Origin of the sequence: Streptomyces sp. SolWspMP-5a-2 (assembly GCF_900091845.1) — a bacterium.
GTDB classification, from domain to species: Bacteria; Actinomycetota; Actinomycetes; order Streptomycetales; family Streptomycetaceae; genus Streptomyces; species Streptomyces doudnae.
This window is the reverse complement of the sequence record NZ_FMCI01000243.1, coordinates 1-51,068: the sequence shown is the minus strand read 5'-3', so window position 1 is coordinate 51,068 and position 51,068 is coordinate 1. Positions and strand designations below refer to the sequence as shown.

The following is a 51,068-nucleotide window of genomic DNA, read 5'->3' as shown; positions in this document are numbered from 1 at the left end:
GCCCACCAGCAGCGCCGCGCCCCGACCCGGGCCACCGCCCGGCCCGCCCGCCCGGTCCACGGCAGCCCGGCCGGCACCGGCCGCCTGGGCAGCCCCGCGAGACCGAAGAAGAGCGAGAACAGCAGCGAGAACAGGCACCCGCCGAGCAGGTCCGGCACCCACCCGTCGCTCACCGCGCCGAACCGGAACCCGAACCGCAGGTCGTCCGCCCACGCGACACCGATCCACAGCAGCATGCTCGCCCCGGACGTCACCACCGTCTGCCGGGTCAGGAACGCCCGCGGCCGCGACCGGGCCGACGGCAGCAGCAGCACCGTCCCCAGCGCGAACCCCAGCGTCTGCCCGGCCAGCGTCGCCAGCACCGCCACCACGTCGTGGACACTGGCCAGTTGGGCCGCCGCCCGCGCCAGCACCACCGGCACCAGCAGCGCCGACAGCATCGCCAGCGACACCAGCCCCGGCGCGAACACCCGGACGGCGGGCGGCAGCAGCCGGTCCAGCTCCCACCAGCCGATCCGGCCCCGGCCCCGCTCCTGGAGGGTCCGCGCCAGCAGCGTCAGCCTGCGCACCGCCTTCGGGGCCGCCCCCGGGCCCGCGTCGAGGAACGCGGCCGGGACGAACGCCTCCAGCAGATGCCCCTCGACGGCCTCCACCGTCGGCAGCCGCTCCTCGTCGAGGAGTTCGGCCGGGTCACGGGACGTGTCGTCCCCGTAGACCGCGCGGGCCAGCGCCACCATCAGCGGCGAGGTCAGCGCCAACGCGGCGGGCAGCTCCGGGCGTTCGGCCAGCACCCGCAGCACCGGCGTCCACACGGTCACCGGCCGCCCGCCGTCCGGGTAGCGCGGCCGGGACGTCCGCTCCAGGTGCGCACCCGCCTGCGACAGCGAGAGCGGCAGCAGCTCGACGACGTCCGCGCCGGTCAGCACGTCCCCCTCGGCGACCGCCGCCGCCCACGCCTCGCCGCGCCCGGTGAGCAGCAGCGGCAGATCGTCGTCCAGCTCGGCGTTGACCCGGCGCACGGCCAACGCGTAGACGGGCCTGGCCAGTTCGTCGAAGCCGTCGAGGACCGGCAGGACCAGGCCCGCGTCCAGCAGCGCGCGGGCCAGCGTGCGGCGTTCGTCGGCGGGCGCCGCGAGCGGCCGGTAGTCGAGGGCCAGCCGCTCGGCGAGCCAGTCGCGCAGCCCCGTCGTCTCCGGGTCCCAGCCCGCCAGCGGGAAGATCACCGGCACCGCGCCGCCCGGCGACCGCTCGGCCAGCCGGGCCAGCACGAACCGCATCGCCAGCACGCTCTTGCCCGACCCCGGCCCGCCCAGCACCACCATCCGGCGGCCGGGCAGTGCCGCGAACTCCGCGGTGACGTCGTCGAGCCGCCCGGCCCGCGGGGCGGGCAGCGGACGCGCCCTGCGGACGTTGCGGGGATGGTCGGCGAGCCGCCGGTCGGCCACCGTCCACCGCACCTCGAGCGGCGCCGGGTCCCGCAGCCGCCGCAGCCGCGCCTCGGCCGCCCACTGCTCCCGCACGGCGTCGGCGAGAGCGTCGGCCGCGGCACGCCGCCGCTCCTCGGGCGACCGGGACGAGGTGTCCGCGTCGCCCCGCAGGAAGTCCCCGACCAGGGCGAGCACCGACACGAACGCCCCGATCGCGGAGACCAGCACACCGGCGGTGGCCGCGTCCCGCCACCACAGGCGCAGCACCCCGGCCAGCGCGACCAGCGTCACCCCGCACACCGCGAGCCCCAGCCGCCGCCTGGCCCGCGTCCTCTGCCAACCGCCCCGCATACGCCGCTCCCGGGTGTCTCCGTCCCGCCCGTCCCTGCCGCAGCCCCCCGTTCTAACGCTCCCGCCGGACGCCCGGCGGCGCTTCCAACCCCGGACGGAGCAGCGCGCGGACGTGTTCGGGGGGCGGGCGGGGGCGCGGCGGGGCGGACACGCCGGAGGGGCCGTCCCACCGTGGGACGGCCCCTCCGACAGAGCGCGCCGACCCGGGGAGGAGGGCCGGCCGCGCGGATTCACCCGGCGTCGAGCACGTCCTGGACCTTCGCGCGGATCTCGTCCGTGGCCAGGCCGCGGATGGTCAGCGTGGTGCGGCGGCGCAGCACGTCGTCCTGGGTCTCGGCCCACTCGTGGTCGCGGGCGTAGACGACCTGCGCCCAGATCTCCGGGGCGTCCGGGTGGACGCGCTCGGCCAGCTCCGGGTTCTCGTTGGCGATCCGCGCGATGTCGAAGGCCAGCGAACCGTAGTGGGTCGCCAGGTGCCTCGCGGTGTCGGCGGACATCCGGGAGCCGCCCGCCGGGTTGTCCACGAGCAGGCGGTGGGCGACCGCGCGCGGGTTGGCGACGCCGGGCAGCGGCAGCTTCTTCGGCAGCGCGGAGATCGGCTCGAAGCCGTCGCCCAGCGGGTGGCCGGGCAGCGACTCCAGCTTCTTCATCACCGTGCGGCCGATGTGCCGGAACGTCGTCCACTTGCCGCCCGCGACGGAGAGCATGCCGCCGCGTCCCTCGGTGACCACGGTCTCCCGCTTGGCCTTGGCGGTGCTGCCGGGCCCGCCGGGCAGCACCCGCAGACCGGCGAACGCGTAGGTGATGAGGTCCCGGTCGAGCTGCTGGTCGCGCACGGAGAACGCGGCCTCGTCGAGGATCTGGGTGACGTCCTTGTCGTTGACGGCGACGTCCGCGGGATCGCCCTCGTACTCCTCGTCGGTGGTGCCGAGCAGCAGCATGTCCTCCCAGGGGAGGGCGAAGGTGATCCGGTACTTGTCGATCGGCGTGGCCAGCGCGGCCTTCCAGGGCGCCGTCCGCTTCAGGACCAGGTGCGCGCCCTTGGAGAGGCGGATCGACGGGGCCGCCTTCGGGTCCTCCATGCGGCGCAGGTGGTCCACCCAGGGGCCGGTCGCGTTCAGCACCAGCCGGGCGCTGACGCCGAACTCGTCGCCCGAGGTGGCGTCGCGCAGCTCGGCGCCGGTGACCCGGCCGTCGGTGAAGCGCAGACCGGTGACCTCGGCGTGGTTGAGGACGACGGCGCCCGCCTCGACGGCCGCGCGGACCGTCATCAGCGCCATCCGCGCGTCGTTCATCTGGTCGTCGCCGTAGACGGCCACGGCCTTGAGGTTCTCGGTGCGCAGCTCCGGCACGTCCTGGGCCGCCTTGGCGGGGGAGAGGAGGTGGCCGACGCCGTCGCCGAAGGCGGAGAGCGCGGAGTAGGCGAAGACGCCGGCGCCGAGCTTGGCCGCGCCGTGCGGGCCGCCCTTGTACACCGGCAGGTAGAAGGTGAGGGGGTTGGCCAGGTGCGGGGCGACCTGGCGGGAGACGGCGCGGCGCTCGAAGTGGTTCTCCGCGACCAGCTTCACCGCGCCGGTCTGCAGGTAGCGCAGACCGCCGTGGAGCAGCTTGGAGGAGGCGGAGGAGGTGGCGCCGGCGAAGTCACCGGCGTCGACCAGGGCCACCCGGAGCCCGGACTGCGCGGCGTGCCAGGCGGTGGAGATGCCCAGGATGCCGCCGCCGATCACGAGCAGGTCGTACGACGCCTTGGCGAGCTGTTCCCGGGTCTCGGCGCGGCTCGGGTGGGAGCCGGAGGCCGGGCGTATGCCCAGGGCGGGCACGGACTTCAGGGTGGACTGACTGGTCATGTGGGGTTCTTACTCCTCGACGTCCTGCGACGGGCGCGGGCGGCGGGTGAGCCGCCGCGCGGCCGTCGCTGAGCCGGTGGTTGACCGGCTCCCGACTAGTTCTCGTCGATCCAGCCCATGGTCCGCTCGACGGCCTTGAGCCAGCTCTTGTACTCGCGGTCGCGGGTCTCCGCGGCCATGTTGGGGGTCCACTCCGCGGCCCGGCGCCAGTTGGCGCGCAGGTCGTCGGTGCTGGACCAGAAGCCGACGGCGAGACCGGCGGCGTAGGCGGCGCCGAGGCAGGTGGTCTCGGCGACCATGGGGCGCACCACGGGCGCGTCCAGGACGTCGGCGAGGGTCTGCATCAGCAGGTTGTTGGAGGTCATGCCGCCGTCGACCTTGAGGGCGGTGAGTTCCACGCCGGAGTCCTTGGTCATGGCGTCGCTGACGTCACGGGTCTGCCAGGCGGTGGCCTCCAGGACGGCGCGCGCGATGTGCGCCTTGGTGACGTACCGGGTCAGGCCGGTGATCACACCGCGGGCGTCGGGGCGCCAGTACGGGGCGAACAGGCCGGAGAAGGCCGGGACGAAGTAGGCGCCGCCGTTGTCCTCGACGGTCAGGGCGAGCGTCTCGATCTCGGCGGCGGTGGAGATGAGGCCCATCTGGTCGCGCATCCACTGCACCAGCGAACCGGTGACGGCGATCGAGCCCTCCAGGGCGTAGACCGGCTTCTGGTCGCCGATCCGGTAGCCGACGGTGGTCAGCAGCCCCGAGTAGGAGTTGATGATGCGCTCACCGGTGTTCATCAGCATGAAAGTGCCGGTGCCGTACGTGGACTTGGCCTCGCCCTCGGAGAAGCAGGTCTGGCCGAAGAGGGCCGCCTGCTGGTCGCCGAGCGCGGAGGCGACGGGGATGCCGCCGAGCAGCTCGCCGAGCGGCCCGCCGGACACCTCGCCGTAGACCTCGGCGGAGGAGCGGATCTCGGGGAGCATCGCCATCGGCACGCCGATGGACTCGGCGATGCTCTCGTCCCACTCCAGGGTGTGCAGGTTCATCAGCAGGGTGCGGGAGGCGTTGGTGACGTCGGTGTAGTGCTTGCCGCCGTCGACGCCGCCGGTGAGGTTCCAGATGACCCAGCTGTCCATGGTGCCGAAGAGGATGTCGCCCGCCTCGGCGCGCTCGCGCAGGCCCTCGACGTTGTCGAGCAGCCAGCGGGCCTTGGGCCCGGCGAAGTAGGAGGCGAGGGGCAGGCCGGTCTGGCGGCGGAAGCGGTCCTGGCCGACGTTGCGCCCCAGCTCGCGGCAGAGGGCGTCGGTGCGGGTGTCCTGCCAGACGATGGCGTTGTGGACGGGCTCACCGGTGTTCTTGTCCCAGAGCAGCGTCGTCTCGCGCTGGTTGGTGATGCCGATGGCCTTGATGTCGTCCCGGGTGATGCCGGCCTTCTGGATCGCTCCGGCGACGACCTCCTGGACGTTGGTCCAGATCTCGGCGGCGTCGTGCTCGACCCAGCCGGGCTTCGGGAAGATCTGCTCGTGCTCCTTCTGGTCGACGGAGACGATGCGTCCGTCGCGGTCGAAGACGATGCAGCGCGACGAGGTGGTGCCCTGGTCGATGGCGGCGATGAACGGCCCGGCGGTGTGTGCGTCGGTCACGGTTGGCTCCTGGGGTCCGTAAGGGAAGTGGTCGGGGGCGGGGCGCGTCAGGCGAAGGCGAGGTTGTACAGGCCTGCCGCGAGGGCGCCGCCGATCAGCGGGCCGACCACCGGGATCCAGGCGTAGCTCCAGTCGGAGCTGCCCTTGTTGGGCAGGGGCAGGAGCGCGTGCACGATGCGCGGGCCGAGGTCACGGGCCGGGTTGATGGCGTACCCCGTGGGGCCACCGAGGGAGAGACCGATCGCGGTCACGACCAGGGCGGTGATCAGACCGCCCAGCGCGCCCAGGCCCTTGCCGTCGTCGCTGAGGCCCTGGGTGAGGACGGCGATGATCAGGACGAAGGTGCCGATGATCTCGGTGACGAGGTTCATCCAGGCGACGCGCACCTCGGGGCCGGTGGAGAAGATGCCGAGCACGGGGCCCGCGCCCTTCTCCTCGGCCTCGACGGACTTGACCCTGGCGGGCTGCTGGACCTCGCCGACGATGTCCTTGTCGGTCAGGTGCGCCTGGAACTGGCCGTAGTACGCGAGCCAGACCAGCACCGCGCCGATCATCGCGCCGAGCAGCTGGCCGCCCCAGTAGACGGGGAGCTGGCTCCAGTCGCCGTCCTTGATCGTGATCGCGAGGGTCACGGCGGGGTTGAGGTGGGCGCCGGAGAGCGGCGCCGACACGTAGACGGCCGTGAGGACCGCGAAGCCCCAGCCGAAGGCGATGGCGAGCCAGCCGGCGTTGCGGGCCTTGGAGGCCTTCAGGGTGACGGCGGCGCAGACGCCGCCGCCGAGCAGGATGAGTAGGGCGGTACCGATGGTCTCGCCGATGAAGATGTCGGAGCTGGACACCCGCGACTCCTTTGTCCTTCGTCCAGGGAAGCCGAACCCCGAGTCCCTTCGGGGGTCTGGCGCCCTCGTGGGTGAGAGCGATGACGGCCCTTGGCGTTGTCACACTCTAGCGCGTATTGCCGGTAGGTGTTCGACAATGCCGACCGATGGACGGGAGTCTGGCTCCGGCGTCACACGCACGTCAAGGGTTCTGTTGTCGAAAGAACGAGCGTTTTCGATTGCTGTGAGCTATCGATCTTGTACTGACGCCATTGTATGCTTTTGCGCCGAATGTCCCACTTGGGGGAAATCGGGCACGCGACAGCGGGCGGGACGCGGGCGGGCCGACCGACCCGGCGGCCGAGGCGGCGTACCGGTCGGTCGGATGGAGACTTCCGCCATCCGCGGCGTCAGAAACGCCCGGCGCCCAGGTCTCTCGACACCGCGCGGGCGCAGTCCCGCACCGCCGCGATCAGCTCGGGCCGCAGCTCGCCCGCCGGACAGAGCCGCTCCACCGCACCGGTGACACCGACCGCGCCCACCGGCATCCGCCGCCGGTCGTGGACCGGCGCCGCCACCGACGCCACGCCCTCCCAGGTCTCCTCCACGTCCGCCGCCCAGCCCCGCGCGCGCGTGAGGTCCAGAACCTGCTCGAACGCCTCCGGATCGTGCACGGTCCGGTCGGTGAACGCCGTGCGCCGCGACTCCAGCGCCTCGCTGTGCGCCACCGGGTCGTACGCCGACAGCACCTTGCCGAGCGCCGTCGAGTGCAGCGGCTGCATCGCGCCGATCTCCAGCACCTGCCTGCTGTCGTCCGGGCGGAAGACGTGGTGCACGATCAGCACCCCCTGCTGGTGCAGCACCCCCAGGTGGACGCTCTCCCCGCTGGAGCGGGCCAGGTCGTCCGTCCACACCAGGGCCCGCGCCCGCAGCTCGTGCACGTCCAGATAGGTGGTGCCCAGGCGCAGCAGCTCCGCGCCCAGCTGGTACCGCCCGGACGCCTCGTCCTGCTCCACGAACCCCTCCTGCTGGAGGGTGCGCAGGATGCCGTGGGCCGTGCCCTTGGCGAGACCGAGCGACGAGGCGATGTCCGACAGGCCGAGCCGTCGCTCGCCGCCGCCGAGCAGCCGCAGCATCGCCGCCGCCCGTTCGAGCGACTGGATGTTCCGTGCCATCGCCGTCCTGCCTCCGTCCCCATCGGCCGCGACGCGTCCGCGCCGAGGCCACCGTTCGGCAATGCCGAACACTACCGGTCCATGTCGACCTGCCGCCAACGAACGGCCGACCCCGGTCGCGTCACTCGTATCCCGACGACGACGCCCACGTCATCCTCGTCCGCCACGCGGACGCCGCGCCCGCTGCCGCGCCGACCCGGTTACTCTGGCCCGGTGCGCCCACCGCGGAGAGTTCCACGGACCGCGCAAAGCCGACAGCCGTCGCACATCAGGGAGCCCCTCCATGGCCTCGTCGCCACTGACCCCTTCCGCCGACAGCCGCACCCGTGTGGCCGCGCTCCGCGAGGCACTCGCCACCCGTGTGGTGGTCGCCGACGGAGCCATGGGCACCATGCTCCAGGCGCAGGAGCCCAGCCTCGACGACTTCGAGAACCTCGAAGGCTGCAACGAGATCCTCAACCTCACGCGCCCCGACATCGTGCGCTCCGTCCACGAGGAGTACTTCGCCGTCGGCGTCGACTGCGTGGAGACCAACACCTTCGGCGCCAACCACTCCGCACTCGGCGAGTACGACATCCCCGAACGCGTCCGCGAACTGTCCGAGTCCGGCGCCCGCGTCGCCCGCGAGGTCGCCGACGAGTTCACCGCACGCGACGGCCGCCCCCGCTGGGTCCTCGGCTCCATGGGCCCCGGCACCAAGCTCCCCACCCTCGGCCACGCCCCCTACACCCTGCTGCGCGACGCCTACCAGCAGAACGCCGAGGGACTCATCGAGGGCGGCGCCGACGCGCTCCTCGTCGAGACCACCCAGGACCTCCTGCAGACCAAGGCCGCCGTCCTCGGCGCCCGCCGCGCGCTGGAGACCGCGGGGCTCGACGCCCCGCTGATCGTCTCCGTCACCGTCGAGACCACCGGCACCATGCTCCTCGGCTCCGAGATCGGCGCCGCGCTCACCGCGCTCGAACCCCTCGGCATCGACATGATCGGCCTCAACTGCGCCACCGGCCCCGCCGAGATGAGCGAGCACCTGCGCTACCTCGCCCGGCACTCCCGCATCCCGCTCTCCTGCATGCCCAACGCCGGTCTGCCCGTCCTCGGCAAGGACGGCGCCCACTACCCGCTGACCGCGCCCGAGCTGGCCGACGCGCAGGAGACCTTCGTCACCGACTACGGCCTCTCCCTGGTCGGCGGCTGCTGCGGCACCACCCCCGAACACCTGCGCCAGGTCGTCGAGCGGACCCGCTCCCTGATCCCCACCGAGCGCCGCCCGCACCCCGAGCCCGGCGCCGCCTCCCTCTACCAGAGCGTCCCCTTCCGCCAGGACACCGCCTACCTCGCCATCGGCGAGCGCACCAACGCCAACGGATCCAAGAAGTTCCGCGAGGCCATGCTCGAAGCCCGCTGGGACGACTGCGTGGAACTCGCCCGCGAACAGATCCGCGAGGGCGCCCACATGCTCGACCTCTGCGTCGACTACGTGGGCCGCGACGGCGTCGCCGACATGGCCGAACTCGCCGGCCGCTTCGCCACCGCCTCCACCCTCCCCCTCGTCCTGGACTCCACCGAGGTCCCCGTGCTCAGGGCCGGACTGGAGAAGCTCGGCGGCCGCGCCGTCATCAACTCCGTCAACTACGAGGACGGCGACGGCCCCGACTCCCGCTTCGCCCAGGTCAGCCGACTCGCCCAGGAACACGGCGCCGCCCTCATCGCCCTCACCATCGACGAGGAGGGACAGGCCCGCACCCCGGAGAAGAAGGTCGCCATCGCCGAACGCCTCATCGCCGACCTCACCGGCAACTGGGGCATCCACGAGTCCGACATCCTCATCGACACCCTGACCTTCACCATCTGCACCGGCCAGGAGGAGTCCCGCGGCGACGGCATCGCCACCATCGAGGCCATCCGCGAACTCAAGCGCCGCCACCCCGACGTCCAGACCACCCTCGGCCTGTCCAACATCTCCTTCGGCCTCAACCCGGCCGCCCGCATCCTGCTCAACTCCGTCTTCCTCGACGAGTGCGTCAAGGCCGGTCTCGACTCGGCGATCGTGCACGCCTCCAAGATCCTGCCGATCGCCCGCTTCACCGAGGAGGAGGTCACCACCGCCCTCGACCTCGTCCACGACCGCCGCTCCGAGGGCTACGACCCGCTCCAGAAGCTGATGGCCCTGTTCGAGGGCGCCACCGCCAAGTCCCTCAAGGCCGGAAAGGCCGAGGAACTCGCCGCCCTCCCGCTCGACGAACGCCTCAAGCGCCGCATCGTCGACGGCGAACGCAACGGCCTCGAAGCCGACCTCGACGCCGCCCTGGAGACACGCAAGGCCCTCGACATCGTCAACGACACCCTCCTGGACGGCATGAAGGTCGTCGGCGAACTCTTCGGCTCCGGCCAGATGCAGCTCCCGTTCGTCCTCCAGTCCGCCGAGGTCATGAAGAACGCCGTCGCGCACCTCGAACCCCACATGGAGAAGTCCGACACCGAGGGCAAGGGCACCATCGTCCTCGCCACCGTCCGCGGCGACGTCCACGACATCGGCAAGAACCTCGTCGACATCATCCTCTCCAACAACGGCTACAACGTCGTCAACCTCGGCATCAAGCAGCCGGTCTCCGCGATCCTCGACGCCGCCCAGGAACACCGCGCCGACGTCATCGGCATGTCGGGACTCCTGGTCAAGTCCACCGTGATCATGAAGGAGAACCTGGAGGAGCTGAACCAGCGCGGCCTCGCCACCAGCTACCCCGTCATCCTCGGCGGCGCCGCCCTCACCCGCGCCTACGTCGAGCAGGACCTCCACGAGCTGTACGGCGGCGAGGTCCGCTACGCCCGCGACGCCTTCGAGGGACTGCGCCTGATGGACGCCCTCATCGGCGTCAAGCGCGGCCTGCCCGGGGCCAAGCTCCCCGAACTCAAGCAGCGCCGGGTCCGCGCCACCCCCACCGTCCAGACCGAGGAACGGCCCGAGGAAGGACACGTCCGCTCCGACGTCTCCACCGACAACCCCGTCCCCGAACCCCCCTTCCGCGGCACCCGCGTCATCAAGGGCATCCAGCTCAAGGAGTACGCGAGCTGGCTCGACGAAGGCGCCCTCTTCAAGGGGCAGTGGGGCCTCAAGCAGGCCCGCACCGGCGAGGGGCCCAGCTACGAGGAACTCGTCGAGACCGAGGGACGCCCCCGGCTGCGCGGTCTCCTCGACCGGCTCCAGACCGACAACCTCCTCGAAGCCGCCGTCGTCTACGGCTACTTCCCGTGCGTCTCCAAGGACGACGACCTCATCGTCCTCGACGACGCGGGCAACGAGCGCACCCGCTTCAGCTTCCCGCGCCAGCGCCGCGGCCGCCGCCTCTGCCTCGCCGACTTCTTCCGCCCCGAGGAGTCGGGGGAGACCGATGTCGTCGGCTTCCAGATCGTCACCGTCGGCTCCCGCATCGGCGAGGAGACCGCCCGCATGTTCGAGGCCGACGCCTACCGCGACTACCTCGAACTCCACGGCCTCTCCGTCCAGCTCGCCGAGGCGCTCGCCGAGTACTGGCACGCCCGCGTCCGCTCCGAACTCGGCTTCGCCGGGGAGGACCCCGCCGACATCGAGGACATGTTCGCCCTCAAGTACCGCGGCGCCCGCTTCTCCCTCGGCTACGGCGCCTGCCCCGACCTGGAGGACCGCGCCAAGATCGCCGCGCTCCTGGAGCCCGAGCGGATCGGCGTCCACCTCTCCGAGGAGTTCCAGCTCCACCCGGAGCAGTCCACCGACGCCATCGTGATCCACCACCCCGAGGCCAAGTACTTCAACGCCCGCTGACCCCTCCTCCCGGACAGGACGCGCACCGCGCCCGGCGACGCCGTACACTGGTCGGTCCACTGCAGGCCGGTTCCCCGCGCGGGAACCGGCCTGATCGTCCCCGAGGAGGTGCGCCAGGATGACCAGTACGGTCCCCGCGCTCGTGACCCCAACGGCCGAAGGATCGGCCCTGCAGGCCGTCCTCCTCGACATGGACGGCACCCTGGTCGACACCGAGGGCTTCTGGTGGGACGTCGAGGTGGAGATCTTCCGCGGTCTCGGCCACACCCTCGACGAGTCCTGGCGCCACGTCGTCGTCGGCGGACCCATGACCCGCAGCGCGGGCTTCCTCATCGAGGCCACCGGCGCCGACATCACCTTCGCCGAACTCTCCGTCCTGCTCAACGAGGGCTTCGAGAACCGCATCGGCCACACCCTGCCGCTCATGCCGGGCGCAGCCCGGCTCCTCGCCGAACTCTCCGCCCACGGCGTCCCCACAGCCCTGGTCTCCGCCTCCCACCGCCGCATCATCGACCGCGTCATCGCCTCCCTCGGCGCCCGGCACTTCGCCCTCACGGTCGCCGGCGACGAGGTCCCGCGCACCAAACCCCACCCCGACCCCTATCTGGCCGCCGCCGCGGGACTCGGAGCGGATCCGGCCAGATGCGCCGTCATCGAAGACACCGCGACCGGCGTCGCCTCCGCCGAGGCCGCGGGCTGCCACGTCGTCGCCGTACCGTCCCTGGCCCCCATCGACCCCGCCGCCCGCCGCACCGTCGTCCGCTCCCTCGAACAGGTCGACCTGCCATTCCTGCGCGGGCTGATCACCGCCCCATGACAGAAATGCGCCGGGCGTTCACCCAGCGTGCAACACCGATAACGAGGTAATTCCCTCACTCCGGCACGCCATAATTCACCACCTGGCGGATGGCCGAATTCCGGTGCGTCGCAACGGCGTTGGTTCCTGTGAGGTTCCCCACGTTCCTGGGGCTCGACAGTCGCAGGGGCGTGTGCTGTTCACCCCGATTCGGGCGGCGACGACGCGCCCTTGTGTCCCGATTGATGGAACGCTGCACTAATCCTTCCGCTGACGGGTTTTCGGTCCGTCCGCGACCGGTTCCGCAGCGTGATGGCAGCTCGACTCGACTCCCCGCCTACCCCCGTGCCGGTGCGGACTAATCTCGACGCGAGAACATCGCCCTTACCCCGTGATCCGCCCGCGACACCCCTTGCCCGCCGGATGCACGGACTCGACAGCTCTGGAGAAAAACGAGCATGAACCGCAAGACTTTGGTGCTGCCGGCCGTGGTGGGTCTGCTCGCGCCGGTGCTCGCAGCCTGCGGCGGGTCCGGCAGCGGGAGCGGTGGCGGCGATGCGATCGTCGTGGGCACCACGGACCGGTTCAGCGCCACCAAGGACGCCCCGGCCCCGGTCGACCCCGCCTACTCGTACGACGTCGGCACCTGGAACATCCTGCGCCAGACGGTCCAGACCCTCATGGTCCAGCCCAAGGGCGACGGCGACCCGGTACCGGAGGCCGCCGAGAGCTGCGGCTTCACCGACACCGGCAACGAGCGGTACGCCTGCAAGCTCCGCGACGGACTGAAGTTCTCCGACGGCAACGCGGTCACCGCGGCCGACGTGAAGTACTCCATCGACCGCGCACGGGCCATCAAGTCCGACTCCGGCGTCTTCGCGCTCCTGTCGACCATCGACACCGTCGAGACCTCCGGCGACCGCGACGTGATCTTCCACCTCAAGACCGCCGACGCGACCTTCCCGTACAAGCTGTCGACCCCCGTCGCCGGCATCGTGAACCCCGCGGACTACCAGAAGGACAAGCTCCGCGACGGCTTCGAGATCGACGGAAGCGGCCCGTACACGATGAAGGCCGACGTCAAGAACGACGTCATGGTCAAGGCCACCTTCACCAAGAACCCCCACTACAAGGGCGCTCTGAAGGTCAAGAACAACAAGGTCGACATGGTGTCCTTCGAGGATGCCGACACCATGGGCACCGCCATCAACAAGGGCGACATCGACGTCATGACCCGCAGCATGACGCCCGAACAGGTCCAGAAGCTCTCCACCGCGACCGACGGCGACGTCGACCTCGTCGAGATGGCCGGCCTGGAGATCCGCTACCTCGCCTTCAACACCAAGGCGCCCACGGTCAAGAACAAGGCCGTCCGCCAGGCCATGGCCGAGATCATCAACCGCGCCGAACTCGTCGCCAAGGTCTACGGCCAGCAGGCCGAGCCGCTCTACTCCATGGTCCCGGCGAGCATCACCGGCCACTCCAACTCGTTCTTCAACAAGTACGGCGACCCCAACGTCGCCAAGGCGAAGAACACCCTGGCCGCCGCCAACATCACCACCCCGGTGAAGCTGACCCTGAACTACACCACCGACCACTACGGCTCGGTCACCAAGAAGGAGTTCGAGCAGCTCCAGCAGCAGCTCAACGGCAGCGGCCTCTTCGACGTCACCATCAAGGGCGCCGCCTGGGACACCTTCGTCCCCGCCGAGCGCAAGGGCGAGTACGACGTCTGGGGCATGGGCTGGTTCCCCGACTTCCCCGACGCCGACAGCTACGTCGCGCCGTTCCTCGACAAGGACAACTTCCTCAACTCGCCGTACCGCAACAGCGAGGTCATCAACAACCTGATCCCGCAGTCCCGCCGCGCGGCCGACCGCCTCTCCGCCTCCGCGACGCTCCTCGAGATCCAGGACGTCGTCGCCGACGACATCCCCTTCCTGCCGCTCTGGCAGGGCAAGCAGTACGTCGCCGCCCGCGACGACATCACCGGCACCGCCTACGCCCTCAACTCCTCCTCCTCGCTCCAGCTCTGGGAGCTGGGCCGGGGCGTCGCCGGCTGACCCGCCACCACCCGCACCACGTCTGAGGGGCTCCACCCGACCGGGTGGAGCCCCTCACACATGGAGCAGGACCCGGACCGGGCCCGCCGCCTCCCGCGTCACTGCGCGCCGGGACGCACCAGACCGCTCTCGTACGCGTACACCGCCGCCTGCACCCGGTCCCTGATCCCCAGCTTCGTCAGCACATGACCCACATGCGTCTTCACGGTCGTCTCGCTCACGAACAGGTCCGCCGCGATCTCCGCGTTCGACAGCCCGCGCGCCACCAGCTTCAGCACCTCCACCTCACGGTCCGTGAGGGTGTGCAGCGTGTCGGGGACCGGCTCGTCCCCCGACGGCAGATGCGTCGCGTACTTGTCCAGCAGCCGCCGCGTGATGCTCGGCGCGAGCATCGCCTCACCCGCCGCCACCACCCGGATCGCCTGCACCAGCTCGTTCGCCGGAGCGTCCTTCAGCAGGAAACCGCTGGCCCCCGCCCGCAACGCCTCCACCACGTACTCGTCCAGATCGAACGTCGTCAGCACCAGCACCTTCGCCGGGCCGTCCCGCCCGGGACCGGTGATCTGACGCGTCGCCTCCACCCCGTCCATCCGCGGCATCCGGATGTCCATCAGCACCACGTCAGGCTGCAGCGCCCGCACCTGGTCGAGGGCCTGGAGGCCGTCCCCGGCCTCGCCGACGACCGCGATGTCCTGCTCCGCCTCCAGAATCATCCGGAAACCGGTGCGCAACAGCGGCTGGTCGTCGACCAGTAGGACACGGATGGCCACGTGACACTCCTTAGCTAGCCCGGCCCCATTCTGCCCTGCTCGACCACCTCGGGGGCGGCCGCCCTCACCGGCAGCGGATACGGCGGGGGAGTGCCCCCGAACTCCGGACAGTGCGCCTGGTGATCGCACCAACCGCACAGCTTCGTGGGCCGCGGCCGCCAGTCACCCGTCTCCGTCGCCACCCGGATCGCCTCCCACAGCGCGTGCAGCTTGCGCTCCACCCGCTCCAGGTCCGCCACCACCGGGTCGTAGGTCAGCACGTCCCCGCTGCCCAGGTACACCAACTGGAGCCTGCGCGGCACCACCTGCTTCAGCCGCCACACCACCAGCGCGTAGAACTTCATCTGGAACAGGGCGCTCTCCGCGAACTGCGGCCGGGGCGCCTTCCCCGTCTTGTAGTCGACGATCCGCACCTCGCCGGTCGGCGCCACGTCCACCCGGTCGATGATCCCGCGCAACCGCAGCCCCGACTCCAGCTCCGCCTCCACGAACAGCTCGCGCTCCGCGGGCTCCAGACGCGTCGGGTCCTCCAGCGTGAACCAGCGCTCGACCAGCGCCTCCGCCTCGTCCAGCCACCGCGCCAGACGCTCGCCCTCCGGATCGTCCGCGAACAGCTCACCCACCTCGGGACGCGACTCCCGCAGCCGCTCCCACTGACCCGGCACCAGCGACCTCGCCCGCGGCGCCGTCCGCTCCGCCGCCGGGGCGTCGAACAGCCGCTCGAGCACCGCGTGCACCAGGGTCCCCCTGGTCGCCGCCGCGCTCGGCTTCTCCGGCAGCCGGTCGATCACCCGGAACCGGTACAGCAACGGACACTGCATGAAGTCGCCCGCCCGCGACGGCGACAGACTCGCCGGCGCCACGGCGACCCGGCCGCCCGCGCCCGCCGCCTCCACCACTGCCCCCGACGCCGTCCCGGCGCCCTCCGTGCTCGCATCCATGCCCCAGACCATACGGCCCGCCACTGACAGTCACCCCACCCCGGCACCCGACCCGCGCGACCACCGGGGGAACACAGGGGGTGCCGGGGCGGAACGCGCCGCGACGGCCGCATACCATCGACACCAGACCCTTCCGCCCACCCGGCGTGGAGGACCGCTTCGACGAGGGGACCAAGGGGACACCCGTGGACGAGACCGGCGAGAACGGCGGGAGCCGACAGCCGCGGTCCGACACCGACGAGTCGGCCGCCCGGCCCGGGACCCCGGGCACCGCCGACGACCACCCCACGGACGTCCGGCGCCCGCAGGCGCCCGGCGACGGAGCCAAGGGAGACGCCGCGATGGGCAACGGCCCGCACCCACCCACCACCGACGCCGAGCCCACCCCAGGCACCCCGGCCACCTCCGGCACGGACGCCTCCCCGACCCCGGCACCGGCACCCCGGCCGCCCCGACGCCTCCCGCCGACCCGACGGCCCCCTCCGCCCCCGACGCACCGGGCCTCCGGCAGGCCCCTTCCGCCGAGGGCACCCCGGGCGCGGGGCAGGCGGGCGTCCAGGGTGACGGCGACGCGGGCGCGCTTGCCCCTCCGGGCAGGCGGACACGTCCGGCCCCGGTCGGCCGGACACCCCGGGGGACGACGACGCGCGCACTCCGGGCTCCTCCGGTCAGGCGGGTACTCCGGGCTCCTCCGGTCAGGCGGGTACTCCCGGCTCCTCCGGTCAGGCAGGTGTTCCCGGCCCGGGACAGGCGAGCACCCCGGGCGCCGGACAGGCGGGCACTCCCGCTCCCGGCCAGGCGGGCACCCCAGGCACCTCCGGTCAGGGGGACACCCCCGACCCCACCGGGCCGCCCCCCGCGTCCCACCCGACCCCCGAGTTCCACGAGCCCCACGAGCCCCACGAGCACCGCTCGCTCGCCCACTCCGGGAACGAGGGCGGGGGAGGGGACGGCGGCAAGCGGCCACCGCGCCGCACCCCCGAGCCCCGCGGCGGACTGCTCATGGGCCGCCCCTTCGGCGTGCCCGTCTACGTCGCGCCGAGCTGGTTCCTCGTCGCCGCCCTGATCACCTGGGTCTTCGGCGGCCAGCTCGAACGCGTCCTGCCCGAACTCGGCGCCGCCCGCTACCTGGTCTCCCTCTTCTTCGCGGTCGCCTTCTACGCCTCCGTCCTCGTCCACGAACTGGCCCACACCGTCGCCGCCCTCCGCTTCAAACTCCCCGTCCGCCGCATCCAGCTCCAGTTCTTCGGCGGCGTCTCCGAGATCGAGAAGGAAGCCGAGACCCCCGGCCGCGAATTCGTCCTCGCCTTCGTCGGCCCCCTCCTCTCCCTCGTCCTCTCCGGCGTCTTCTACCTGGCCCTGCTGCCCGTCGAGCCCGGCACCGTCCCCGGCGTCCTGCTCGCGGGACTGATGATCTCCAACCTCATCGTCGCCGCCTTCAACCTCCTCCCCGGCCTCCCCCTCGACGGCGGACGCATGCTCCGCGCCGTCGTCTGGAAGATCACCGGCAAGCCCATGAGCGGCACCGTCGCAGCCGCCTGGGTCGGCCGCGCGCTCGCCGTCTCCGTCCTCATCGGGCTCCCGCTGCTCACCCAGTCCGGCGCCCTCGGCGCCACCGCCGAGGACAACGTCGGCATGGACACCGTCACCGACGCCCTGCTCGCCGCGATCCTCGCCGCCATCATCTGGACCGGCGCCGGAAACAGCCTCCGCATGGCCCGGCTGCGCGAACACCTCCCTGAGCTGCGCGCCCGCAACCTCACCCGCCGCGCCGTCCCCGTCGAGACCGACACCCCCCTCTCCGAGGCCCTCCGCCGCGCCAACGCCGCCGGGGCCCGCGCCCTCGTCGTCGTCGACCCCGACGGCACCCCGCTCTCCCTCGTCCGCGAGGCCGCCATCGTCGGCGTCCCCGAGCACCGCCGCCCCTGGGTCGCCGTCAGCGGCCTCGCCCAGGACCTCACCGACGGCATGCGCGTCTCGGCCGAACTCGCGGGCGAGGACCTCCTCGACGCCCTGCGCGCCACCCCCGCCACCGAGTACCTCGTCGTCGAGGAGACCGGCGCCATCTACGGCGTCCTCTCCGCAGCCGACGTCGAGCGGGCCTTCGTCAAGGCCATGGCCCGCCCCTCCTGACGCCCGCGCCCGTGGTCGGCGGCCCCGGCAAAGGCCGGTAGGCTGGTCACATGTCCGAACCGACCGGTGCCGCCCGCAGGCGCGGGCCCTTCAAGGTCGGGGACCAGGTTCAGCTGACCGACCCCAAGGGCCGCCACTACACGTTCACGCTCGAAGCCGGAAAGAACTTCCACACCCACAAGGGTTCCTTCCCGCACGACGAGCTGATCGGCGCACCCGAGGGCAGCGTTGTCCGCACCACAGGTAACGTCGCCTATCTCGCGCTGCGCCCCCTGCTCCCCGACTACGTCCTCTCCATGCCCCGCGGGGCAGCCGTCGTCTACCCGAAGGACGCGGGCCAGATCCTCGCCTTCGCCGACATCTTCCCCGGCGCCCGAGTCGTCGAGGCGGGCGTCGGATCCGGCTCCCTGAGCAGCTTCCTGCTGCGCGCCATCGGCGACCAGGGCATGCTGCACAGCTACGAGCGCCGCGAGGACTTCGCCGAGATCGCCCAGCAGAACGTGGAGCGCTACTTCGGCGGCCCGCACCCCGCCTGGCAGCTCACCGTCGGCGACCTCCAGGACAACCTGTCCGACACCGAGGTCGACCGCGTCATCCTCGACATGCTCGCCCCCTGGGAGTGCCTGGAGGCCGTCTCCAAGGCGCTCGTCCCCGGCGGCATCCTCTGCTGCTACGTCGCCACCACCACCCAGCTCGCCAGGACCGTCGAGTCCATCCGCGAGATCGGCTCCTTCAACGAGCCGACCGCCTGGGAGTCGATGATCCGCAACTGGCACGTCGAGGGCCTCGCCGTCCGCCCGGACCACCGGATGATCGGCCACACCGGCTTCCTCCTCACCGCCCGCCGCCTCGCCGACGGCGTCGAGCCGCCGATGCGCCGCCGCCGTCCCGCGAAGGGCGCCTACGGCGACGACTACGAAGGCCCCAACGCCGACGGAGGCGGCCGCCGCTGAGGCGGACCGCCCCGCGCACGACCCACGGGCGGCGCGGCCGGATTCCCCAGGACGACGGGAACTCGGCCGCGCCGCCCATCTGTTGACACCGCGGCACAAACCGACAAGCCCGACCGGACCCGAGCCGACCCCGCCGTTCCCCCCACCTGTGACGTGTGGCACGATGCTGGCCACCCCACCCCCACCGGCACAGCCCTCACAGGAGACACTCCTCGTGCAGCACCCCGCCGTCCCGGAACTGGCACACACGCACACCCGTCCGATCCACTGGGTCGCCACCGCCACGGCCGTCGCCGGAGTGATGGCGCTGTCCTCGGTCGTCCAGCCCGACTCCGCGACCGCGGCCCAGCCCGCCCACGCCTCCCCGCGCGCCACGCACACCACGGCCCCCGACCCGGCCGGTGTCGACTTCCCCCTCACCTGCGGACCCGTCAAGGCCGTCGTGAAGACGAAGGCGACCGGCGACCTCGACGGCGACGGCAGCCCCGAGACGGTCGCCGTGGTCCACTGCGACGCCCCCATGGGCACCCCGCCCGACGGCGTCTACGTCCTCACCCGGTCCGCCGACGGCACCCCGCGCGTCGTCGCCACCCTCGTCGACCCCAAGGACGGCAACACGGTGAGTGACTTCTCGGTCCGCGACGGGTCCGTCCTCGCCACCCTGCTCGGCTACTCCTCGACGGACGTGCCGCGCTGCTGCCCCGACGTCACCGAGCCCGCGCGCTGGCAGTGGAAGAACGGCGCCTTCCTCCGCTCGACCCCCGCCGGGGCCCACAGCGTGTGACCCGGCGCGGGCCCGTCGGACGGGCGCGGAGCAGAACGAAAATCGTCACCCTCCGTAAGGAAACTCCTCACGGATGGCAACGATTTGATTACTCCGCGTCCGGACCGTAGATCTCGACGCTGTCCGAAACCCGACGTACGTGGATGCACTCACCCGGACACTCCTTCGCGGAGTCGACCACATCCGTGAGGAGCGTCAGCGGGACCGGCGTCGTCGCGCCCTTGTCCTGCAACAGCTCGTCCCCGGGGCTCTTCACGTAGGCCAGACCGTCGATGTCCAGCTCGAACACCTCCGGCGCGTACTGAGCGCAGATCCCGTCGCCGGTACAGAGATCCTGGTCGATCCAGACCTCCAGAGCCTCACCGTCGACCCCGGCCTCCTGCTGCACGCTCATGTCTCCTGCCGTTTCTCCCCCTCGCGGACCGGGAATCCGGCCAGCTCTGACGGGTGTTGAACGCTTCGACCCTACCTCCGCCCGCTTCCCCGTCATGTTCGGTGGGTATTCCCTTGGCGTGAGGGAGGGCGCAAGGGTGAAGATCGGACACACCCCGACAGTCTTTGTGATCTAGGGGTTTCAATCGACACCCACCCAGGTAGGGTCTGGAAGCGTCCAGCTCCCCTTGGAGGAGGTGAGGACCGTGGCAGCCCACGACGACGACATGAACCGCGGCATCCGCCCGGGACGAGGGTCCGACGACCCCGCCGGGCAGATTGCCTACCTTGAGCAGGAGATCGCCGTCCTGCGGCGCAAGCTCGCCGACTCTCCGCGGCACACGAGGATTCTCGAAGAGCGGATCGTCGAGCTCCAGACCAACCTGGCCGGCGTGTCAGCCCAGAACGAGCGGCTCGCCAACACGCTCCGTGAGGCCCGCGACCAGATCGTCGCCCTCAAGGAGGAGGTCGACCGGCTGGCCCAGCCGCCGGCCGGCTTCGGAGTCTTCCTGCAGGCCAATGAGGACGGCACCGCCGACATCTTCACCGGCGGCCGCAAACTCCGGGTGAACGTCAGCCCGAGCGTCGAGGTCGACGGCCTCAGGCGCGGCCAGGAAGTCATGCTCAACGAAGCGCTCAACGTGGTCGAGGCCATGGAGTACGAGCGCGTCGGGGACATCGTCACCCTCAAGGAGATCCTTGAGGACGGCGAACGCGCCCTGGTGCTCGGGCACACCGACGAGGAACGGGTGGTACGGCTCGCCGAGCCGCTGCTGGACGTCACCATCCGCCCCGGCGACGCCCTGCTGCTCGAACCCCGCTCCGGCTACGTCTACGAGATCGTCCCCAAGAGCGAGGTCGAGGAACTCGTCCTCGAAGAAGTCCCCGACATCGGCTACGAGCAGATCGGCGGTCTCGGCGGCCAGATCGAGGCCATCCGCGACGCGGTCGAACTGCCCTACCTCTACCCGGACCTGTTCAAGGAGCACGAACTGCGCCCGCCCAAGGGCGTCCTGCTCTACGGGCCCCCCGGATGCGGAAAGACGCTCATCGCCAAGGCCGTCGCCAACTCGCTGGCCAAGAAGGTCGCCGAGGTCACGGGACAGGCCGCGGGCAAGAGCTTCTTCCTCAACATCAAGGGCCCCGAGCTCCTCAACAAGTACGTCGGCGAGACCGAACGGCAGATCCGGCTCGTCTTCCAGCGAGCCCGCGAGAAGGCCAGCGAGGGCACCCCCGTCATCGTCTTCTTCGACGAGATGGAGTCCCTCTTCCGCACCCGCGGATCCGGCGTCAGCTCGGACGTGGAGAACACCATCGTCCCCCAGCTCCTCGCCGAGATCGACGGTGTCGAAGGTCTCCAGAACGTGGTCGTCATCGGCGCCTCCAACCGCGAGGACATGATCGACCCCGCCATCCTGCGCCCCGGCCGCCTGGACGTGAAGATCAAGATCGAGCGTCCCGACGCCGAGGCCGCCAAGGACATCTTCGGCAAGTACCTCACCGAACGGCTCCCCCTCCACTCCGACGACCTCGGAGAGCACGCGGGCAGCCGGGAGACCACCGTCGGGAGCATGATCCAGACGGCGGTCGAGCACATGTACGCCGAATCCGAGGAGAACCGCTTCCTGGAGGTCACCTACGCCAATGGTGACAAGGAAGTCCTCTATTTCAAGGACTTCAACTCCGGAGCCATGATCGAGAACATCGTGGGCCGGGCCAAGAAGATGGCGATCAAGGACTTCCTCGAACACCAGCAGAAGGGCCTCCGGGTCTCCCACCTCCTCCAGGCGTGCGTGGACGAGTTCAAGGAGAACGAGGACCTGCCCAACACCACCAACCCCGACGACTGGGCCCGGATCTCCGGAAAGAAGGGCGAGCGGATCGTGTACATCCGCACCCTCATCACCGGAAAGCAGGGCGCGGACACCGGACGCTCCATCGACACCGTGGCGAACACCGGGCAGTACCTGTAGAACACAGGGCGGCTGCGGGTCCCGTCACGGGAACCCGCAGCCGACTGCTTTTCCGTACCCGGCCGGAGCAAGGCAATGACGCAAATGATCTCCACACCAGCGCGGCGGCGTTCTAGGCTCATCAATACCGCCGAGTCGCGCTGTGCGGGGACGGGCACCGCACACGCACCGGAGCGCCGGCGGTACTTGAGCGGGGTCCCCGACCGGGGACGCCGCCGGGCAAGGAGGGCCGCATGACCGTACGGCGAGTAATGGGCATCGAGACGGAGTACGGCATCTCCGTCCCCGGCCACCCCAACGCCAATGCCATGCTCACCTCGTCCCAGATCGTCAACGCCTACGCGGCGGCGATGCACCGGGCCCGCCGGGCCCGCTGGGACTTCGAGGAGGAGAACCCGCTGCGGGACGCGCGGGGCTTCGACCTCGCCCGCGAGGTCGCCGACTCCAGCCAGCTCACCGACGAGGACATCGGCCTCGCCAACGTGATCCTCACCAACGGCGCACGGCTCTACGTCGATCACGCGCACCCCGAGTACAGCGCGCCCGAGGTCACCAACCCCCGCGACGCGGTCCTCTGGGACAAGGCCGGGGAACGCATCATGGCCGAGGCGGCGGAACGGGCCGGTCAGCTGCCCGGCGCGCAGCCCATCCACCTCTACAAGAACAACACCGACAACAAGGGCGCCTCCTACGGCACGCACGAGAACTACCTGATGAAGCGGGAGACCGCCTTCTCGGACATCGTGCGCCACCTGACGCCCTTCTTCGTCTCCCGCCAGGTCGTCACCGGGGCGGGCCGCGTCGGCATCGGCCAGGACGGCCACGAGCACGGCTTCCAGCTCAGCCAGCGGGCCGACTACTTCGAGGTCGAGGTCGGACTGGAGACCACCCTCAAACGGCCCATCATCAACACCCGCGACGAACCGCACGCGGACGCCGAGAAGTACCGCCGCCTGCACGTGATCATCGGCGACGCGAACCTCTCGGAGATCTCCACCTACCTCAAGGTCGGCACCACGGCCCTGGTGCTCTCCATGATCGAGGACGGCTTCATCGCCGTCGACCTCGCCGTCGACCAGCCGGTGCGCACCCTCCACCAGGTCTCCCACGACCCGTCCCTCAAGCAGCTCGTCACGCTGCGCAGCGGCCGCACACTCACCGCGGTCCAGCTCCAGATGGAGTACTACGAGCTGGCCAGGAAGTACGTCGAGGAGCGGTACGGCGCGGACGCCGACGACCAGACCACGGACGTCCTCGCGCGCTGGGAGGACACCCTCAACCGGCTGGAGAACGACCCGATGAGCCTGGCGGGCGAGCTGGACTGGGTCGCCAAGCGGGAACTCATGGAGGGGTACCGGCGCCGCGACGGGGTCGACTGGGACGCGCCGAGGCTGCACCTCGTCGACCTCCAGTACGCGGACGTGCGCGAGGAGAAGGGCCTCTACAACCGGCTCGCGGCCCGGGGACGGATGAAGCGGCTGCTGGACGAGAACGAGGTCGAGCGGGCCCGCACGAAGCCGCCGGAGGACACCAGGGCCTACTTCAGGGGCCGGTGTCTCGAGCAGTACGCGGACGACGTCGCCGCGGCGTCCTGGGACTCGGTGATCTTCGATCTGCCGGGCCGGGACTCGTTGCAGCGGGTCCCAACCCTGGAACCGCTTCGCGGAACGCGTAATCACGTCAAGGAGCTCCTGGACCGGTGCCGCACGGCGGAAGACCTGGTCAAGGTGTTGTCGGGCGGCTGACCCGGCCCCGAGAAGCGGGGCCCGCGCCGGGGTGGAAATCCCGGCGGCCGGGAATCATCGAGGTGGCCTCCGTACGTTGAGGAAACTGCGGAGCCGATGTCGGACCGGGCTTGTAGGGTCTGATCATCACCGATCGGCAGGAATGCCGACCTGTCGACCATGTCGGGCGAACTGAGCGGGGTGAGGGTTATGGCAACCAAGGACACCGGCGGCGGCCAGCAGAAGGCGACGCGCTCCACCGAGGAGGTCGAGGAGCAGACGCAGGATGCGCAGGCCACGGACGACCTCAAGGAGCGCCAGGAGAAGCTGAGCGACGACGTGGACTCGGTGCTGGACGAGATCGACGACGTACTCGAGGAAAACGCCGAGGATTTCGTGCGCTCCTTCGTGCAAAAAGGTGGCGAGTGAGGGTAAAGGTAGCGAGTTTGCCTTCGAAGTGAAGGTGGCGGGGGATGGGTGTGGCCGACGGGGAGCCGGGCGAGAAGTACTGCGCCGGTTGTGAGCGGTTCCTGGCCTTCGGGGCGTTCGCGAAGGACAGGAACCGGCGGGACGGCCTCCAGCCGCGGTGCCGGGAGTGTGTGGCCGCCTACAGCGCCCAGCACTACCGGCGCCGCAGGGAGGCCATGGGAAAGACCGTCCGGGAGAAGGTCGTGGTGCCGGAAGGGCACAAGCTCTGTCGCCTGTGCGGTGAGGTGAAGCCGCACGGCGAATGGCACCGCAACGCCACCGCGTCGGACGGGTTGTCCACGCGTTGCAAGGCGTGCCGGGCGGTCCAGGGCCGGCAGGGGCATCTGATGCGGCAGTACGGCATCACCGAAGCCGAGCGGGACGCGCTCATCGAGGCTCAGGTCGGCGTCTGTTGTATTTGCCTGAAGGCTCCACCGGAGCATGTGGATCACTGCCACAAGACGGGTAGGGTCCGTGGCGTACTGTGCTTCAGCTGTAATGCCGCGCTGGGGCAGTTCAAGGATCGGCCCGATGCCATAAGGCGGGCTGCTGCATACGTGGAAGGAAACGCGTGGAAGCCAACACTCGTAGCACCGGGCGTCTACCAGCTGCCTTCCTGACGCCCGGGTCGTCGTCGTTCATGGACTTTCTCTCCGACCATCAGCCCGAGCTGCTGCCCGGGAAGCGGCAGCTGCCGCCGGTGCAGGGGGTCGTCGAGGCGCCGCACGGCACGACCATCGTCGCCGTGACCTTCCCGGGTGGTGTGGTGCTCGCCGGTGACCGGCGGGCGACCATGGGGAACATGATCGCGCAGCGGGACATCGAGAAGGTGTTCCCGGCCGACGAGTACTCGGCGGTGGGCATCGCCGGTACCGCCGGTCTCGCGGTCGAGATGGTGAAGCTGTTCCAGCTTGAGCTCGAGCACTTCGAGAAGGTGGAGGGCGTGCAGCTCTCGCTGGAGGGCAAAGCGAACCGCCTCTCGACGATGATCCGTTCCAACCTGGGCATGGCCATGCAGGGTCTGGCCGTGGTGCCCCTGTTCGCGGGCTACGACGTGGACCGCGAGAAGGGCCGCGTCTTCTCCTATGACGTCACGGGCGGCCGGTCCGAGGAGCACGCCGGGTACGCGGCGACGGGCTCGGGGTCGATCTTCGCGCGCGGGGCGATGAAGAAGCTCTACCGCGACGACCTGACCGAGGAGCAGGCCACCACCCTCGTGGTGCAGGCCCTGTACGACGCGGCCGACGACGACTCGGCGACCGGCGGTCCCGATGTCGCACGCCGGATCTACCCGATCGTCACCGTGATCACCGAGGACGGCTTCCGCCGTCTGGACGACGAGGAGTCCTCCGGTATCGCCCGCTCGATCCTGGAGCGGCGGCTGGAGCAGCCCGACGGCCCGCGGGCCTCGCTGCTCTAGCCCCGATCGGTCCTTCGACGGTGATCAAGTGACTCTGACAGAAAGGGACGGATAACCGGTGTCGACGCCGTTCTATGTCTCACCCCAGCAGGCGATGGCCGACCGGGCGGAGTACGCCCGCAAGGGCATCGCACGTGGTCGCAGCCTGGTCGTGCTGCAGTACGCCGACGGCATCGTCTTCGTCGGCGAGAACCCGTCCCGCGCGCTGCACAAGTTCAGCGAGATCTACGACCGGATCGGCTTCGCGGCCGCCGGCAAGTACAACGAGTACGAGAACCTGCGGATCGGCGGTGTGCGCTACGCGGATCTGCGGGGTTACACCTACGACCGGGACGACGTGACGGCCCGTGGTCTGGCGAACGTGTACGCGCAGACGCTGGGCACGATCTTCTCCAGCGCGGCCGAGAAGCCGTACGAGGTGGAGCTGGTCGTGGCCGAGGTGGGGGACACCCCCGAGGGCGATCAGATCTACCGGCTGCCGCACGACGGTTCCATCGTGGACGAGCACGGCTCGGTCGCGGTGGGCGGCAACGCCGAGTTGATCAGCACCTATCTGGACCAGCGGCACCAGGACGGCATGAGCCTGGCGGAGGCGCTGAAGCTGGCGGTGCAGGCGCTGTCGCGGGAGTCGAGCGGTTCGCAGCGGGAGATCCCGAACGAGCGTCTGGAGGTCGCGGTGCTCGACCGTACGCGGCCGCAGAAGCGGAAGTTCCGGCGGATCACCGGTCGTCAGCTGGACCGGCTGCTGGAGGCGAACGGCGCTTCGACCGCGGCGGAGGCCGAGGAGGGCGAGGGCGAGGAGTCGGAGGACTCGTAGCCACGGGGCGGCTCTGGCCGCGTCGGTGAGGTGTGCGGTGCCCCGGTCGTGGGACGGCCGGGGCACTCGTGTGTTCAGGGGGCGCCCGGGGGTGCCGTGGAGCCCCGTACGACGAGTTCGACGGGGATGTCGCCCGCGGTGGGTGCGCGGCCCTCCAGGACGGCGAGGAGGGCGGTCATGCCGTGTTCGCCGAAGAGTTCGGCGTCGAGCCGGACGGTGGTGAGTTCGGGGTCGAGCGCGGTGGCGAGGGCGAGGTCGTCGAGACCGGTGACGGAGACGTCGTCGGGGATGCGCAGGCCCAGGCGGCGGGCGGCCTTGTAGGCGCTGGCGGCGAGTTTGTCGTCGTCGCAGACGATCGCGGTCGGGCGGGGCCGGGTGCGGCGAGGGCGGTCGCGGCGGCGGCGAGGGCGTCGTCGATGGAGATGGCCGCGGGGGCGGTGCGCAGGGTGGTGCCGGGGGTGGTGGCGAGGCGGGCGGCGAGTTCGCGGGCGCGGACGTCGAAGGTCCAGGAGGGGATGTCGGCGGCGAGGTGCAGGAAGCGGCGGTGGCCGAGGGCGAGGAGGTGGTCGGCGACCTGGCGGACGCCGTCGGCGATGTCGAGGTTGACGGTGGCGGCGCCGAGGCTGCCGTCGGGGTCGCTGTCGAGCATGACGAGAGGGAGTTGGTCGCCGCGGATGGCGGTGAGGGCGTCGGCGGCCATGGAGGAGGCGATGACGCCGTCGAGGGCGGCCTGTGCGGAGGCGAAGGGGTCGCGGGCGGGTCCGACGCCCTCGGGGGAGGGGTAGAGGACGACGCCGAAGCCGTGGTCGGCGGCGACCCGGGCGGCGCCGGTGTAGACGCCGGCGAAGAACTCGGTGGTGAGGGCCGGGACGACGAGGAGCACGGTGCGGGTGCTGCCGAGGCGGAGGTTGCGGGCGGCGAGGTTGGGGCGGTAGCCGAGGTCGCGGGCGGCCTCGCGGACCCGCTGCGCGGTGGGTTCGGAGACCCGGCCGCGCCACTTGTCGCCGAGGACCAGGGAGACGGCGGCCTGGGAGACGCCCGCGGCCTGGGCGACGTCCCTGCTGGTGGGTCGGGTGCTGCCTGGTGCCACCGTCGGGACGCTCCTTCGTATGGACTCGTGAACAGCGCACATGGTACGTATAGGAGCCGAAGTTATACGTACAACGTGAGCGCCGGAGGCGGGCGCCCGCGGTGACCTGGAGGGTCGGGACATGGCCACGGGGTATCTGGAGATCCTCAGGGCGCGGCACGCGACCCGGCTTCTGGTGGGGACGCTGGTGGGGCGGCTGCCGAACGCCACCGCGGCGATCGCGATCGTGCTGTTCGTGCGGGCGGAGGGCGGCAGTTACAGCCTCGCGGGCGCGCTCGCGGCGGTCTACGGGGTGGCGAACGCCGTCGGGCAGCCGCTGCTCGGGCGGCTGGTCGACCTGCGGGGGCAGCCCCGGGTCCAGTTGCCCGCGGCGGTGGTCTCGGCCCTGGCGATGGCCGCGTTCGCGTTCCTCGGCACCGACCGGCTCTGGCTCGCCCATCTCGCGGTGGCGGCCGCGGGACTGTTCACGCCGCCTCTGGAGGGCGGGCTGCGGGCGCTGTGGCCGCACGTCCTCGGCGAGGAGGAGCGGGTGCACACGGCGTACGCGATGGACGCCGTGGCGCAGGAGGTCATGTTCACCGTCGGGCCGCTGCTGGTGACCCTGTGCACGTCGCTGTGGTCGGCGCAGGCGGCCCTGCTGGTGCTCAACGGGATCGGGGTGCTGGGGGCGCTCTCGGTGGTGGTGTCGCCGCCGTCGCGCGCGTGGCGCTCGGAGCCGAGGGAGGCGCACTGGCTGGGCGCGCTGCGTTCGTCCGGGCTGCTGGCGCTGCTGGGGGCGTTCCTGTTCGTGGGGATCGCGCTCGGGTCCATCACGGTGGCGTCGGTGCCGTACGCGGACGCGCACGGGGGTGACGCGGTGTACGGCTGGCTGATGGCGGCGCTCGGGCTGGGCGCGCTGGTCGGGGGCGGGGTCTACGGGGCGCGCCGGTGGACGGGGTCCCCGGCGCGGCGGTTGCAGGCGCTGGTGGCGCTGCTGGCGGTGTGTTACCTGCCGCTGACGCTGATGCCGGGCGCGGTGTGGATGGTGCTGCTGTCGGCGCTGGCGGGGGTGTTCCTGGCGCCGGCGCTCGCGTGCGCGTTCGTGCTGGTGGACCGGCACGCTCCGGCGGGGACGGTCACGGAGGCGTTCTCGTGGCTGGTGACGACGTTCACGGTGGGGGCGTCGGTGGGTACGGGTCTCGCGGGGCCGGTCGTGGAGGCGGGCGGGGCGCGGTGGGGCTTCGTGGTGCCGGGGCTGGCCGGGGGAGTGTCGTTGCTGGTCCTGCTGGTCACGACGCGGGTGCTGTCGGGTCCCGCGGGGCGGGTGGTTGTCGCGGCTTCATCGGAAAATGATCCAAACCGTGCTGTCGAACCCCGTTTCAGCTCGGGTGATCGGGCGTAATGTTCAGTCATGGACCGCCGCATTTTCGGGCTGGAGAACGAGTACGGCGTCACGTGCACGTTCAGGGGACAGCGCCGCCTGTCGCCTGACGAGGTGGCGCGGTACCTCTTCCGCCGTGTCGTGTCATGGGGCCGCAGCAGCAATGTCTTTCTGCGAAACGGCGCACGCCTCTATCTCGACGTGGGATCACATCCGGAATACGCCACACCCGAATGTGACAACGTGACCGAACTGGTCACCCACGACAAGGCCGGCGAGCGCATTCTCGAAGGACTCCTGGTAGATGCCGAACGACGCCTGCACGAGGAAGGAATCGCGGGCGACGTCTACCTCTTCAAGAACAACACCGACTCGGCGGGCAACTCCTACGGGTGTCACGAGAACTACCTCGTGGCGCGGCACGGGGAGTTCTCGCGACTCGCGGACATCCTGATTCCGTTCCTCGTCACGAGGCAGCTCCTGTGCGGTGCGGGCAAGGTGCTGCAGACGCCCCGGGGCGCGGTGTACTGCGTCAGCCAGCGCGCGGAGCACATCTGGGAGGGCGTCTCCTCGGCGACGACGCGTTCCCGGCCGATCATCAACACGCGTGACGAGCCGCACGCCGACGCCGAGCGCTACCGTCGCCTGCATGTGATCGTGGGCGACTCGAACATGTCCGAGACGACGATGCTCCTGAAGGTCGGCGCGACCGATCTGGTGCTGCGCATGATCGAAGCGGGCACGGTGATGCGGGATCTGACGCTGGAGAACCCGATCCGGGCGATCCGCGAGGTCAGCCACGACATCACCGGGCGGCGCAAGGTGCGCCTCGCCAGCGGCCGGGAGGCCTCGGCGCTGGAGGTGCAGCGGGAGTACTACGAGAAGGCCGTGGACTTCTGCGAGCGCCGCGGGATCCGCACCGGCACGGTCGAGCAGGTCCTGGAGCTGTGGGGCCGCACGCTGGACTCGATCGAGGCGGAGGATCTCGACCGGATCGGCACCGAGATCGACTGGGTCATGAAGTACAAGCTGATCGAGCGGTACCGGGCCAAGCACAACATGACCATGTCGCATCCGCGGGTCGCGCAGATAGACCTCGCGTATCACGACATCCACCGTCGTCGGGGCCTTTACTACCTCCTGGAGAGGAAGGGCCAAGCGGCGCGGATCTGCGACGACTTGAAGATCTTCGAGGGCAAGTCGGTTCCGCCGCAGACCACTCGGGCGCGGCTGCGCGGCGACTTCATCCGGCGGGCTCAGGAACAGCGGCGGGACTTCACCGTCGACTGGGTCCATCTGAAGCTCAACGACCAGGCGCAGCGCACGGTGTTGTGCAAGGACCCGTTCCGGTCGGTGGACGACCGGGTGGAGAAGCTGATCGCGGGAATGTGATCGGGGTGGGCAACGCGATCCGGTGAAGGACCGGAACGCAACACGGGCGTCGCACGTTTTCAGTGCGGCGCCCTTCTCACGTCGTAGAGTTGCGCGCACGTCATCCGCAAGATCCAATCGATTGAGGCCCCCACCGTGCGCCGACGCTCACTCCTGATTGCCGTACCGACCGGACTTGTCGCGCTCGCCGGATGCGGCGACGACAAGTCCGACGCGAGCAAGCCCGCCGACAGCGCGTCGCCGTCCGCCTCCGCCTCGGCGTCCGCCGCGCCGCCGCCGAAGATCGTCGACGGGCCGCTGCCGGCCATCACGGCGGGGACGAAGTTCGACGAGAAGCCGACGGTCGCGAAGGGCAGCGGCGACCCGTCGAAGCAGCTCGCGGTGAAGACGGTGATCGCGGGCGGCGGGAAGCCGGTCGCGGAGAACGACTACATCCAGGCCAACTACCTGGGTCAGGTGTGGTCCTCGGCCAAGGTGTTCGACAACTCCTACGACCGCAAGACGCCGCTGCTGATCCAGCTCGCGCAGGGCACGATCATCGACGGCTGGCGTTACGCGCTGGCCGGGAAGAAGGCCGGGAGCCGGGTCGAGTTCTCGGTGCCGCCGACCTGGGGTTACGGCGCGCAGGGCAACACGCAGGCGGGGATCAAGGGCACGGACACTCTGGTGTTCGTGGTGGACGTCAAGGACACGTTCAACGCGAAGAGTTCGGCGAAGGGCAAGGACGTCGCGCAGGGCGACGCGAAGCTGCCGAAGGTCGGGACCAACACGGACGGCAAGGCCCCGTCGATCGACATCCCGAAGACGGACGCGCCGTCGAAGCTGGTGGCGGACTACGTCATCGAGGGCGACGGCGAGGAGGTCGGCGCCGACAGCACCGTCCTGGTGCAGTACAAGGGCGTGCTGTGGGACACCGGCAAGGAGTTCGACTCGACGTACAGCAGGAACACGCTGACGTCGTTCTCGCTCCAGCAGGTCGTCAAGGGGTGGGCGCAGGGTCTGACCGGCAAGAAGGTGGGTAGCCGGGTCCTCATCGTCATTCCCCCCGCGCTGGGCTACGGCGACAGCCCGCCGTCGGGCAGCGGCATCAAGAAGGACTCGGTGCTGGTGTTCTCGGTGGACATCCTGGCGAAGATGTGACGTCGTGGGATGTAAGACTGTGACCGTTGCCCCACCGCAGACCAAGCAGGAGCTAGAGACGTGAGCATCGAGAAGCCCGAGATCGACTTCCCGGGCGGCGAGCCGCCGGCGGACCTCGAGATCAAGGACATCTGGGAGGGCGACGGCGAGGTGGCCGCGGCCGGTCACACCGTCACCGTCCACTACGTCGGTGTCGCTTTCAGCACCGGCGAGGAGTTCGACGCGAGCTGGAACCGCAACCAGCCGTTCCGTTTCCCGCTGGGCGGCGGCCGGGTCATCAAGGGCTGGGACCAGGGCGTGCAGGGCATGAAGGTCGGCGGCCGTCGCCAGCTGACCATTCCGGCGCACCTCGCCTACGGGAACCAGAGCCCGACCCCGGCGATCCAGCCCGGTGAGACGCTGATCTTCATCGTGGACCTGCTCGGAGTCTGAGCGGGATCCGATCGGAGCCGATCACCCGGGGCCCATGCCTGACCAGGCATGGGCCCTCCGCTTTGTCGTGTCCCGCCGGGGCGGTACGGTCGACGCTGACAAGCACCATAGGGAAGGCGTAGGGCGTCGATGGCCATTGCCAAGGCCGAGCGGCTGATGAACCTGGCGCTGTGTCTGCTCGGGACGCGGCGCCCGCTCAGCAAGCGCGAGCTGCGCGAGTCGCTCGAGGCCTATCTGGAGGCGGGCAGCGACGACTCCTTCAACCGGATGTTCGAGCGCGACAAGGACGATCTGCGCGAACTGGGCCTGGTCATCGAGACCGTGGAGAACCTGGACGGCGAGACGGGGTACCGGGCCCGCCGGGACAGCAACCGGCTGCCGCCCATCTCGCTGGACGCCGAGGAGGCGGCCGCGCTCGGTCTGGTCGCGAAGGTGTGGCAGCAGGCGCGGCTCGCCGGTGCCGCAAGTGGCGCGCTGCAGAAGCTGCGGGCGGCCGGGCTGCCCGAGGACGTCGATCCGTACGAGGCGCACGGCGCCCTCGAACCGCGCATCCCGGTTCACGAGGCGGCGTTCGAGCCGCTGATGCTGGCCTGCCGGGACCGTCGGCCCGTCGTGTTCGACTACCGGAAGGCGACCGCGGCGCGGCCGGAGCCGCGCCAGGTGGAGCCGTGGGCGCTGGAGTGCTGGCGCGGTCACTGGTACCTCGCGGGCTGGGACCGCGACCGGGGTGCGGAGCGGGTCTTCCGGCTGTCGCGGATCACCGGGCGGGTGCGCAGCCGCAACGGCCTGTTCACCGCGGAGGTGCCCGACGTGGTCACCGTCCGGGACACGGTGGCGGGATGGGCGGGGGAGACGGCCGACCGGTCGGCGGTGATCCGGCTGCGCGCGGACGCCGGGTACCCCCTTCGGGCGAAAGCCACGGTGGTCCGGGAACTCGGTGACGGCTGGGACGAGTTGGAGATTCCGTACGGCCACGGGCTCGACGCGTGGCTGGTGGAGTTCGGTGCGGACGTGGTGGTCCTGGAGCCCGCTGAGCTGCGGGCCGACGTGGTGGACCGGCTGCGGGCCGTGGCCAAGGGCTGAGGGGGCGGAGCACAGTGGCAGGCAGACCGGTCAGGGCGGTCAACGCCATCGACCAGACGAGGCGGATGCTCTCGCTGGTCACGTATCTGAGGGAGCGTCCGGGCGCCCGGATCGAGGACGTCGCCCGTGCCTTCGGGGTGACGGAGGACGAGCTGGTCTCCGACCTGGACGTGCTGCCGATGTGCGGCACCAGCTTCCGGGGCGGCGATCTCCTGGACATCGACACCGACGGCGAGCGCATCTGGTGGCACAACCCGGCGGCGCTGGCGGCGGAGGCCGCCGAGCCGCTGCGGCTGGCCGCCGACGAGGCGACGGCGCTGCTGGTGGCCGCTCGTGCCGTCGCCACGCTGCCGGGGCTGCGGGAGAGCGACCGGCAGGCGCTGCTGCGGGCGACGGCCAAGGTGGAGACCTCGGCGGGGGAGGCCGCGGGCGCCAGTTCCCGGCTGTCGGTGACGTTCGAGGCCGAGGGCGGGGTCTTCGCGGACGTCGACCGGGCGATCTCGGAGCGCCGCAGGCTGTGGATCCGCTACTACTCGCCCGCGCGGGACGAGGTGACCGAGCGGGAGATCGACCCGATCCGCCTGGTCAGCGTCGGCCACACCTATGTCGAGGCGTGGTGCAGGCGTTCCGAGGCGCGGCGCACCTTCCGTCTCGACCGGGTCGCGGAGATCAAGATCCTGGACGAGCCGTCGGCGCCGCCCGAGGTGGAGCTGCGTGATCTCTCCGAGGGGCTGGTGCAGCCCGCGGCGGAGGATCCCGAGGTGGTCGTCGAGGTCGGGCCCGGGGGGCGCTGGGTCGCGGAGTACTACCCGCACGACAGCGCGGACGAGCTGGCGGACGGCGGGCTGCGCATCACCCTGCGCACACCGGACCCGGCGTCGTTGCGGCGGCTGGCGCTGCGGCTGGGCGGGGACGGCCGGATCGTCTCGCCGCCGGATCTCGCCGAGAGTGCCCGGCGGGCGGCGCGCGAGGCGCTGGCGGCCTATGACGGAGTGGTCCCGGCCGGTGTGCCGGGGGCGGGCGCGGCCGGGGACGGTCGGTACGACAGGCGGGAGCGGGAGCTGTGAGCGAGTCGACGACGTCCGAGACGCTGGGCATGTCCGTGGCGGCCGCGTTCGCCGGGATGAGGAACGTCGCGCCGGTCGTCTTCCGGGCGGGCTGCCCGGAGTGCCGGGGGCGGTTCGAGCTGGCGGCGAGCGCGCTGCGGCTCGCGATAGGCGCCACCAGCCGCACCACGTTCTACTCGTTCACCTGTCCGGACTGCGGTGCGGCGGTCCGCAAGCCGGCCGGGGAGCGGATCGTGGAGCTGCTGACGGGTGGCGGGGTCAGGACGCTGCGTCTGACCCCGACCGTCTAGGCTCGCGGCATGTTCTGGCCGATGCTCGCGGTAGCGCTGGGGTTCCTTGGTCTCGTCGTCCTCGGGGTGTGTGCCGTCCAGGTCTTCGTGGCGGCGAGACGGCTGGGCGCTCAGGTGACGGACGCGACACAGCGCATCAACCGGGCCGCGGCCGACCTGGAGCGGGCCGCGGAGAGCACCGCCCGCTCCGCGAAGACGTGGTGAGTGCCGTCCCGGGACCGGTGTGCCGGGTGGGCCGCAGGCGTTTTGCGTCACTTCGGCCTGTCACGTCGGCCACCCCGGCAGGTACGCTGCTGGTCGCGGTCCGGCGAACGAGGCCCGGGTCGCGGACCGGGAGTACGCACGGGGATTGCCTCACGTTCACCCCTGAGCGTTACGATCGCTGTCAACGCGATCGCTCGGACAGGCGTCCGACCGGTCGGACGGCACCCCACCCAGCCGCCTCGGTGAGAAGGTAAAGACTTATGTTCGGAAGGCTCGGCGCTCCCGAGATCATTCTCATCCTCGTCGTCATCGTCCTGCTGTTCGGCGCGAAGAAGCTTCCGGACATGGCCCGCTCGCTCGGCAAGTCCGCGCGCATCCTCAAGAGCGAGGCCAAGGCGATGAAGGACGAGGGCAGCGGCAACGCGACCGCCCCGGCCGACCCGCCCGCCACCGGCGACGCGCAGCGCACCATCCAGGCCGCTCCGGGCGACGTCACCAGCTCCCGCCCGGTGAACGAGCCCACGGACACGACCAAGCGCTGACTGACGAGGGCCGGACGTTCCCGGCCCGCCGCACGAGATGAGGACGTGGGTTGCCCAAGTCTGCCCGCACAGTGGAGAAGGACCCAGAGGGGCGGATGCCCCTGGCGGACCACCTTCGTGAGCTCCGCAACCGGCTCGCGAAGGCGATGCTCGCCGTCATCGTCGTCACGATCGTGGCCGCCTTCTTCTACAACGACATCATCAACATCCTGACGAAGCCCATCCTCGACTCCGTGGGATGCGGCAAGTCGTTCCAGGAGCTGGTGACACCGTCCGAATCGGGCGAGCAGTGCGCGCGCATCACCATCAACGGTCTGCTGGCGCCCTTCACCCTGGCCCTCCAGGTGTCGCTGATGGCCGGTGTCGTCATCGCCTCGCCGGTCTGGCTCTACCAGCTGTGGGCGTTCGTCGCGCCGGGTCTGCACCGCCACGAGAAGAAGTACGCGTACGGGTTCGTCGCGACCGGTGTGCCGCTGTTCTTCGCGGGCGCCTTCTTCGCGTACAAGGTGCTGCCGAAGACCGCGAAGGTGCTCATCGACTTCACGCCGCAGGACGTCGACAACCTGCTGCCGCTGGACGATCTGCTCCAGCTCGTGACCCGCATGGTGGTCGTCTTCGGGCTCTCCTTCGAGCTGCCCCTGCTGCTGGTCATGCTGAACCTCACCGGCATCCTCACCGGCAAGCGCATGATCGGCTGGTGGCGCGGCATGGTCATGGGGATCACCGTCTTCGCGGCCGTGGCCACGCCGAGCACGGACCCGCTGTCGATGCTGGCCCTGGCCGGTCCGATCTGCGTGCTGTACTTCGGCGCCGCCGGCTTCTCGCTGCTGAACGACCGCCGCAAGAGCCGTCGCGCCGCGGCCGGCCCCGGCGACGACGAGGCGTCCGAGCTGGATCTCACGCCGGAGGACATCGGCGAGATCGAGCGGATCCCCGCCGCCCGTGCCCTGCCCGAGCAGTCGACCGGTCCCGACCGGGTCAACGGCTTCGACGACGTCACCTGACGCCGGGCGCCCCGCGCCGCCTGCTCCACCCGCCACGGCCCGCCCGTCGCCCACGCGATCGGCGGGCCGTCGCCGTGCTGCCGTGAGCTGCGCGGATGGTGGCTCCGGCGGAATCGGATCCCGATAATGATCGTCCTGTTGTCAGTGCGGCCCGGTACGCTCGAAAGCACGATGACAGAGGATCTCTCACCGGCCGAGCGTTACGCGGCGTCCCGCAGGCGCGCTGTCGAGCAGGCCACCGCGCTCGCCGCCTTCCGCGAGATGTACGACTTCGACCTCGATCCCTTCCAGATCGAGGCCTGCCGGGCCCTGGAGGCGGGCAAGGGTGTGCTGGTCGCGGCACCCACCGGTTCGGGCAAGACGATCGTGGGCGAGTTCGCCGTCCACCTCGCTCTGGGCCAGGGCAAGAAGTGCTTCTACACGACGCCCATCAAGGCCCTGTCGAACCAGAAGTACGCGGACCTGTGCCGTCGCTACGGCGCCGACAAGGTGGGTCTGCTGACCGGCGACAACAGCGTCAACTCCGACGCCCCGGTGGTCGTGATGACCACCGAGGTGCTGCGGAACATGCTGTACGCGGGTTCGCAGACGCTCCTGGGCCTCGGCCATGTGGTGATGGACGAGGTGCACTACCTCTCCGACCGCTTCCGCGGGGCCGTCTGGGAGGAGGTCATCATCCATCTGCCGGAGTCGGTGACCCTGGTCTCCCTGTCGGCGACGGTCTCCAACGCGGAGGAGTTCGGCGACTGGCTGGACACCGTCCGCGGCGACACCGAGGTGATCGTCTCCGAGCACCGGCCCGTGCCGCTCTTCCAGCACGTGCTCGCCGGTCGGCGGATGTACGACCTGTTCGAGGAGGGCGAGGGCCACAAGAAGGCCGTCAACCCGGACCTCACCCGGCTGGCCCGGATGGAGGCGGGCCGCACCTCCTTCCAGGACCGCAGACGCGGCAAGGCGATGCGCGAGGCGGACCGGGAGCGGGAGCGCAGGCAGCGCTCCCGGGTCTGGACACCGGGGCGCCCCGAGGTCATCGAGCGCCTCGACGCGGAGGGGCTGCTGCCCGCCATCACCTTCATCTTCAGCCGCGCCGCCTGCGAGGCCGCCGTCCAGCAGTGCCTGTTCGCGGGGCTGCGGCTCAACGACGACGACGCGCGGGAGCGGGTGCGGGCGCTCGTCGAGGAGCGCACGGCCTCCATCCCCACCGAGGACCTGCACGTCCTGGGCTACTACGAGTGGCTCGAAGGGCTGGAGCGCGGCATCGCCGCCCACCACGCGGGGATGCTGCCGACGTTCAAGGAGGTCGTCGAGGAGCTGTTCCTGCGCGGCCTGGTCAAGGCCGTGTTCGCGACCGAGACCCTCGCCCTCGGCATCAACATGCCCGCCCGTTCGGTGGTCCTGGAGAAGCTCGTCAAGTGGAACGGCGAGCAGCACGCCGACATCACCCCGGGCGAGTACACCCAGTTGACCGGCCGGGCCGGGCGCCGGGGCATCGACGTCGAGGGGCACGCGGTCGTGCTGTGGCAGCGCGGGCTGAGCCCCGAGCACCTCGCGGGCCTGGCCGGCACCCGCACCTATCCGCTGCGCTCCAGCTTCAAGCCGTCGTACAACATGGCGGTCAACCTGGTCGAGGGGTTCGGGCGGCACCGGTCGCGGGAGCTGCTGGAGACGTCGTTCGCGCAGTTCCAGGCCGACCGGTCGGTGGTCGGGATCTCGCGGCAGGTGCAGCGCAACGAGGAGGGTCTGGACGGCTACAAGGACTCCATGACCTGCCACCTCGGGGACTTCGAGGAGTACGCGCGGCTGCGCAGGGAGCTGAAGGACCGGGAGACGGAGCTGGCCAGGCAGGGCGCCAACCAGCGGCGGGCCGAGGCAGCGGTCGCGCTGGAGAAGCTCAAGCCGGGCGACGTCATCCATGTCCCGACCGGCAAGTACGCGGGCCTCGCCCTGGTCCTCGACCCGGGGCTGTCCGCCGGTCGTTCCAACGGCCACCGCGGCTTCGAGCAGCACGACGGGCCGCGCCCGCTGGTGCTCACCGCCGAACGGCAGGTCAAGCGGCTGGCGACGATGGACTTCCCGGTGCCCGTGGAGGCGCTGGACCGGATGCGGATCCCGAAGTCCTTCAACCCGCGCTCCCCGCAGTCCCGTCGCGACCTCGCATCGGCGCTGCGCACCAAGGCCGGGCACATCCCGCCGGAGCGGGCCCGCAAGCAGCGGTCGCAGGCCGCCGACGACCGGGAGATCGCCCGGTTGCGCACGGCGATCAGGGCGCATCCCTGCCACGGGTGCAACGACCGTGAGGACCACGCGCGTTGGGCCGAGCGCTACCACCGGCTGCTGCGGGACACCTCGCAGCTGGAGCGGCGCATCGAGGGCCGCACCAACACCATCGCGCGGACCTTCGACCGGATCGTGGCGCTGCTGACCGAACTGGACTACCTGCGGGGCGACGAGGTCACCGAGCACGGCAAGCGGCTCGCGCGGCTCTACGGCGAACTCGACCTGCTCGCCAGCGAATGCCTGCGCGAGGGCGTCTGGGAGGGGCTCGGCCCGGCCGAACTCGCGGCGTGCGTCTCGGCGTTGGTGTTCGAGGCGCGGGTCAGCGACGACGCGATGGCGCCGAAGCTGCCCGCGGGCAGGGCCAAGGCCGCGCTGGGGGAGATGGTGCGGATCTGGGGGCGGCTCGACGCCCTGGAGGAGGACTTCAGGATCTCCCAGACCGAGGGGGTCGGGCAGCGCGAGCCGGACCTCGGGTTCGCCTGGGCCGCGTACATGTGGGCCTCGGGGAAGGGGCTCGACGAGGTGCTGCGCGAGGCGGAGATGCCCGCGGGGGACTTCGTGCGGTGGTGCAAGCAGGTGATCGACGTGCTGGGTCAGATCGCGGCGGCCGCTCCGCGGGAGGGCTCCACGGTCGGGAAGGCCGCGCGGAAGGCGGTCGACCAGGTGCTGCGGGGGGTTGTCGCGTACTCGTCGGTGCAGTGACGCGGGTGCGGGGAGTCGACTCGTGAACGGGCCCGGCGGGGCGCCCTTGAGGCGCCCCGCCGGGCCCGTCCCGTGCGCGGGGCGTTTCCCGCGGGGCGCGGTGGCGCGGAGGCGCGGGGTCGGATGGGCAACCGCCCTCCGGGTGGTCCCGGGCGGCCGTCCGGGACCGGGGCGTGCCGATGTTCACTCGTCACGGTGAGTGGTTTTTGTACGCCCGTACCCTGTGACGCACGGTGTGCGAGTGAATCCTCAGCGTGCAAATGACCGAGGGTACCGCCCCCGTGTGCCCGGTTTCAGGCGCTTGCTGAATATGACACGGCGATGATCCGGTCGGACTAAGCTCGCCCGCAGCGCACCGAGTTGAGGTGGAATCGTGCGCTTGTTCCCGGACTTCCCGAACTATCCGGAAAACCTGACATTCCACCTCGGCATGTCCGTTCCCCCCTGCACCCCCGACCCCCGCCGATTCCTTGCAGAAGGCCTACATGGTGAGTGTTCAAACCCCTCCCGGGCACCGCGAACTCCCTTACGCGCGGGTGCTGTTGCTGCCCGCCATACTGATGGCCGCGGTGACCGGAGGCGCCGTCGCCGCGGTGACGGAACCGGCCAGGGCGGCCGTCGGCTGGTGCGGTGCCGTCGCCACCCTGCTGGTGACCGCCACGGTCGCCGAAGCGGCCCGCCGCGGCCGGGCCCAGCGCGCCCGGCGCGCGGAGAGCGACCGTCACACCGCGCTACTGGAACAGCGCATCGCCTCCCACGAGCACGAGATGCTCCGCTTCGCCCACGAGATCACCCCCGCCGCCCTCGACCGGCTGCACAGCGGGGAATCCCCCGGAGAGGTGATCCGCCGCATCGGCGAGACCGACCCGTCCTACCGCGACCTCCCCGCGGCCCAGGTGCGCCTGCTGAAGACCGTCCTCGGCACCATCGACAAGGAGGAGGCCCTGCGCGACTCCTCGCAGCGCTCCTTCGTCGACATCGCCCGCCGCGTCCAGGCGATCGTCCACCAACAGGCCAAGGAACTGCGGGAGATGGAGGAGGACCACGGGCGCAACCCCGAGGTCTTCGACGACCTGCTGCGCCTGGACCACGGCACCGCCCTGATCGGCCGTCTCGCCGACTCCATCTCCGTCCTCGGCGGCGGGCGCCCCGGCCGCCAGTGGCCGCAGCCCGTCCCGCTGTACAGCGTGCTGCGCGGCGCGATGTCCCGCATCCTGGAGTACCGGCGCATCTCGCTGGACGTCATCGCCAAGGTGAACATCAACGGCGTCTCCGTCGAGCCCGTCATCCACGCCTGCGCCGAACTCCTCGACAACGCCACCCGCTACTCGCCCCCGCAGACCAAGGTGCACGTCACCGCCACCGAGGTGCAGACCGGCGTCGCCATCGAGATCGAGGACGCGGGCGTCAGCCTCAGCGACGAGGCCCGCGCCCGCGCCGAGGGCATGCTGGAGCGCGCCATGACCGGCGGTGACCTCCAGGACCTCGGCGAGTCGCCGCGCCTCGGCCTCGCCGTCGTGGGCCGGTTGTGCAAGACGTACGACATGCAGATCTCGCTGCGCACCTCCGCGTACGGCGGGGTCCGCGCCGTGCTGATCGTGCCGCGCGCCATGATGACCGACGGCCCCGCGCCCGGCGTCGCCCACGGGGTCGGCGCCACCGCGCTGCCCAAGGCCGAACTCGGCGCGCTCGAAGGCCCGAAGCGCCCGCCGAAGAAGCGGCGCCCCACCAGCCCGCGGATCCCGGCCGGTGTCTCCATGGTGGACGAGGTGCCCGAGGTCACCGAGTGGACCGCGGGCGGGCTGCCGCAGCGCCGCAGCCGGATGAAGACGCCGCTCAGCCGGCGGCTCGCCGAACAGGCCGCGATGGACCACGCCGAGCGCGAGGTGCTCGAGGCGCACTCCCGGTCCGCCTGGGGGGCGCCGCCGCCCGCCGCGCCCGACCCGGCGGAGCCCGAACCCGGCCTGTGGGTCGAGGCGTTCATGAACGGCCTCAAGGACGACCCGGACCCCACCGTGACCAGCCAGCCGAAGACCGAGCAGGCCCGTGCCGAGGCCGACGACGAGAGGGACCTCAAGTGATCCAGCAGCGTGCCAACTTCGACTGGATGCTCAAGGATCTCGCCGACGGCGTACCGGGCATCGAGATGATCGTGGTGCTCTCCGCCGACGGGCTGCGCATCGCCCGCTACGGCGGCGACCCCGACGCCGCCGACCGGGTCGCCGCCGCCTGCGCGGGCCTGCAGAGCCTGGCGGGCGCCGTCGCCCAGGAGATCCCGGACAGCGACGGCCGGATGAAGATGGTCATCATCGAGATCAACGGCGGCTACTTCTATCTGATGGCCGCGGGCGCCAACGCCTACCTCGCCGTCCTCTCCGACGTCGTCGCCGAACCCGGTCTGATGAGCAACCGCATGCGGGACCTCGTCATCCGGATCGGCGCCCATCTGACCAGCCCGCCCAGGCGCAACGGGCAGACCGTATGACTGCTCCGCGGCGCCAGCGGCGACACCCCGCACCCCAGCCGCCGTCCCCGTCCGCGGAGGAGGGCGACGGGAAGATCCCGGAACGGCTGTACGTGGTGGCGGGACCGGCCGGAGACCGCGCCGACCTCGACCTGGTCACCCTGATCGTGGCCAACGGCCGCCCCTCGCCGTCCGCCACCCCCGAGCAGACGACGGTGATGCGGCTCTGCGCGGCGCCCCTCTCGGTGGCGGAGCTGTCGGCCTACCTCAGCCTGCCGTACAGCTCGGTGACCGTCCTGCTGACCGAGCTGCTGGTGGCCGAACTGGTGCAGGCGCGCGCTCCGATCGTCCGCCAGGCGCTCCCCGACCGGAACCTCCTCGAAGCGGTGATGCATGGACTCCAACGGCTCTGACACCCTGCACGGACCGCGCACCACGGACCGGCTGCCGCAGTCGGCCGAGGCCGCCGCGAAGATCGTCATCGTCGGCGGGTTCGGCGTCGGCAAGACCACCATGGTCGGCGCGGTCAGCGAGATCAGGCCGCTGACCACCGAGGAGACCATGACGCAGGCGGGTCTCGGCGTCGACGACGACTACGGCTCCGAGACCAAGACCGCCACCACCGTGGCCATGGACTTCGGCCGGATCAGCATCACCGAGCAGCTCGTCCTCTACCTGTTCGGCACCCCGGGTCAGGAGCGCTTCTGGTTCCTGTGGAACGGCCTGTTCGAGGGTGCCCTCGGCGCGGTCGTGCTCGTCGACACCCGGCGCCTGGAGGTGAGCTTCGACGTCATGGGGCGCCTGGAGGAGCGCGGGGTGCCCTTCGTGGTCGCCGTCAACTCCTTCCCCGACGCGCCCCGTTACCCCCTCGAAGACCTGCGCGTGGCGCTCGACCTGGCCGACGAGATCCCCATCGTCGAGTGCGACGCGCGCCGCCGCGCCTCCAGCCGGGACGTCCTGCTGACCCTGACGCGGTTCCTGCACTCGCTCGCCCTCACCGGCGCCCTCACCTGACCCCCGGCCCCCACCGGCTCTTCCCCGGAGTGACCAACCGTGACGTCTGAACACACCTCCCCGAGCGAGGCGGACGACCTCGTGCTCGACCCGCCGCCCGGCTGCCCCGCGCACGGCCGCGGCCCCGGCGGACTCCACCGGCTCTACGGTCCCGAGGCGCGGGACCTGGACGCCCTCTACGAGCGGCTGCGCGAGGAGCACGGCCCGGTGGCGCCCGCGCTGCTCCACGACGACGTGCCGGCCTGGGTGGTCCTCGGCCACGCCGAGAACCTCCACATGGTGCGCTCGCCCTCGCAGTTCACCCGCGACAGCCGCATCTGGGGCCCGCTCCTGGACGGCATGGTCAAACCCGACCACCCGCTGATGCCGCACATCGCGTGGGAGCCCATCTGCTCGCACGCCGAGGGGGACGAGCACCTGCGGCTGCGCGGCGCGGTCACCAACGCCATGTCGACCATCGACCACCGCGGGATCCGCCGCTACATCAACCGCGCCACCCAGCGGCTGGTCAACGCGTTCTGTCGGCGCGGCACCGCCGACCTGGTCGGCGAGTTCGCCGAGCACCTCCCGATGGCCGTGATGTGCGAGATCCTCGGCATGCCGGAGGAGTACAACGACCGGATCGTGGAGGCCGCCCGCGACATGCTCAAGGGCACCGAGACCGCGATCGCCAGCCACGGCTACGTCCTCGGCGCCCTGCAACGGCTCACCGCCCGGCGCCGCGAGCACCCGGAGGAGGACTTCGCCAGCCACCTCGTCACGGACCCGGCCGGGCTCACCGACGACGAGGTCACCAAGCACCTGTGGCTGGTGCTGATGGCCGCCTACGAGGCCACCGTCAACCTGATCGCCAACGTCCTGCGGGTGGTCCTCACCGAGCCGGGCTTCCGCGCGCAGCTCAGCGGCGGACAGATGACGGTGCCCGAGGCGGTCGAGCAGTCCCTGTGGGACGAACCGCCGTTCAGCACGATCTTCGCCTACTTCGCCAAGCACGACACCGAGTTGGGCGGCCAGCGCATCCGCAAGGGCGACGGGCTGCTCCTCGGCATCGCCCCCGGCAACGTCGACCCGCGGGTGAGGCCCGACCTCGACGCCAACATGCAGGGCAACCGCTCCCACCTGGCCTTCGGCGGCGGCCTGCACGAGTGCCCCGGGCAGGACATCGCCCGCGGCATCGCCGACACCGGCGTCGACGCGCTCCTGATGCGGCTGCCCGACGTGCAACTCGCCGTCCCGGAGGAGGACTTGCGCTGGACGCAGTCCATCGCCTCCCGGCACCTGGTGGAGCTGCCGGTGTTCTTCGCGCCGAAGCCCGAGCAGGACGTGCGGGCCAGGCCGAGCCAGAACCCGCTGCCCGCGCCGCGCGCCACCTGGCAGGTCGGCATGCCGGCCGCCGCCCGGCCGCAGCCGCCCGCCGAACCCCCGCAGCCCGTCACCCCGCCGCCGGTCCCCGCACCCGGACCGGAGCCCCGCCCCGGCGCCTGGCAGCGGCTCGTGCGCTGGTGGCGCGGCTACTGACCGGCCCACTGCGGGTACGACGACCAGGCGCCGAGCGCGCGGACGCTGGTGAAGCGGTGCTCGATCCCGGTGATCGGGTCGGTGAACTCCAGGGCCCGCGCGAGCAGTTGGAGCGGGCGCCGGAAGTCGTCCGGCGGTACGGGGCCGGTGACGACCGGGTACAGGGGGTCGCCGAGCAGGGGCACCCCGAGGGCGTTCATGTGGACGCGCAGTTGATGCGTCTGGCCGGTGGTCGGCGTCAGCCGGTAGCGCCCGAGCCCGAACGCCGGTCGCCGCTCGGCGAGTTCGACCCGGGTCACCGCGTTCGGCTCGCCGTCCGTCTCGTAGGCGGCCAGCACTCCGCGCTCCTTCACGATCCGGCTGCGCACGGTCCTGGGCAGCGCGAGCCCGGGATCGTACGGTGCCACCGCCTCGTACTCCTTGCGCACCCGCCGGTCGGCGAACAGCGACTGGTAGGCACCGCGTTCGCCGGGGCGCACCGTGAACAGGACGAGGCCGGCGGTGAGCCGGTCGAGGCGGTGCGCGGCGCCCAGCGACGGCAGGCCGAGGCCGTGGCGGAGCAGGGCCAGCGCGGTCTGCGTGACATGGCTGCCGCGCGGGACGGTGGCCAGGAAGTGCGGCTTGTCGGCGACGACGATGTGGTCGTCGCGGTACACGATCGGCAGGGGGAACGGGACGGGCACCTCGGGGGGCAGGTCGCGGTGGAACCACACGTACATGCCCGGCACGTAGGGGGCGTCGGCGGGGACGGGCCGTCCGTCCGCCCCGACGATCCGGCCGTCGTCGAACATCCCCGTGATGACGGCGGGGTCCGCCGAGAGGCGCTGGGTGAGGTGCTCCCGCACGGTCTCCCAGGTGCCCTCGCCCGGCAGCCGCACCCGCACCGGATCGACCCCCTCGCGCTGGGGCAGGGGAGCGGGCGGTACGCGGCGACTGCGGGTCATGGCGGCCAGCGTACGAGGTGGGAGGCCGGGGAGGGGGTGCGCGGGGAGGGGCGTGCGGGGTGGTGAGGGGCGGCCGGAGGTGGCGCCGCCCGCGGGGTCACGCGGCGGGGGCCGCGCCCTCCTGCTCCACTTCGATGCGCGCGTTCCACTCCCGCTTGGACGCCTGCCAGCCGTCCTCGTTGTGGCCGAGCCGCCAGTAGCCGGAGATGGACAGGGCCTCGCGCGGCAGCGCGTGCTCGACGCGCAGGAGCTGACGCAGTTCCTTGACGAAGTGGGCCTCGCCGTGGACGAACGCGTGCACCCGGCCCGCGGGGAACTCCAGTGCCCGTACGGCCTCCAGGAGCCGCTCGCCGACCGGGCGGTCGCCGCGGTGCAGCCAGGTGACGTCGACGTCGGAGTCGATCTTCTGCTCCTCGTCGGGTCCGGAGACCTCGATGAAGGCGTGGGCGCGGGCGCCTTCGGGCAGCGCCTCCAGGGAGCGGGCGATCGCGGGCAGCGCGCTCTCGTCGCCGACGAGCAAATGCCAGTCGGCGTCGGGCGCGGGCGCGTAGGCGCCGCCGGGGCCCATGAAGAGGACCGTTTCACCCGGCTGGACGCGCTTGGCCCAGGGCCCGGCGAGGCCCTCGTCGCCGTGGATCACGAAGTCGAGGGTCACCTCGCGCAGCTCGGCGTTCCACTCCCGCACGGTGTACGTCCGGGTGACCGGCCACTGCTCGCGCGGGAACTCGGCGCGGATGCGCTCCATGTCGAACGGTTCGGGGTAGACGGCGCCCCCGGCGGGGAACAGGAGTTTCACGTAGTGGTCCGTGCAGGTGTCTGCTGCGAACCCGCCCAGACCCTCGCCGCCCAGTACCACGCGCTGCATGTGCGGTGTCAGACGTTCGGTGCGGACAACCTGCGCGGAGTGGGGTGTGCGCGGCTTGCGTGCCGGGCGTTCTGCCATGACGGCCTCCCTGTTCCCTTGCTTAGGTATACCTAAGTTAGCATCTCCCCGCGCTCCGGCCGAGTCCCCCACGGCGGGGGAGATGAATCTTGCCCGGCGCGATAAGTCCGTTTTCCCTCGACGAGAACACCGTTCTCCGGCTGGGATGCCGGAGGGCGCGTGGTGCGGGTGGGGAGGGTCCGGGGGCTACGCGCCGAGCGTGGTGACCAGGCGGTGCAGGGAGCCGCCGAGGCCCCAGCGGGTGCCCAGCTCCGCCACCGCGGCCGGGTCGCGCGGGGTGTGCGGGAGGGTCGGGTCGACGTCCGGGAGGGGGACGTCGTCGGCGACCTTGACGACCTTCGGCGCCACCGCGAGGTAGGGGCGGGACGCGTCGAGCCGCGTGCGCTGCGACGGCGTCAGCCTCGCCTTCGGGTCGTCGACGGCGGCGATGATCCCGGGCAGGTCCCCGAACTCGGCGAGCAGCTTCGCGGCCGTCTTCTCGCCGATGCCGGGGACGCCCGGCAGGCCGTCGCTGGGGTCGCCGCGCAGGGTCGCCAGGGCGGCGTACCCGCTGCCGTCCACGCCGTACTTCTCGCGCAGGGTGGACTCGTCGGTGAGCTGGAGGCTGCCGACGCCCTTGAGGGGGTAGAGGACCCGCACCCCGCGGGCGTCGTCCACCAGCTGGTAGAGGTCGCGGTCGCCGGTGACGATGTCGACCGGGCCCTTCGCCAGCGCGGTGAAGGTGCCGATCACGTCGTCCGCCTCGTAGTCGGGGACGCCGACCCGGGCGATGCCCAGCGCGTCCAGGACCGACTCGATGATCGGGACCTGCGGCGAGAGGGTGTCGGGGACCTCCTCGGTGTCCGGCCCCGACGGCTGCTCCTCGGCGACCCGGTGGGCCTTGTAGGTGGGGATGAGGTCGACCCGCCACTGGGGGCGCCAGTCGGCGTCCATGCAGGCCACCAGCTCGTCCGGGCGGTGGTCGCGGACCAGGCGGTCGATGAATTCGAGGAGCCCGCGCACGGCGTTCACCGGCGTGCCGTCCGGGGCCTTCACGGACTCCGGGACGCCGAAGTAGGCGCGGAAGTAGAGCGAGGCGGTGTCGAGGAGCATCAGTCGTCCGGTCACGTCTCGCATCATGCCGCACGCCACCGACAGTCACCGCCCGCGCGCGGGGGAGCGGGTGACGTGCCGCACTCCGTGGAGTGTGACCTGAATCACTCATGTGTTTGGTCCGGACCGGTTCGGGCAGGCGCGGCCTCGGAGCGATGCCGGTTGCTCATTCAACTGACCAGTGGTGCGCGGCGCTGTCGTCTCCCTTCCTTGCCGCCGAGACGAGAGGTTCGCGTGTCCTCCAGACTTGAGGCCCAGCACCTGTACAAGGTGTTCGGCAGACGTCCCGACGAAGCAGTAGAGAGGCTCCAGAAAGGAGCGGACCGCGAGGAGCTGCGCGCCGACGGCACCACCGCCGCCGTCATCGACGCCTCCTTCACGGTCGAACCTGGCCAGATATTCGTCGTGATGGGGCTGTCCGGGTCCGGCAAGTCCACGCTCCTGCGCATGCTCAACGGCCTGCTGGAGCCCACGTCCGGGCAGGTCCGCTTCGACGGGGACGACCTCACCGGGCTCGACGACCGCGCGCTGCGCGAGGTCCGCGCGAAGAAGATCAGCATGGTCTTCCAGCACTTCGCGCTCTTCCCGCACCGCAGCGTCCTGGAGAACGCCGCCTACGGCCTGGCCGTGCAGGGCGTGCCCCGCGCCGAGCGCGAGCGTCGCGCCGGCGAGGCGCTGGCCCTGTGCGGACTCGAGGGCTGGGAGAACTCCTGGCCCGACGAGCTGTCCGGCGGCATGCAGCAGCGCGTGGGCCTGGCCAGGGCGCTGGCCACCGACGCCGACCTGCTCCTCATGGACGAGTCGTTCAGCGCGCTCGACCCGCTGATCCGCAGGGACATGCAGGACCAGCTTCTCCAGCTCCAGCAGAGCCTCAAGAAGACGATCGTGTTCATCACCCACGACCTCAACGAGGCCATGCGGCTCGGTGACCGCATCGCCGTCATGCGGGACGGCGAGATCGTGCAGACCGGCAGCGCCGAGGACATCCTCATCCGCCCGGCCAACGACTACGTCGCCTCCTTCATCCAGGACGTCGACCGCTCCCGGGTGCTCACCGCGGGCGCCGTCATGGAGACGGACGTCCACGGCGACGAGGCCGACTGCGACTGCGAGACGGCGACCAAGGACACCCCGTTCACCGAACTCTGCGCGATCAGCGCCCGGTTGACCCACCCGGTCGCCGTGCTCGACAAGGAGCGCCACGTCGTGGGCGTGGTCCCGCGTCAGCGTCTGGTCGGTTTCATAGGCGACGAGCAGGCCGGTCCCGCCGCCTGCGACTCCCCGCACGGCGGCGGCAAGGTGGTGGCCCGTGCCTAGGATCCCGCTCGGCGACTGGGTCAACGACACCGTCGACTGGCTGCTCGCCCATGTGAACTGGCTGTTCGAGTTCTTCAAGACCATCTGCACCGGCACCTACGACGGCATCAACGCCGTCCTCCAGGCGCCCGAACCGCTGCTGCTCGCGGGCATCTTCGCGGTCCTCGCGTTCTGGCTGCGCGGCACGCTGGCCGGTGTCCTCACCTTCGTGGGATTCGCCTTCATCGACTCCCTCGAACTCTGGGACGACGCGATGGTGACCCTGTCGCTCGTCCTGGTGGCGACGATCATCGCGCTGGTGGTGTCGGTGCCGGTGGGCATCTGGGCCGCCCGCTCCGACCGGGTCTCCGGACTGGTCAGGCCGGTCCTCGACTTCATGCAGACGCTGCCCGCGATGATCTACCTCATCCCGGCGATCCTGTTCTTCGGCACCGGCGCCTCGGCCGGCATCGTCGCGACCCTGATCTTCGCGCTCGCCCCCGGCGTGCGCATGACGGAGCTGGGCATCCGGCAGGTCGACAAGGAACTGGTCGAGGCCGCCGAAGCGTTCGGCACCTCGCCCCGCGACACCCTGCTGCGGGTGCAGCTCCCGCTGGCGCTGCCGACCGTGATGGCCGGTGTCAACCAGGTCATCATGCTGGGCCTGTCGATGGCCGCCATCGCGGGCATGGTCGGCACCGGCGGCCTCGGCGGCGACGTCAACCAGGCCATCGGCCAGCTCGACGTCGGTCTCGGCTCCGAGGCCGGTGTCGCCATCGTCATCCTGGCGATCTACCTGGACCGCATGACCAGCGCGCTGGGCACCCAGGTCTCCCCGCTGGGCCGCCGGGCCGCGGCGCGGGCGCGGGCCGCCAAGGGCCTGCAGATCTGGTCGTACCGGCCGAGCCCGCAGATCGCCGTGATCGGCGTGGTCGTGCTGGCGCTGGTCGCGGGCGGCATGGGCGTGTTCGGCGGCTCGGGCGGTTCCACCGAGGTCGCCGACGGCAAGGACGTCGGCCAGGGCAAGAAGATCTCGATCGGCTACATACCCTGGGACGAGGGCGTCGCCTCGACCTTCCTCTGGAAGGAGATCCTGGAGCAGCGCGGCTACCAGGTGGAGGCCAAGCAGTTCGACGCCGGTCCGCTGTACACCGCCCTCGCGCAGGGCAGCGTCGACTTCGAGACGGACTCCTGGCTGCCGACGACGCACGCGGAGTACTGGAAGAAGTACGGGAGCAAGCTCGACGACCTCGGCGCCTGGTACGACCAGACGTCGCTGGAGCTGACGGTCCCGGCGTACATGAAGGACATCAACTCGCTGGCCGACCTCAAGGGGAAGGCGTCGACCTTCGGTGGCAAGATCACCGGGATCGAGTCCAGCGCGGGTGAGACGGGTCTGCTCAAGAGCAAGATCCTGAAGGCGTACGGCCTCGACAAGGAGTACAAGGTCGTCGACAGCTCCACGCCCGCGATGCTGGCCGAGCTGAAGCGCGCGATCAGCAAGAAGGAGCCCATCGTGGTTCCGCTCTGGTCGCCGCACTGGGCGTACAACGACTACGATCTGAAGAAGCTCAAGGACCCGAAGGGCGCCTGGGGCACGGGCGACGGCGTGCACACGCTGTCCCGCAAGGGCTTCGCGGACGAGAACCCGGTCGTCGGCAAGTGGCTCAAGGACTTCGAGCTGGACGAGAAGCAGCTCACCAGCCTGGAGGCCGAGATCAACAAGGCCGGCAAGGGCAAGCAGCAGGACGCCGTGCGGAGCTGGCTGAAGGACAACCCCGGTCTGGTCGACAAGCTGGCCCCGGTGGAGAACGCCAAGGCCGCCGCCGAGACCAAGCGGGCCGTGACCGTCGCCTGGTTCCCGTGGGACGAGGACGTCGCCGTCACGTACCTGTGGAAGAACGTGCTGGAGAAGCGCGGCTACAAGCTGAACCTGAAGCAGATGGACGTCGGTCCGGTCTACACGGGTCTCGCCGCCGGTGACCTCGACCTCAACTTCGACGCCTGGCTGCCGTACGCGCAGCAGAACTACTGGGACAAGAGCAAGGACCGGCTGAAGGACCTCGGCACCTGGTACGAGCCGACGTCCCTCGAAGTGGCCGTGCCGTCCTACGTGAAGGGCGTCAAGTCCCTGGAGGACCTCAAGGGCAAGGCGTCGACCTTCGACGGGAAGATCATCGGTATCGAGCCCGGCACCGGTGAGATGAACCTGCTGAAGACGAAGGTCCTGCCCGGCTACGGCCTGGACAAGGAGTACAAGGTCGTCGACGGCTCCACCCCGGCGATGCTGGCCGAGCTGAAGCGGGCTCTCGCCAAGAAGGAGCCGGTCGCGGTCGTGCTGTGGTCGCCGCACTGGGCCTACAGCCGCTACGAGCTGACCAAGCTCAAGGACGACAAGAAGCTGTTCGGCGAGGGCAACACGATCCGCACCATCTCCAACGAGAAGTTCCCCGAGCAGTACCCCCAGCTCACCGGGTGGATCAAGAAGTTCCGGATGAGCGAGGACGAACTCGGCAGCCTGGAGAGCGAGATCAACGAGAAGGGCCAGGGCAAGGTGGAGGAAGCGGTCGCCGCCTGGGTCAAGGAGCACCCGGACGTCGCCGCGCGGATGACTCCGCAGTAGCAGCCCGGCGACGGCACCGCCCGAGGGGCGGGTCTCCCCACGCGTCCTGACAGCGTGTGGCGGGGCCCGCCCCTCGGGTCGTTCCGGGCCGATCGCGGTCCCGTCGGCTCCGCGGGCACGGTAAGGATCCGGCCAACCACACAGCGCTACACCCCTGCCCAGACCTGACGGCCCCGGCGGCCGGTCCCGGCAGGCGCCCGCGGTCCGTGCGGGGGACCGTGCCGCTCCGCGCCGCGGCACCCCGGGCCGCCGTCCCGGTACGGACGACG

Annotated in this window: 40 protein-coding genes and 2 pseudogenes; 30 read left to right on the top strand and 12 right to left on the bottom strand. The window is 71.0% G+C overall.

The genetic code is table 11. From position 1 onward, the window contains the following. The 5 genes from GA0115242_RS23975 to GA0115242_RS23955 all read right to left on the bottom strand — a co-directional run. Nucleotides 1-1,778 (bottom strand): NACHT domain-containing protein (locus GA0115242_RS23975; protein WP_141721733.1); only part of this gene is annotated, 1,778 nt, incomplete at its 3' end. 230 nt (nt 1,779-2,008) lie between these two features. Then, nucleotides 2,009-3,625, bottom strand: a complete 1,617-nt coding sequence (locus GA0115242_RS23970) for a glycerol-3-phosphate dehydrogenase/oxidase (RefSeq protein WP_093831804.1) — start codon at nt 3,623-3,625, stop codon at nt 2,009-2,011. 95 nt (nt 3,626-3,720) lie between these two features. Next, complete coding sequence (gene glpK / locus GA0115242_RS23965; protein WP_093831802.1) at nt 3,721-5,256, bottom strand: glycerol kinase GlpK; 1,536 nt, start codon at nt 5,254-5,256, stop codon at nt 3,721-3,723. Nucleotides 5,257-5,303: 47 nt separating this feature from the next. Then, nucleotides 5,304-6,095 carry an MIP/aquaporin family protein gene (locus tag GA0115242_RS23960; protein ID WP_093831800.1) on the bottom strand — a complete coding sequence of 264 codons (792 nt, stop codon included), beginning with the start codon at nt 6,093-6,095 and terminating at the stop codon, nt 5,304-5,306. Nucleotides 6,096-6,484: 389 nt separating this feature from the next. After that, nucleotides 6,485-7,249 (bottom strand): IclR family transcriptional regulator, encoded by a 765-nt coding sequence (locus GA0115242_RS23955; RefSeq protein ID WP_093831798.1) that lies wholly within the window; start codon nt 7,247-7,249, stop codon nt 6,485-6,487. Nucleotides 7,250-7,532: 283 nt separating this feature from the next. On the opposite strand from GA0115242_RS23955, the gene metH reads away from it, so the two are divergent. The 3 genes from metH to GA0115242_RS23940 all read left to right on the top strand — a co-directional run bounded on the left by metH (nt 7,533) and on the right by GA0115242_RS23940 (nt 13,907). After that, nucleotides 7,533-11,048 (top strand): methionine synthase, encoded by a 3,516-nt coding sequence (gene metH / locus GA0115242_RS23950; RefSeq protein ID WP_093831797.1) that lies wholly within the window; start codon nt 7,533-7,535, stop codon nt 11,046-11,048. 118 nt (nt 11,049-11,166) lie between these two features. Beyond that, nucleotides 11,167-11,865, top strand: coding sequence for an HAD family hydrolase (locus GA0115242_RS23945; protein WP_093831794.1), 699 nt, complete (start codon nt 11,167-11,169; stop codon nt 11,863-11,865). Between the two features lie 437 nt (nt 11,866-12,302). Beyond that, on the top strand, nt 12,303-13,907 hold the full coding sequence (locus GA0115242_RS23940) for an ABC transporter substrate-binding protein (protein ID WP_093831792.1): 1,605 nt from the start codon (nt 12,303-12,305) through the stop codon (nt 13,905-13,907). Nucleotides 13,908-14,005: 98 nt separating this feature from the next. Here GA0115242_RS23940 and GA0115242_RS23935 read toward each other — a convergent pair whose 3' ends face one another. Both GA0115242_RS23935 and GA0115242_RS23930 read right to left on the bottom strand, forming a co-directional pair. Beyond that, a complete protein-coding gene (locus GA0115242_RS23935; RefSeq protein WP_093831789.1) occupies nt 14,006-14,677 on the bottom strand; it encodes a response regulator in 672 nt (223 codons plus the stop codon). Nucleotides 14,678-14,691: 14 nt separating this feature from the next. Then, a complete protein-coding gene (locus GA0115242_RS23930) occupies nt 14,692-15,618 on the bottom strand; it encodes a RecB family exonuclease (RefSeq protein ID WP_256089567.1) in 927 nt (308 codons plus the stop codon). Nucleotides 15,619-16,434: 816 nt separating this feature from the next. Between GA0115242_RS23930 and GA0115242_RS23925 the strand changes: the two are divergent. The 3 genes and pseudogenes from GA0115242_RS23925 to GA0115242_RS23915 form a co-directional block, all read left to right on the top strand. Further along, nucleotides 16,435-17,751 (top strand): annotated as a pseudogene (locus GA0115242_RS23925) (site-2 protease family protein); the annotation flags it as partial. A 50-nt stretch (nt 17,752-17,801) separates the two neighbouring features. Continuing rightward, nucleotides 17,802-18,704 carry a tRNA (adenine-N1)-methyltransferase gene (locus tag GA0115242_RS23920; RefSeq protein WP_093831785.1) on the top strand — a complete coding sequence of 301 codons (903 nt, stop codon included), beginning with the start codon at nt 17,802-17,804 and terminating at the stop codon, nt 18,702-18,704. A gap of 214 nt (nt 18,705-18,918) precedes the next feature. Beyond that, the gene (locus GA0115242_RS23915) at nt 18,919-19,488 is read left to right on the top strand and encodes a hypothetical protein (RefSeq protein WP_093831783.1); all 570 of its coding nucleotides are present in this window, start codon (nt 18,919-18,921) and stop codon (nt 19,486-19,488) included. 88 nt (nt 19,489-19,576) lie between these two features. Here GA0115242_RS23915 and GA0115242_RS23910 read toward each other — a convergent pair whose 3' ends face one another. Beyond that, entirely contained in the window at nt 19,577-19,882 is a 306-nt protein-coding gene (locus tag GA0115242_RS23910; protein ID WP_093831781.1) for a ferredoxin, read from the bottom strand. A 244-nt stretch (nt 19,883-20,126) separates the two neighbouring features. Between GA0115242_RS23910 and arc the strand changes: the two genes are divergently transcribed. The 6 genes from arc (at nt 20,127) to prcA (ending at nt 26,322) form a co-directional block, all read left to right on the top strand. Further along, nucleotides 20,127-21,893: a proteasome ATPase gene (gene arc / locus GA0115242_RS23900; RefSeq protein ID WP_093831777.1), complete on the top strand. Its 1,767-nt coding sequence runs from the start codon at nt 20,127-20,129 to the stop codon at nt 21,891-21,893. Nucleotides 21,894-22,126: 233 nt separating this feature from the next. Further along, complete coding sequence (dop, locus tag GA0115242_RS23895; protein ID WP_176729899.1) at nt 22,127-23,638, top strand: depupylase/deamidase Dop; 1,512 nt, start codon at nt 22,127-22,129, stop codon at nt 23,636-23,638. 189 nt (nt 23,639-23,827) lie between these two features. Continuing rightward, entirely contained in the window at nt 23,828-24,046 is a 219-nt protein-coding gene (locus tag GA0115242_RS23890) for a ubiquitin-like protein Pup (protein WP_093831806.1), read from the top strand. A gap of 44 nt (nt 24,047-24,090) precedes the next feature. Next, nucleotides 24,091-24,705 carry an endonuclease VII domain-containing protein gene (locus GA0115242_RS23885; protein WP_093831773.1) on the top strand — a complete coding sequence of 205 codons (615 nt, stop codon included), beginning with the start codon at nt 24,091-24,093 and terminating at the stop codon, nt 24,703-24,705. Further along, nucleotides 24,657-25,505, top strand: coding sequence for a proteasome subunit beta (prcB, locus tag GA0115242_RS23880; RefSeq protein ID WP_093831771.1), 849 nt, complete (start codon nt 24,657-24,659; stop codon nt 25,503-25,505). The genes GA0115242_RS23885 and prcB overlap by 49 nt, the downstream gene beginning before the upstream one ends. A 58-nt stretch (nt 25,506-25,563) precedes the next feature. Then, the gene (prcA, locus tag GA0115242_RS23875; RefSeq protein ID WP_093831769.1) at nt 25,564-26,322 is read left to right on the top strand and encodes a proteasome subunit alpha; all 759 of its coding nucleotides are present in this window, start codon (nt 25,564-25,566) and stop codon (nt 26,320-26,322) included. A gap of 74 nt (nt 26,323-26,396) precedes the next feature. On the opposite strand, the pseudogene GA0115242_RS42535 reads toward prcA, so the two are convergent. Then, nucleotides 26,397-27,412, bottom strand: a pseudogene (locus tag GA0115242_RS42535) (LacI family DNA-binding transcriptional regulator). Nucleotides 27,413-27,533: 121 nt separating this feature from the next. On the opposite strand from GA0115242_RS42535, the gene GA0115242_RS23865 reads away from it, so the two are divergent. The 16 genes from GA0115242_RS23865 (at nt 27,534) to GA0115242_RS23790 (ending at nt 43,901) form a co-directional block, all read left to right on the top strand. Further along, a complete protein-coding gene (locus GA0115242_RS23865) occupies nt 27,534-28,793 on the top strand; it encodes an MFS transporter (RefSeq protein WP_093831767.1) in 1,260 nt (419 codons plus the stop codon). A 9-nt stretch (nt 28,794-28,802) separates the two neighbouring features. Further along, a complete protein-coding gene (gene pafA / locus GA0115242_RS23860) occupies nt 28,803-30,164 on the top strand; it encodes a Pup--protein ligase (protein ID WP_093831765.1) in 1,362 nt (453 codons plus the stop codon). A gap of 135 nt (nt 30,165-30,299) precedes the next feature. Beyond that, the gene (locus GA0115242_RS23855) at nt 30,300-31,304 is read left to right on the top strand and encodes an FKBP-type peptidyl-prolyl cis-trans isomerase (RefSeq protein WP_093831763.1); all 1,005 of its coding nucleotides are present in this window, start codon (nt 30,300-30,302) and stop codon (nt 31,302-31,304) included. A gap of 60 nt (nt 31,305-31,364) precedes the next feature. Then, on the top strand, nt 31,365-31,736 hold the full coding sequence (locus GA0115242_RS23850) for an FKBP-type peptidyl-prolyl cis-trans isomerase (protein WP_093831761.1): 372 nt from the start codon (nt 31,365-31,367) through the stop codon (nt 31,734-31,736). A 129-nt stretch (nt 31,737-31,865) separates the two neighbouring features. Beyond that, nucleotides 31,866-32,819 (top strand): helix-turn-helix transcriptional regulator, encoded by a 954-nt coding sequence (locus tag GA0115242_RS23845; protein WP_093831759.1) that lies wholly within the window; start codon nt 31,866-31,868, stop codon nt 32,817-32,819. A 14-nt stretch (nt 32,820-32,833) separates the two neighbouring features. Further along, on the top strand, nt 32,834-33,886 hold the full coding sequence (locus tag GA0115242_RS23840) for a helix-turn-helix transcriptional regulator (protein WP_093831757.1): 1,053 nt from the start codon (nt 32,834-32,836) through the stop codon (nt 33,884-33,886). Continuing rightward, nucleotides 33,883-34,176, top strand: a complete 294-nt coding sequence (locus tag GA0115242_RS23835; RefSeq protein ID WP_093831755.1) for a hypothetical protein — start codon at nt 33,883-33,885, stop codon at nt 34,174-34,176. The genes GA0115242_RS23840 and GA0115242_RS23835 overlap by 4 nt, the downstream gene beginning before the upstream one ends. Before the next feature lie 9 nt (nt 34,177-34,185). After that, nucleotides 34,186-34,380 carry a hypothetical protein gene (locus GA0115242_RS23830; protein ID WP_093831753.1) on the top strand — a complete coding sequence of 65 codons (195 nt, stop codon included), beginning with the start codon at nt 34,186-34,188 and terminating at the stop codon, nt 34,378-34,380. 260 nt (nt 34,381-34,640) lie between these two features. Continuing rightward, nucleotides 34,641-34,922, top strand: coding sequence for a Sec-independent protein translocase subunit TatA (gene tatA, locus GA0115242_RS23825; RefSeq protein WP_093831751.1), 282 nt, complete (start codon nt 34,641-34,643; stop codon nt 34,920-34,922). A gap of 50 nt (nt 34,923-34,972) precedes the next feature. Continuing rightward, nucleotides 34,973-35,926 carry a twin-arginine translocase subunit TatC gene (gene tatC / locus GA0115242_RS23820; RefSeq protein WP_093831749.1) on the top strand — a complete coding sequence of 318 codons (954 nt, stop codon included), beginning with the start codon at nt 34,973-34,975 and terminating at the stop codon, nt 35,924-35,926. A gap of 126 nt (nt 35,927-36,052) precedes the next feature. Next, nucleotides 36,053-38,905, top strand: coding sequence for a DEAD/DEAH box helicase (locus tag GA0115242_RS23815; protein WP_093831747.1), 2,853 nt, complete (start codon nt 36,053-36,055; stop codon nt 38,903-38,905). A gap of 485 nt (nt 38,906-39,390) precedes the next feature. Then, nucleotides 39,391-40,986 (top strand): sensor histidine kinase, encoded by a 1,596-nt coding sequence (locus tag GA0115242_RS23810; RefSeq protein ID WP_093831745.1) that lies wholly within the window; start codon nt 39,391-39,393, stop codon nt 40,984-40,986. Continuing rightward, complete coding sequence (locus GA0115242_RS23805) at nt 40,983-41,390, top strand: roadblock/LC7 domain-containing protein (protein WP_093831743.1); 408 nt, start codon at nt 40,983-40,985, stop codon at nt 41,388-41,390. Before GA0115242_RS23810 ends, GA0115242_RS23805 begins: the two co-directional genes overlap by 4 nt. Then, entirely contained in the window at nt 41,387-41,782 is a 396-nt protein-coding gene (locus tag GA0115242_RS23800) for a DUF742 domain-containing protein (RefSeq protein ID WP_093831741.1), read from the top strand. The genes GA0115242_RS23805 and GA0115242_RS23800 overlap by 4 nt, the downstream gene beginning before the upstream one ends. Next, complete coding sequence (locus GA0115242_RS23795) at nt 41,763-42,383, top strand: GTP-binding protein (RefSeq protein WP_093831739.1); 621 nt, start codon at nt 41,763-41,765, stop codon at nt 42,381-42,383. Before GA0115242_RS23800 ends, GA0115242_RS23795 begins: the two co-directional genes overlap by 20 nt. A 39-nt stretch (nt 42,384-42,422) precedes the next feature. After that, entirely contained in the window at nt 42,423-43,901 is a 1,479-nt protein-coding gene (locus GA0115242_RS23790) for a cytochrome P450 (protein ID WP_093831737.1), read from the top strand. Here the strand turns inward: GA0115242_RS23790 and GA0115242_RS23785 are convergent. The 3 genes from GA0115242_RS23785 to GA0115242_RS23775 all read right to left on the bottom strand — a co-directional run bounded on the left by GA0115242_RS23785 (nt 43,895) and on the right by GA0115242_RS23775 (nt 46,904). Beyond that, entirely contained in the window at nt 43,895-44,845 is a 951-nt protein-coding gene (locus GA0115242_RS23785; protein ID WP_093831735.1) for an RluA family pseudouridine synthase, read from the bottom strand. The genes GA0115242_RS23790 and GA0115242_RS23785 overlap by 7 nt on opposite strands. Before the next feature lie 97 nt (nt 44,846-44,942). Further along, entirely contained in the window at nt 44,943-45,788 is an 846-nt protein-coding gene (locus GA0115242_RS23780) for a siderophore-interacting protein (protein ID WP_093831733.1), read from the bottom strand. Between the two features lie 186 nt (nt 45,789-45,974). Then, nucleotides 45,975-46,904 (bottom strand): 5'-3' exonuclease, encoded by a 930-nt coding sequence (locus GA0115242_RS23775; RefSeq protein WP_237549268.1) that lies wholly within the window; start codon nt 46,902-46,904, stop codon nt 45,975-45,977. Between the two features lie 210 nt (nt 46,905-47,114). Between GA0115242_RS23775 and GA0115242_RS23770 the strand changes: the two genes are divergently transcribed. Beyond that, on the top strand, nt 47,115-48,197 hold the full coding sequence (locus GA0115242_RS23770) for a quaternary amine ABC transporter ATP-binding protein (RefSeq protein ID WP_093831729.1): 1,083 nt from the start codon (nt 47,115-47,117) through the stop codon (nt 48,195-48,197). After that, on the top strand, nt 48,190-50,799 hold the full coding sequence (locus GA0115242_RS23765) for an ABC transporter permease/substrate binding protein (RefSeq protein ID WP_093831727.1): 2,610 nt from the start codon (nt 48,190-48,192) through the stop codon (nt 50,797-50,799). The genes GA0115242_RS23770 and GA0115242_RS23765 overlap by 8 nt, the downstream gene beginning before the upstream one ends. Nucleotides 50,800-51,068: the final 269 nt, after the last annotated feature.

What these genes read in the sequence shown, in the direction of transcription:
- GA0115242_RS23970 (WP_093831804.1), bottom strand. Translation starts at nt 3,625, where the DNA reads ATGACCAGTCAGTCCACCCTGAAGTCCGTGCCCGCCCTGGGCATACGC.
- GA0115242_RS23955 (WP_093831798.1), bottom strand. Translation starts at nt 7,249, where the DNA reads ATGGCACGGAACATCCAGTCGCTCGAACGGGCGGCGGCGATGCTGCGG.
- metH (WP_093831797.1), top strand. Translation starts at nt 7,533, where the DNA reads ATGGCCTCGTCGCCACTGACCCCTTCCGCCGACAGCCGCACCCGTGTG.
- GA0115242_RS23945 (WP_093831794.1), top strand. Translation starts at nt 11,167, where the DNA reads ATGACCAGTACGGTCCCCGCGCTCGTGACCCCAACGGCCGAAGGATCG.
- GA0115242_RS23940 (WP_093831792.1), top strand. Translation starts at nt 12,303, where the DNA reads ATGAACCGCAAGACTTTGGTGCTGCCGGCCGTGGTGGGTCTGCTCGCG.
- GA0115242_RS23930 (WP_256089567.1), bottom strand. Translation starts at nt 15,618, where the DNA reads ATGGATGCGAGCACGGAGGGCGCCGGGACGGCGTCGGGGGCAGTGGTG.
- GA0115242_RS23920 (WP_093831785.1), top strand. Translation starts at nt 17,802, where the DNA reads ATGTCCGAACCGACCGGTGCCGCCCGCAGGCGCGGGCCCTTCAAGGTC.
- GA0115242_RS23910 (WP_093831781.1), bottom strand. Translation starts at nt 19,882, where the DNA reads ATGAGCGTGCAGCAGGAGGCCGGGGTCGACGGTGAGGCTCTGGAGGTC.
- dop (WP_176729899.1), top strand. Translation starts at nt 22,127, where the DNA reads ATGACCGTACGGCGAGTAATGGGCATCGAGACGGAGTACGGCATCTCC.
- GA0115242_RS23890 (WP_093831806.1), top strand. Translation starts at nt 23,828, where the DNA reads ATGGCAACCAAGGACACCGGCGGCGGCCAGCAGAAGGCGACGCGCTCC.
- GA0115242_RS23885 (WP_093831773.1), top strand. Translation starts at nt 24,091, where the DNA reads ATGGGTGTGGCCGACGGGGAGCCGGGCGAGAAGTACTGCGCCGGTTGT.
- GA0115242_RS23865 (WP_093831767.1), top strand. Translation starts at nt 27,534, where the DNA reads ATGGCCACGGGGTATCTGGAGATCCTCAGGGCGCGGCACGCGACCCGG.
- pafA (WP_093831765.1), top strand. Translation starts at nt 28,803, where the DNA reads ATGGACCGCCGCATTTTCGGGCTGGAGAACGAGTACGGCGTCACGTGC.
- GA0115242_RS23845 (WP_093831759.1), top strand. Translation starts at nt 31,866, where the DNA reads ATGGCCATTGCCAAGGCCGAGCGGCTGATGAACCTGGCGCTGTGTCTG.
- GA0115242_RS23830 (WP_093831753.1), top strand. Translation starts at nt 34,186, where the DNA reads ATGTTCTGGCCGATGCTCGCGGTAGCGCTGGGGTTCCTTGGTCTCGTC.
- tatA (WP_093831751.1), top strand. Translation starts at nt 34,641, where the DNA reads ATGTTCGGAAGGCTCGGCGCTCCCGAGATCATTCTCATCCTCGTCGTC.
- GA0115242_RS23815 (WP_093831747.1), top strand. Translation starts at nt 36,053, where the DNA reads ATGATCGTCCTGTTGTCAGTGCGGCCCGGTACGCTCGAAAGCACGATG.
- GA0115242_RS23810 (WP_093831745.1), top strand. Translation starts at nt 39,391, where the DNA reads ATGGTGAGTGTTCAAACCCCTCCCGGGCACCGCGAACTCCCTTACGCG.
- GA0115242_RS23800 (WP_093831741.1), top strand. Translation starts at nt 41,387, where the DNA reads ATGACTGCTCCGCGGCGCCAGCGGCGACACCCCGCACCCCAGCCGCCG.
- GA0115242_RS23795 (WP_093831739.1), top strand. Translation starts at nt 41,763, where the DNA reads ATGGACTCCAACGGCTCTGACACCCTGCACGGACCGCGCACCACGGAC.
- GA0115242_RS23785 (WP_093831735.1), bottom strand. Translation starts at nt 44,845, where the DNA reads ATGACCCGCAGTCGCCGCGTACCGCCCGCTCCCCTGCCCCAGCGCGAG.
- GA0115242_RS23780 (WP_093831733.1), bottom strand. Translation starts at nt 45,788, where the DNA reads ATGGCAGAACGCCCGGCACGCAAGCCGCGCACACCCCACTCCGCGCAG.
- GA0115242_RS23775 (WP_237549268.1), bottom strand. Translation starts at nt 46,904, where the DNA reads ATGCGAGACGTGACCGGACGACTGATGCTCCTCGACACCGCCTCGCTC.